Genomic DNA, 57,671 nt, shown 5'->3' on the forward strand with positions numbered 1-57,671 from the left:
TGGGAGAGCTTTTACAACTTCCACCGACCTCACGGCGCACACGACGGAAAGACGCCTTACGAAGTCCTCAGGGAAAAGCTATAGTCAACAAACGGGATGTACCACGGGTAACCGCACCTTACATCACGTGTATCCCCCATTGGTTTCCATCCCCTAGGTTGCGCTGAAACTGATCCGCGTCCTTTGGCGTGGTGATCATGGCGATGTCGCGTATGCCCGCCAACATTAGAACTGACAGCGGGTAATATATCATCGGTTTGTCATAGATCGGCAAAAGCTGTTTGGACACACCGATCGTAATCGGATAGAGCCGCGTCCCCAAGCCACCTGCCAGAATGATACCTTTGCGCTCAGTCATTGTAGGGCTCCCAAATCTTGCAGTATGCGGCCCAGCCCCACGCGCCAGTCAGGGCGTGCAATTTTCGATGACCGAGTTATGCATACGTGAATTCAGTGGTCGTCTGGCAGGGGTTGGATAACTGCTGGAGGGGATGTCGGTCACCTGGCACTCCGTGCCTGATTGCCGGAAGACCTCGCGTGCGAAATTGGACCAACTCACATCTGGCCCGCTAGACAGGTGGTAAACCCCGATTTTGGATGGATCGGCTACCAGTTGCCGCGCGGCTTGCAGACAGTTATCCGCGATATCCGCGGCACAGGTCGGCCCGCCGATCTGATCGGCAACGATTGTCAGGGCGTCGCGCTCTCCCCCCAACCTCAGCATGGTCTTCACAAAGTTGTTGCCTTGGGCCGAAACCACCCAAGAGGTGCGGAACATTGCATGCTGACCGCCTGCTGAGCGCACCTCTTGCTCCCCCCACCAGTTTGGTGCGGCTGTACGCCCCCATCGGGGCAGTTGGATGGTCCGTGACAAAGGGTGTGTCTCCGGTCCCGTCGAATACATAATCGGTCGATATCTGGATCAAAGGCAGGTCCCGTGCCGCACAGGCTCGTGCGATGGCCCCGGTGTGGTGCCGTTGACCATCAGGGTAAGCGCCTCATCCTCTTCGGCCTTGTCCACTGCATTGATGACCGCATCCGTATACGTTTCGCGGGCGAAACGTATACAGCTGTCAGGGGCAGTGAAATCAGGCTCCCCCAGGCCGCGGATCTCGAGGTTGATGTCACCGGCCCGGCGCGCCAACTCCTGTCCCACCTGACCAATTTCTCCGTAAACTAGGACTTTCATGTTGCATCCCCCTTGGCCGTTTTGTCCGTATCCCCGCCAAGCCGTGTCCCCACGCCCTGTCGCGTCTGCAATGGCTTCCACCAGGCCTCGTTTGCCAGATACCACTCCACGGTTTTGCGCAGCCCCTCATCCACCGTGACCGAAGGTCGCCATTCAAGTTCATTCCGCACCCGCATGGGGTCAATCGCATAGCGGGCATCATGGCCTGGGCGGTCACTGACAAACGTGATCAGATCCGCATAAGGTCCCTTGCGACGAGGACGCAGATCATCGAGGATCGCGCAAAGCTTTTGGACCAACTCCAGATTGGTCAGTTCGTTTTCGCCGCCGATGTTGTAACTGCGCCCCACCGCGCCCTTTTGCAAAACGCACAGCAGCGCATCGGCGTGATCCTCCACATAGAGCCAGTCGCGGATGTTGTCGCCCTTGCCGTAGATCGGGAGCGGCTTGCCCGCCAGCGCGTTCAGGATCGCCACCGGCACCAGCTTTTCGGGGAAATGAAACGGACCGTAGTTATTGGAGCAATTGGTCATTACCACAGGCAAGCCGTAGGTCTCGTGCCATGCGCGCACCAGATGGTCACTGGCCGCTTTGGACGCCGAATAGGGCGAGCGGGGATCGTAGGAGGTCTTTTCGGTGAACATCACGCTAGGATCATTGGGCAGCGATCCAAACACCTCATCCGTCGAGATGTGGTGAAACCGGAATGTGTCGGGCTTGCCTGCTGTCAGCCAGTACTTGCGCGCCGCCTCCAGCATGTTGAAGGTGCCCGTGATATTGGTCTCGATGAAATCGCCGGGGCCGTCGATGGAGCGGTCCACGTGGCTTTCGGCGGCCAGGTGCATGACCGCATCGGGTTGGTTGATATCGAAGACAGCATCCAGCGCGGTGCGGTCACGAATGTCGGCCTTCACAAAGGTATATTCCGCTGCATCAGAGACGCTTTCGACATTCTCGAGGCAAGCCGCATAGGTCAGTGCATCCAGATTGATCACCTGATGGCCCGCCCCTACGGCCTGCCGCACAACTGCAGATCCGATAAATCCGGCACCGCCCGTAACAAGGAGTTTCATATCTTATTCCGCCCAGACAAAGGGGCTGTTGAAATCGGCCAAGGTACCTGCGGCGGCATCCTTGTCGCTCAACACGGTGGCCGTGTCTCTCAAGCCCCAATCTATCCCGATTTGCGGACAGTCAAAGCGCACCGCGCCATCACATTCGGGCGCATAATAATCCGAGCATTTGTAGCAGATTTCCGTATCAGGCTCCCGCGTGACAAATCCGTGCAGGAACCCTTGCGGCACCAGCAGCTGGCGACCGTTTTCCGCGCTTAGTTCATAGCCGACCCACTGGCCGTAAGTTGGCGAACCCGCGCGCGCATCCACGGCTACATCAAAAAGCGCTCCGCGACCGCAACGCACCAGCTTGTCCTGCGCATGGGGGGGCGATTGAAAGTGCAGGCCCCGCAATGTGCCGATTTGCGCGGACACTGAATGGTTGTCTTGAACAAAGTCGATCGTGATGCCGTGTTCTGCCATCCGCGCCCGGTTCCAGGTTTCGGAAAAGAACCCGCGCGCATCACCGAAGCGACGCGGTGTCAAAAGCAGCACACCAGACAATTTCGTGTGTTTGATGTCTAGCATGGGCAGTTATCTCCAGTCTATCAGTTCTTTTGAAAATCAACACCCGCTTAGCCCGTTTGAGACCCAAAGAAAAGACACCGATACCGCGCGCAGAAAGTGGTGCAATGAGCCATGCGCGCTCGTCTGGTCCTGTCCCGGTTTGATGCCGCCCCTTTGATAGCATTTATCGCAGCAAAGGAGACTGACTATGGGACTGAAACGGGCAGGTGAATTTCGACGGGATGCGGTGCGAATAGCGCTGACCAGTGGGCTGACGCGCAAACAGGTTGCTGAGGGCTTTGGTGTTGGCATGTCGACGCTGAACAAGTGGATCACTGCACATAGAGACACAGGCGTTGTGTCGAAAGAGGATTTGAGCTTAGCCTGGGAGAATGATCGGCTTCGACGTGAGAACCGCATTCTCAAGGAGGAGAGGGAGATCCTAAAAAGGCAACGTAGTTCTTCGCAAGCTAAAAGTCATGAGGTTTAGGTTCATCGAGGAACACTGAGACAGCTTTCCTACCTACCGGCTGTGTGACGTCATGGATGTTAGTCCCCGATGCTTGCGGGCTTTCCCTAACCGCCCCGCCAGCCGCAGGCAGCGGTCTGACCTTGTCACTTTGGCCCACATCAAAAAACAGTCCCCTCTCAGCCAGGGAAGCTATGGGAGACTCCGGATGACAAAAGAGCTGAAAGAGATCGGCCTGGATGGTAACCGCAGCTTAGGCCCCACCTTTTGCGAGTCGCACGTTTCTGTGAGTCCCTTGGCATCGTAGATTTGCAGAGGAGATCGTCGTGGGAGTACATCGGGAGCTACGGATGGAGTCCGTAGCGGGTCATGAGATTTTGATTGGAGCTGATGGCAATCGGCGTTGGCCTGACGAAGTGAAGGGCCATTTGGTTGCCGAGACTTTGGTCCCAGGCGTCACCGTGAACGAAGTTGCGCGGCGTGTGGGTATGCGGCTTAATCATTTATCGGAGTGGCGGCGTCAGGCCCGCGAGGGCAAGCTGGTTTTGCCTGATCTTTTGGGCGCCGCGTTTGTGCCCGTCGAAGTGACCGAGATGCCTGCGCCGGTTGAAGCGCCGCCAACTTACTTGCAAACCTTGGATGTGATCAAAGGAGCTGTGACGATCCGGTTGGATGTAGGTACATCTGCAAGCCGCATCGCCGAGATTGCGGCTGCGCTGTGATCCATCCGTCGCACGGTGTGCGGATATTTGTGGCAACCAGACCTGTCGACTTCCGCAAGGGGCACGACGGACTGGCCGCCTTGGTGCAGAGCCACCTCCAAAAGAAGCCCTTTGATGGTGCGGTTTACGTGTTTCGTGCAAAGCTGGCTGACCGGCTCAAGATGATCTGGTGGGACGGCACAGGGTTGGTCATGGCCTACAAGAGGCTTGAACAGAACGCCTTCAAATGGCCCGCCATTCGCGACGGCGTATTGCGGCTGGATCCGGTGCAGTTTGAAGAGCTGTTTTCTGGCCTCGACTGGCGTCGGGTCACAGCTCTGGAGACCCGTCCACCGGCTGTGGCAGAATGACTCGGGCAGCGTTTTACGCAGGCGGTTGAGGCGAGATTTTGGTAACAAACATCATGTCATTCCCTGCTGACCTTCCTGACGATATCAATGCGCTCAAGGCCACTATCATGACCTCGCAGGCGAAGATGATGGCACAAGACGGCGTCATCGTACGCAAGGAAGACCGCATCATCAGGCATGAGAAGTTGTTAGCAGACTTCAAGCGGGCGCTCTATGGGGCGAAGTCCGAGAAGGGTCATCCGGACCAATATCATCTTGCGCTGGAAGACATTGAGACGGCCATGGCTGTCGTCCATGCCGAGGATGAGGCGATTGATCCGCCGAAGGCAATAGCTGTGTCAAAGTCATGTGCCGGACGCGGCATTTTACCAAAGCACCTGCCGCGCGTCGAGGAAGTGATTGCGCCAGACGTCGCCTGTGGCTGCGGCGCTGAACGTCACATCATCGGCGAAGATGTCAGCGAGCGCCTCGACATTGTGCCCGCCCAGTTCCGGGTCATCGTCACACGCCGCCCCAAGTATGCATGTCGGTCGTGCGAGGCAGGCATTGTGCAAACGCCCGCCAAACCATGCCTGATCGAAGGCGGCATGCCAACCGAGGCCACCGTTGCCAGTGTGATTGTGTCAAAATATGCTGATCACTTGCCGCTGTATCGCAAATCTATGCCCGACAAGGCGTTGATATCGACCGCTCAACACTGGCTTTCTGGATCGGAAAAGCCGCACATGAGCTAAGGCCCGTGCATGACGCTCTGCTGGCGCACCTCAAACGGTCGTCGAAGCTTTTTATGGATGAGACACCTGCACCGGTACTCGATCCAGGGCGTGGCAAAACCAAGAAGGGGTACTTCTGGGCACTCGCCCGCGATGATCGTGGCTGGAATGGACCCGAACCACCCGGTGTGGCCTTTACCTATGCACCGGGGCGATCCGGCGAACACGCCGTTAAGATATTGCAGGGCTTTGAGGGCGTCCTGCAAGTTGACGGCTATGCCGGATACAACCGCGTGCTTGATCCACGCGATAATGATCCCATCCAACTGGCGTATTGCTGGGCGCACGCGCGCCGCAAGCTTTATGAGTTGACCCATCACAATGTCGCTCCTATCGCCGAAGAGGGCCTCAAGCAGATCGCTGCCCACTACCGGATCGAAGGGCAAATCCGAGGTCAATTTATTGACGAACGTCTCTCGGTGCGACAGCAGAAGTCTACGCCAAAGGTCGCGGCCTTCAAAATCTGGCTGGATAACGCCCGAACGCAGGTGTCAGCCAAATCCCCAAGAGGCCAAGCACTCAAATACATCGTCAAATACTGGGGCGGGCTAACCCTGTTCCTGACCGACAGCCGCATCGAGATGGACAGCAATACCGTCGAACGCACCATCCGACCCATCGCTTTGCAAAGAAAGAACGCGCTCTTCGCTGGCCATGACGCCGGTGCCCAGAACTGAGCCATGCTCGCGTCGCTGATCGAGACCTGTAAACTGAACCAGGTCGAGCCGCACAGCTACCAGACCGGTATTCTCACAGCCATCGTCAATGGGCATAGGCAGAAGGACATTGAACAACTGCTACCGTGGAACTACGCCAAATAGGTGGGACCAAAGAAACGCTTACCCTGGATGTCGGACTCCGCCGCGTTGGCAGATTGATGCGCCAGAACGGTATATCCGTTGTCAGACCCCGTAAACACAAGGTGACGACCGACAGTGACCACGAATTCAACATTGCGCCAAACCAATTGGATCGGGAGTTCGCCGCGGAGAAACCAAACCAGAAATGGGCCGGTGATATGAGTTATGTATGGACCCGTGAAGGTTGGTTGTATCTCTCTGTGATCCTGGATCTGCATTCTCGACAGGTGATCGGCTGGGTGGTGAGCAATCGCATGAAACGCGGTTTGGCAATCCGGGCTTTGAAAATGGCCATATCCTTCCGTGTGCCTCCAAGAGGTTGCATCCATCACACGGATCGTTGCAACCAATACTGTTCTCACGATTATCAGAAATTTCTGCGCCAGCACGGCTTCAAGGTGTCGATGAGCGGAAAAAGCGATTGCTCTGATAATGCGGCTGTCGAGACCTTCTTCGAATACATCAACGGCTTCTACAATCCGCGCCGTCGGCACTCAACACTGGGCTGGAAAAGTCCTGTCGCCTTCGAACGGAACACGGCTGAAACGAGCTATGGGAGCGGCACAAAAAAGTGATAGGTCCAGTTGTATTGGTCATGGTCAGATGTCCTAATGTAAGGGTCGATTGGCCAAAAATTCTATCAACAAAAATTTAGTGCATTGCCTGCCAACGCTCGGTGATCGCTTGAAACAGGCAACGTCACAGCGCGTTGCCCTTTTACCCCACCAGCAGCCGGTGGCGCAGCACGCGCTCCATGAGCAAGCCGAGCACGAGCATGCCAATGGCAACGGATACGACATAACCCTTGTCGAGAACCTGATCCGGATAGCCCGGATAGTAAGCCGTGCGCATCCATTCCGTGCAGTGCAGCACCGGGTTCCATGACAGGATATCCAGGGCAAGTTCGGGCAGGAAAGAAACCACGAAGAACGATCCCGATGCGACGTAAAAGATAATTAGAAACAGCGCCCAGACGGTGGCGAAAGCGTCACTCATCATCGTGATGATGCTCACCACCAGGCCCACGCTAACGGCCAGCAGCAGCGTGACGCAGAAAGCGGCAAAAGCTTCCACTGGATAGACCGGTAGCGGGTTGGAGCCTACGGCCAAAAAGACCGCCCCCACCGCCGTCGCCATCCAGATCGCACTCAGCACCTCTAGCACTGCGCGGCCAAAAACCACCTCAAGCATGCCTATGATCGGATAGGCCAGCATGGGCTTGTTCATCAAAAGAGACATGGACATATAACGCGACACGTACATGAAGCTGAGCGTGGGGATTAGCCCCGTGACAAGAAACACATTGATATCGTCGCCGTAGGCAAAGCTGGCACCGGTGACGTTGTTGAGCAAAATCAGCGCAAGCAGGTGGGCAAACGGAAACAGGGGCACGAGCAAGAAGCCCAATCCATGATTGAAAAACCGCGTGCGCAGATCCCGCAGCATAACGGCACCCATGATGTTGCGCTGTTCGGCCAGTGCGTGTCGCATGCTTATACGGTTGGGTGAGAAATTCAGGGCCATGGCGTTAATCCAGACGTTTTTGCAGCAACCCTAGACCCAGGGCCATAAGGCCCCAGACGGCGAGACACAGCACGATGAGCTTGGCCAATTCCCAGGTAACCACGGGATAGACACTGTCTTGGGGGAGTGCTGGAAGCATGAAACGCTCGAGATAGAGCATCTGCACTGTGTTCATGAGCTTTGCCTGCTCCAACTCGCCAGCGGTCAGCTTGAAGCGCTCCTGAGCGACGTCGATTTTCACTTCCAGTTCGTCAAAGAGTTGTTGACTGTCCGACAGCGTGCCAAACGCGCTCTGTGCACTTGCCAGCTCGGCCTTTAGGTTCTCCACCTGGTCTTGTCTCACGGAGATGGAGCGGTTGAGATGGACTACACTGATATGGGTCTCCGACACTTCCAGCAACAAGGATGCGCGGCGGTTTTTCAGATCGATGAGCTCCTTGCGCAGCACATAGAGAACCTCCGTTAGCGCCTTGGCTTCCAATTCAACGCTGAAAACGCCGCTGGCATTCTGCAGCTCGCCATAGCGCGTGCGCACCGCACGCAGTTGCTCCGAGGCCGTCTCGAAGTTGCGTTCGGCAACCTCAAGCACAGAGGTCCAGATCTCACTGTTGAGCCGGTTTACCCGATCTTCCGCTATGGCAAATATCTGCTGTATCATGCTCTGGGCGTCCTGGGGCGTGAAGGCACGGGCCTTGAGCGTGATGATGCCACTCACTTTACTGACATGTACGTCGATGAAATCCTCGAAATAACGGGTCTTGTCTTCCAGGCTCTGGCCCGGCGAGAGCCGCGACAACGCATCAATCTCGGATCTGCTGTAGACACTGTCCAGATCCACCTGAGCATCCAGTTGTTGGACCAGCGAAGGGCTCTCCAGGAAATTAGCCACTACCAGAGTGTCCTGGACGATTTTGAGCGAGGCGATATTGGCGTCTCTGGGCGTTTGGGAATTGGGCAGTGCCGGCAGCGCAGAGCGCAATACAAAGCGGGTTTCCGCTTCGTACTGAGGAGTCACATAGCCCAGATAGTAAAACGTCCCTGCCAACAGCGGAAAAGCAAAGCACAGAAGGAACGTCATGACAAAAGCAAGACGAAACGCCAGATCCCGTCGCCTTGGCCGCAGACCCAGCACCCGGTAGATGCCCCGGCGCGATCCGCTTTGCATGGCCAGGGTGCGCGCGGCCTGACGCAGGTGCTCTGATACCTGCCCCGTGTCCGTTTCCGATTGCACCGGCGGACCGGTCTGGGACTGCGTCAGAGCATTCTGGCCGTTTTCATCGCTCAATTGGGTCGCCTCTATTTGTTCAGGCGCATGTAGGCGCCGATCGCTTCATCTACATTACCGTAGCGCCTCAGTTCTCCATCCACCAGCACCAGAGCACGGTCACAAAACCGGCTGATCATGCCCATGTCATGGGAAACCATGATCAGGTTGGACCGCGCGCGGCGCGCATCGAAGACTGCGGCGCACCGCTGCTGAAATCTAGCGTCGCCCACCGATACGACCTCGTCGATCAAATAGCACTCAAATTCGATGGCCATGGAAAGGCCAAAGGCCAGCCGCGCGGTCATGCCGGTGGAATAGATCCGGACGGGCTGATCCAGATAGGCACCCAGCTCGGAAAAGTCAGCCACGAAATCCAGAACGCGTTGCACGTTTTCGCCATAGGCGCGCGCAACGAACTTGAGGTTCTCGCGGCCGCTCATCTGCATGTTAAAACCGTTGGCAAAACCCAGTGGCCAGGACACCCGCACATTGCGGCGGATACGACCTGCGTTGGGCAGCTCCAGACCGGCGAGCAAGCGCACGGTGGTGGATTTTCCGGCCCCGTTCACCCCCAGAAGGCCATACGAAAAGCCACCCTCGAAGTGTACGCTCTGGCGCTTGAGAATATGCCGTCGCTGGCCTTCGACTTTATAGTACTTGTCGACTTGGTCCATGATGATCATTGGCTTACCTGCGGTGATCGTTGATCGCGGCCCAGATCAACAGGAATGTCGCCCATGCCGCCACGCAGCAGCCGACCAAAAGAGCCCAGCTGGCCAGGCGTCTGGGATGGCTGGGCTTCGATGGCAGGATCGGAGGCGCAAACACAGACACAAAAGTGGACTGCCGCTGGGCCGAGGATTTCGCCACGTCAAAATTCCTACTGGCCGACCGAAAAAGACTCTCAGCCAGAAATCGTTCCGTTTCGAGGGCGTTAATCTTGGCAAAGAAGGCCGTCAGCGCGCCGGATTTCTCCTCCAGACCAGCCACCTGCCGACGCTGCGCGGCGATTTGTTCATTCAGGGTTTCGATCTGGTTTTGCAACAGCGTGATCTGCGGCGACGTGACCACGTTGCTGGCCTGCAGAGCGTTGAGCGCCGCCTCGGCCTTCAGCTGCTCCAGAATAAGATTCGAGATCAGCACGGTGGACACCCCGGCCTCGGCCTGCGGATCCAGAATGCCGGCATCGTTTTGCAGATTGCGCAGGGCATCGAGGCTGGCGACATAGGCCTCGAGGGAGCTGTCAAGCTCGCGTTCGGCGCGGGCCAGCAGATCGCGCTTGGCCTGTTCGGCCAGATTCTCGATCAGAGTCGCGGCCAGCTCAATGGCGGCTTGGGAAATCTGCACGGCATCCTGGGGCGTGAATGCACGCACCGAAAATTGGATGATACCCGACGGCCCGTCCACATAGGCGACCGTATGATCCTGCCAGTAGCTGTGCAGCGTCTCCATGCTTGCTTGAGGGTCAAGCCGAGAAAGCCTGTCGATCTGGTCGCCGCTGAATAGCGCACGTAGATCGATTTCCGATTCCAAATCCCTTGTAATATCTAATGATTTTAAGTAATTAACCAAAATGTGAGCATCTTGTACGACCGCAGCACCTCCCAAGGTGGTCACGCGTCCGGGGCCATCATCCGCGCTGGTCTGAAGGCCGATAGTACGCACCACCAGCCGGGTTTCGGTTTCGTATTGGTCGCTGGCCAGCGCGTAGTAGTAGTAACCCCCGACAATCGCGGGCAGCAGCAGACCAAAAACGAAAGTGAGACGCGAAAGCACGTAAAACGGCGTGAGCCGCCGCGTGCGGTTAAAACGCCCACGCCAGGAATTAGTTTCCAATAACGGCGCAGCGGGATCAGAGATCTGGTCAGCGGGAGCAAGAGATGTCAAGGAGGGGCCCTCTGGTGGTGACATTGAAGCGCAGCCAGTTACCGCAGCGATCTGCATGCAGGTTACCTGATGGAACAACCGAGGTCCACCTCACATCCTCTGGGCGATTGCCTTCGGCTATGTAGAACGCATAGACTGGAGTGGAAAGAATCCCGACAGCAGGGCGTAATGGACACGATCACGATTCTCATGGGGGTTTATAAAGGCGGAGATTTCTTGCCCGAACAACTGGCAAGCATGCTCGGCCAAACCCATTCCGCCTGGCACCTGATTGCCAGCGACGACAGCCCCGTCGATGACAGCCGTCACCTGCTTAAGCGGTTCAGCCGGGAACATTCCGGACGTATGAGCCTGGTTCGAGGCCCCGGGGTCGGCTTTTCAGCCAACTACCTGAGCCTGTTGCGCGCCGCCCCTTCGGGATATGTTGCGTTGGCCGACCAGGACGATGTCTGGCATCCGGACAAGCTGGCGCGTGCTCATGCTGCCCTGGCGACCCTTCCCGCGGGGCGTCCCGCACTTTACTGTGCGCGGGTTCAGCCTTGGGATGGGGCAGTGCCCTTGGGCGCACCCGCGCGTGCTCTCGCCCGGCCCTTGGGCTTTGCGAATGCATTGATCGAAAACGTGGCTGTGGGAAACACGATCGTACTTAATCCCCCGGCAGTGGATCTTGCACGTCAGGCAGCGCAGCACACTACGCAGGTTTTTGCCCATGACTGGTGGCTTTATCAACTGATCACCGGTACGGGCGGCATTGTATATCACGACGACGGCCCGCCGGTGTTGCTGTATCGCCAGCACGGCGGCAACGCGATCGGGGCAGGCCGCGGGATCGTCGCCCAGCTGCGGCGCAAATCGGGTGTCTTGCGGGGGGCGTTTGCCCAGCGTTTGAGCCTGAATGCTGACGCACTGGAGCAAAGCCGGGCCCTGCTTACCCCCGAAAATCGCACCTTGTTCGACGCTTTTGAAACGGCGCGCGCGCAATCCGGAACAGCCCGGCTTTGGCAGCTCGCTCGCTTGGGTGTCTATCGCCAGAGGCCCTTGAAAACGGCAGGGTTTTTCGGAGCTGCAGCCCTTGGTCGAATCTGAGCCTCACATCGTACTGTTGGGCGGCGACGGCGGCCGGTCGGGTGTGCCACGTCACATCACCGATCTGACGCGTGCGCTCATACCTAAATCCAGGATCACTGTTTTAAGCGAAGCCAACCGTGGAGGCTACGACAGCCTGCGGACACTGGGGGCCACCCATGTTACGCTGCCGGGGCTGGCAAGCCGCATGGGGCCGCGCAGTGCAGCAGCAGGCAAAGCCGCTCTGGGGGCCTGGCTCGCGGCCCACCCAGCCGATCTGGTTTGGGCCCATGCACGCATGCCGGTGCTGTACCTGCGGGCCCTTGAGCGCTCCGGAGGCTGGCGACCAACTGGCGCGCGCGCATTGACATATCACGGCCTGCCGTTTGGGCCGGGCCACAGATGGGGAACCGGCGCGGTGTCGCGGCTTGTTGAACGACGGCTGCTTTGCGATGTGCCAAGGTTGAACCTGGTGTTCCTGACCGACGAACAGCGCGACCGCCTGAAAGCGGCCATTGGTGCCCCCAGTGCGGGGCATGACTGCCATGTGCTGAGCAATGCGTCTCATCTGGGGGCCGTGCCTGCCCGGTCCGGCGCCGGACAGGGCCGCCATCTGGTGATGACCGGTCGGACGGGGTGGCAGAAAAACTATGCTGCTGCGTTGCGGTTGATGCGCCATCTGCCGAGGGACATCACCCTGAGCCTGTGCGGTGCCGGCACCCAGAGCCCAAATTTTGCCGCCAAGGCCCGACAGCTGGCGGGCCATGGGGCTGACCGCGTGAAATTGCTTGGCCCGGTCAAGGATATCGCATCGCTTTTGACAACAGCGGACGGATATTTGCTCACCTCCCGCTATGAGGGCCAACCCATCGGCGCGCTGGAGGCGATGGAGGCGGGTCTTCCCCTGATGATCGCGCCGTTTCAAGGCGCCCGGGAACTTATTGCCGACAACCCGTTTGGGTGTCTTCTGACCGGCGCGCCCGCGGATCAGGCGGCCGCGATAGATCGGCTGCTGCGGGATTATCTGACTGAACCGGAGATTGCGCGCACCCAGATCCGCAGGTTCTGGTCTGCGCGCTTTTCGCCAGCGCGGTTTGCTGAGGCGGCGAACAAGTTGGTTTTCGACTGTTTTCTGGACTGAGGATAGCATTTACCGCGTGATGTGGCCTGCGCGATAAAGCACATCTGGGAATACCTGAGATATCGCATATCATTTAACCCGTTGAAATCTTTGATTTCAGGCAGGGTTAAATTATTCATGTTTCTCCGAAAGTGCTATAGTGCTTCAAATGCTGCATCAAGGACGTCCGCAATTGGGACGTTCCGGGATTGGGCGCGTCAGCGGGCTGAAACCCAAGGGTTGACACGCTTTGCATTTTCTTGCCGGGCGCAGGTGCCGGAAGAGGAATCGCTGGCATGTTGATCCGCAAATCGGTTAGAATTTTGCTTAAAGATTTCCGGCATTAAGATTATTGTATTAAAAGTGAATCAAAAGGGACCGTCATATCCATGGTGTGCAGCTATATGCAGGCGCTGGCCTACATGCGGCCAAAGGAAAGAGGCCAGTGGGTGCGCGGGCTCTGTGCCGCTGCCCTGTCGACAGGGCTTGTCATGAGTGGCGGATCCGGTGCGGGGGCTGACCAACGGCCCAGGGCTGTCGTCACGCTGGCTTGCGACGCTGAACCGACTCTCTGCCGTGCACTTGTGCAGGCCATGTCGGAACTGGTCTCGTCCCACATCTACCGTATCAACCCCGACCCTGAACCGCCCCGCGCCCTGCGCCTGAGCTTTGAGATGGCCCAGGACGGCACGGCGTGTCTGTCCTGGCCCGGCGGCAAGCGCGAAGTATTGCGGGTGGGCGGTCACACGGATACCCAGTTTGCACGTATTATCGTCGCCAAAGGCGGCAAAAACCTAGAAAAAGCTCTGAAAGACGCGTAAGTTTCTCTTTTTAAGAACAGGAATATTGCATGTGTGTTATCTGCGCTCTCACGAATACCTTTGATCCTGCTCGCCACCCTGTCGGCACCGACCCGCTGCAGCAACTTGAGAACAATAGTCTGACGGGTGTAGAAATCGTCAGCGCCCTCGCCGCCAGCGTCGGGAGTACTTACAGCGGCACAATCGCTACCGGTGGCGAACAGGATTTCTTTGCTGTCACTCTGGAGGCTGGCAAGAGCTACCGATTCGACGCCCTCGGCTCCGCCTCTTCGGGTGGTGGTACCTTGTCCGATACTGATCTACATATTTTCGACAGCACCGGCACATACATTGCATACGATGATGGCAGCGGCTCAGGCTTTGACGCCAGGCTTAACTTCACTGCGGCCACCAGCGGCACCTATTATGTCTTAGTGGACAGCTATTACTCTACCCCGACCGGTAGCTACCAACTCAAGATCGCAGAGAACGTGACACCGGCGGTCTCTGGCAGCACTGGCACATATGACCAGCTCGCGTCCTATCTCAAAGACAAGCAGGGCACGACCACCGAGTTCACTCTGAACCTGACGGGCTCTAACTTAGTGACAGTCAACATCTCTAACCTGAGTGCGGATGGCCAGCTGCTGGCGCTTTGGGCCATGGAGGCCTGGGAGATGGTGACGAACATCGATTTCCAGGTGGTCACCTCCGGCGCCTTGGTCAACATCGACGACCAGAACGCCTCTGCCACGATAAACAATCCCAACGGCCTGCAGGCCTGGGCCTTCCTGGGTGCCCAAGGCACTCAGGATGGGGTGCAGATGATGGTCTCCCAAAGCTGGCTGGATCAGTACGGCACCGCGCTGAACAGCTATTCCTTCCAGACCTACGTTCACGAATTGGGCCACATCCTTGGCCTCAACCACTTGGGCCCCTACGACGGCACTGCTACCTGGGGCACCGACAACTTCTTTGCCAACGACAGCTGGCAAGTGTCGGTAATGTCCTACTTTAACCAGACCGATAACCCCAACACCTCCGCCAGCTACAACCTGCTGACCGGGGCGCAGATCGTTGACATCATTGCGGTGCAGGATTTCTACGGTGCGCCGGGCAACAGTACGGCTACCGCGGGCAACACTATCTGGGGCGGGGCCAGTTCCAACCTTGGCAACTACATGGACACGGTCTTTGCGGCCATGGCCAATGGCACCTACACGATGGCCTTTACCATCTACGATCAAGGCGGCACCGACACGCTGGATCTTGCCTATCTGAGCGCCGCGCAGGGGGCCAAGATCAATCTCAACGACGGCACGTTCTCCACCATCGGGGCCGATGTGGACATCATGGGCATCGCCGTCGACACGATTGTCGAGAACGCCAATCTTGGCGCGGGCAATGACACGGTGGTGGGCAACGAGGCCAACAATATCATCAACGGCGGGGCTGGCAACGACACGATCAACGGCGGGGCTGGCAACGACGCGATCAACGGGGGCGCTGGCACCGATTGGGCTGCCTACGACACGGCAGTTGCAAACATCCGCGCGGCGACGTCTGGCGTCTTCACGGTGATCTACGACACCACCGGAGCCAGCGGAGCCGATGTGCTGGTGGATGTGGAAAACGTCAGCTTCTCGGGTGGTGCAACCGCCTCAGTATCCGCCTTCACCCAGTTCGAGACTTTGCGCTACATTGCCTCTTACGCCGACCTCAGCGCGGCCCTGGGCGCCAACATTATCGCGGGACTGGCCCACTATCTGGTCAGCGGCGTGACCGAAGGCCGCACCGTGACTTTCCGGGCGCTGGACTATCTGGCTTCGCATCTCGATCTGATCGGCGTCTTCGGGCTGGAAACTGAGGCCGCCTCGGGCCACTACATCACCTATGGCGCGGCCGAGGGCCGGGGGGTCAGCTTCTCGGGGTTGCAGTATATCGCCTCTTACGCTGACCTGCGTGGGGTCTTTGGGTCCAATGCCGAGGCGGGTGCCACCCACTTCATCCAGAGCGGTGCAGCCGAGGGACGTGCGATCACCTTCAGCGCGCTCAACTATCTGGCCTCGCATGCCGACCTGCGCGCCGTTTTCGGTGCCGACACCGAGGCTGGGGCGCGCCACTACATCGACTATGGCGCGGGCGAGGGGCGGGGGACCACCTTTAACGGGTTGGTATACATCGCTTCCCACGCTGACCTGCGCGGGGTCTTTGGCTCTGACGCCGAGGGTGCGACGCTTCACTACATCACCTCCGGTGCTGCCGAGGGTCGCAGTGTGACCTTCAGCGGGCTGAACTATCTGGCCTCCTACGGTGACCTGATCAGCGCCTTTGGTGTCGACGGGAACGTCGCCACGCTGCACTACATCAATAGCGGGGCGACCGAAGGCCGGGCGTTGAACCAGCGCGCGGGGCTCGACGTGATCACTGCGGCCCAGTTGGGCGGCGGCGGCGATGACGTGATCAACGGCACCGCGGCGGGCGATCTGCTGGTGGGGCTGAATGGCAACGACACGTTGGTGGGCGGCGGCGGCGATGACGTGCTGGTGGGCGGCAACGGCTCTGATACGTTCATCTTCGGACCAGGCTTTGCCAAAGATGTGATCATCGGATTCGACGCCCTGGATCCGGGCGAGAAGATCGATCTGACCAATGTTGTCGGCATTACCGACTTCAACGATCTGGCTAACAACGGGCATCTCGCCGTCGTGGGCGGCCACGTCACCATCATCGACGAGGCCGACACGATCGCGCTTTGGGGCGTAAATCAGGGCGACTTGGACGCGAGCGACTTCATCTTCTAGAGCTCGACTCGGCCCTTGTTGTCCAACCACTATTGTTTGGCCCGCACCGCTTGGAAAAGAGGTGCGGGCCGCTTTAGGCAAATTGCCTGAAAAATCCTTCCTAAGAAGCATTCTTGCCCGAATACCGGCAGCTGCTGGCACGTTTTGTCTGTCAACCGCTTCCTCAAGTTTTGGGAGTGGGCAGATGCAGGCCGTCTTTGGCGGCGGTTCCGGCGCGGCGCTTCTGTCGTATGACGTCACTGGTACTGGCGACATTTTGGACACTCTGGAGGAAGCATCTCTCAATGGTCCGGTAGACAGCATCAGCGATGTATTGCTCACTTCACTGCCAAGCAACTCTGTGGTCTTTTTCACCGACAGCGGCCTGGGCCGTATTACCGCCTACACTATGGACCAGAACGGTGGCTATGCCGGGCAGGACGCCGAACGCGTCGGGCAGGGCACCATCCTCATTGCGCGTGCCGACATCGCCGGCCAGTCGTTGCTCGTCAGCAGCAACGGCGATAACGGCGTTACAGCCTTCTCGCTCAATTCAAATGGCTAGGCGACGGAAACCGCCCAGCTGGGGGCGGCCAATGGGTTGGGGAACTCCATACCCACGGCGCTTGAAGTGATCGAGGCGCATGGCGCGACATCGTTCGACGTGCGGGCAGCAGGAAGCGGATTGCTGTCGGTGATGCGTCGGGACCAGACCGGGGCGCTCGTGGCGACCGACCATCTGCTGGACACCCTTGGGACACGCTTTGACGATGTGCAGGCCCTAGCCAGCCTATCGGCGGATGGCTGGTCTTTTCTGATCGCTGGTGGGTCCGATGACTGGATGAGTCTGTTTATCCTCACGCCGGATGATCGACTGGTGCATCTCGACGCGATCGTGCACCAATTGGGTACAGGGCTTGAGAACGTCGAGGCCATCAGCGCTATTGCCGTGGGCGATGAAATCCAGTTTTTTGTCACCTCAGCCACCGCCAGCGGTGTCAGCCAGTTTACGGTGCCCCTTGAGAATCTGGGCGCAATAATCACCGGAAACGGTGCTTTGGTGGGCACGGCGGACGGCGATCTTTTACAGACCGGTGCGGGAACCACGGCGCTTACCGGCGGGGCCGGGCGGACACTTTTATGGCAGGCTATCACGATAACACCCTGTAGATACTGGATTACAACACCCAAGAGGACAGCCTGGATCTGTCCGTCCTGCCTGCGCTCTACACCTTTCCCAGCTAAAGGTGACCGAGGTGGCGGGCGGGATCGTCCTCGACTACGGGGTCTGGAGCGTCGAGATATTCTCTCATAGCGGTCAGACCCTGGAGTTGGAGGACCTTTTCGGCCAGAATTTTTCCTGGGCCAACCACCTGCTGATCTTCGTGGAGACGCCAGACACCGGCGGGGTGGACAACGTGAAAGGCACTGACGGGTTTGACGTGTCATGAGCGGGGCATGGACGATGATCGTCTCGAGGGGGGGGCATCGGCGTGGACACAGCCCAGTATCAACACTACGAAATACTGCGCATGGGCGACGAGACGGTGGTCCGCGACCGGGTGGATGCTGCCTATGGGATGGAAAACTTTGTCTTCCCCGACCAGAGCGTGGATGTTCATGCCATCACCCAGTTCAACGCCCTAGGGCATATCGCTTCACACGGTGATCTCATGATCATCCTGGGAGCAGACATTGCAGCCGGGCTCAGCCACTATCTGATAAGCGGCGCTGCCGAGGGACGCACTTTTATCTTTGCTGCGAGTACCTATCTGGCCTCGCCACCGATCTGCGGGAAGGCTATGAGACAATCACCACAGCCCAAGTCGGCAGTGCGGCAGAAGATATGCAAGCAGGCAGCGCAGCGTCGGAACTTTTGGCGGGTATGGATGGTGCCGATACGTTGGCGGGCGGGGCGGGTGCGGATATGTTCGTTTTCTCGGACGGGTTCAGCAATGACATAATCGTCGATTTTAATGCCATCGAGGCCATAGATACCATCCACCTGAGTGCTGTCGGCCAGTTCACGGACGCCGATGGTCTCTTCGCAAACCACCTAGGCACAGTGCGGGGGAGTGTCACGGTTACCGCCCGCCCCGATACCCTTACGCTTTGGGGTTTGCACATTGATGATCTGGATGCGAACGACTTTGTCTTTGGCTAGGTTCTGCATGCTCTTTCCAACATTTTTCCTTTTCTGAGCGCAGCTTCAGAAAGTTCGACCACCCTGACTTTGGGCAGGTCAGCATGAGAATGGCGTGGTCGGCCCATTGTCCCCTTGCAAACCGCTACAGACTATCGTTCAAGTTTCTAAACGCATGGGCTTCAGTATCCACGCCATGCGAAACTGCATATCGCCGCCTCTGTTCCTGCGCTGGCATTTTCGCGCGGAGCAATCAGATACCACTCGCTCATTATATAGGAGCACACAATGAACCAGATACTGATAAAGCTGAAACCGCTCGCACTCCGACTACTTGGCCAAAAGCGCTATCTTGCTCTGCGCGCGCGCGCGTTGCCACTGATCTCATCTTCGTCAGATGTGGCGGCCCAGGAGGCAGCTGCTCAAGAGCACGACAAGTACAATGCGAAAATCATGGATCAAAGCATCACCTTCAGCATCGTTGTGCCGATCTACAACACGCCGGAGCGCTTCCTACGTCAGTGCCTTCAATCGGTCTATGACCAGATTTACCCCCACTGGGAACTGATCCTGGTGGATGACAAATCCCCCGCGCCGCACGTGCGCAAAATGATGGAAGAGGCGGCCGCCAAGACCGACAAGGTAAAGCTCATCTACCGCACCGAGAACGGCAATATCTCGGCTTCGGTGAATTCGGGGCTGAAGGCTGCCACAGGTGACTATTTCACCGTGCTCGACCACGACGACATACTCAGCAATGCCGCGCTTTACTGGATGGTGGACGCTCTGATCCAGCACCCCGAGGCCGAGTACCTCTATTCTGACGAGGACAAGACCGACGAGGGTGGGCAGCGGTTCTTTGGCGCTTTCATCAAGCCCGGATGGTCGCCCGAACTGACGCTTCAGTGCATGTACTCGTGCCATATGTCGGTCTATGACCGGGTCAAGGCGCAATCCATCGGCGGCTGCCGAAGTGAGTTTGATGGTGCCCAGGATTTCGATTTCATGCTGCGCTATATCTCCCGCTTCGGCCAGGTGCACCATGTGGACAAGGTGCTTTACCACTGGCGCGAATGGGAGCAATCCACCGCACAGAACCTTGACGCCAAGCCGGAGGCGTTCTTACGCCAGCGCGCGGCACTCAAAGACTATCTGGATGCCAAGAATGAAAGCTACGAGATCGGCGATCACCCTTTGCGTGGGCACCACAAGGTCAGCTTCCAACCCCGCCGCGATGACAAGGTCTCCATCGTGATCCCAACCGCCAACGGCACGTTGGAACTGGACAGCGGCATCGAGAATAACGCCGACGCTGTTGTCGCCTCGATCATCGCGACCTCGACCTATGACAATTACGAAATCGTGCTGGCCCACAACGGCGATCTGAGCGACAGCCAAATGACCGCCTTCGAGGCCGAGCCCCTAGTGCGGTTGATAGAATACGACGACAGCATGAGCTTCAACTTGGCGGACAAGATCAACCAGGGCGCGGCGGCGGCGGCAGGCGACTACATCCTGTTGATGAATGACGACATTCGCGTGATTACCCCGAATTGGCTGGAACTGATGCTGGGCATGGCGCAACGCCCGGGCGTGGGCTGCGTGGGGGCCAAGCTGCTGTTTCCCAACGGCACGATACAGCACAACGGCGTCTGGATGCGCGGCCACCTTGCTGGGCACATCGACTACGAAGCCGAGCGGCGTTCCATCGGCCATGATCTCAGCGGGCTTGGCAACCGCAACTGCATCGGCGTCACCGGCGCCTGCAAGATGACCGCCCGCACGGTCTGGGAAGATTTGGGCGGTTACAGCACCACCTTCAGGCTGAACTACAACGATGTGGACTACTGCTTGCGGCTGCACGAAAAAGGCCTGCGTTCGGTCTGCCTGGGCGATGTTGAGCTTTACCACTACGAAGGCGTCTCCAAAGAGGGCGGCCCCAGCGTGCTGGACGGAGAGATCGAACTGTTCTTGGATGTCTGGAGCAACCGGGTGCCCGTGGACCCCTATCTGCCAGCAAACCTAGTCTAGCGTCCTTATGGGGGGATCAGCCCCCCTCTTGCTTTGTCATATAGAACAGGCACGACGGGCCGTTGGGCCCGTCCAGATCCTCGAAAGCGACGCGGATGTCGTTAAATCCGTTTCGCTCGCACAGGTCGATGATGTCGGGACGCTCCATCCAGTAGTGGGTGTCATCAGGCCCGCCGCAGTAGCTGTCGGCGTGCCAGGCCTCGTGGTAGCCTCGCTGGTAAAGACGGTAGCTCTGCCCGTCGTGCTCAAGGGTCTTTATCTCACCGAGAAAGGCGCCGCGGCGTGTTTCGTTTTCGTGCATGATCTCCGGGTCGAAATAGTGTGTCCACAGGATCATCGTCTGACAGCGGCGACCGATCCGATCGAGCACATGCACCGGATTTTGCATGTGATATAACACACCGGATGCCAGCACGATGTCAAATTCCGTGTCGGTCTCATGAAGGTATTTCTCAAAATCCCCCAGGAGGAAGCGGCAGCGTTTTAGCTCCATGATTTCCTTGGCGATGAGGCATTTCAGATAGGCCTTCTTGTTGGCCTCGATGGCCAGCACGCTCTCAGCACCGCGGGCCTCCAGAAGGGCCGAATGCCCCCCCTCAAGAGGCCCCAGTTCCAACACGCTTGCCCCCTCAACGAGCCCGTATTGATCAAGCGCCCAGTGCAAGCGCTGATCGGCATGTAGCGCTAAGTTACCCGCCTCAAGGCCAAGCGCACCGGGAAAGGACCCGGTCCAACCAGAGATTAGGTCCAGAGCGTTTTGAGCGTGGGGGCTGCGGCGCTCGTATTTGCTGTCCAGACCCTCACGAGGGGGGGCTTCCAGAGGTACCAACCCCAAAAGGCGCCTCAAACGATGCATTCCACGCATGGGCCGCTCCTTTTACCATTTAACTTGCCCGCTCCATTTCGCGTAGTTCTCCCGGTTCTGCAACCCCGTCCGGGTCAGGACGTGGCCAAATCGGCCTGAACTACGCAGTGATAGGCGATCAGATCGTTCTCTAGCGCAGCCTCTAGGACAGGCAGGTCGCGCAGCGCATCTGCCAGGGCATGCACCCTGCTTGGAATCTCCGTGCGCGGGACCAGATCAGGGGGCAACCCCAGCGCCGCAGCAAATGCCGCCTGCCCTCTGGTTGCATTTTCGGCCAGAAGCACGACGTCGAAAGCCGAAAGCACATCAAGGGCTGCCGACAGGTCTGATCGTGAACCGCCCTGACCTGGTGTATTCCCAGTCAAAAGCCCCACGAGAGGAGATTCAAGGGCCGCCATCATATCCTTCGGCGCCTGTTTGAGTCGCCGCCGCACAGCATCGGGTCGGTTGATAGCCACCCCGTCGAAAAGTCCCGCCAGCGGCAGGAACGCGGTATACTCGCGCTCCTCCAGTTGGTTGATGACATGCTGGTCCAGGTGGCCCAGACTGTCGATCTTCATGGCCAGCGCCGTGAAAGGGTCCGCGACCGAGACCAGCGACAGGAATTGATCGGTCAAGTATCTCTGATGCGCCCTTATGTGGATGCGCCCTTCGAAATACATCGACGGATAATGGTTCAGGTTGAACAGCTGACTGACGGTTTCCTGCCCGTAAAGATGCACGTCGCGCAGGCCGTATGCAAAGCGCGGCATCAAGGTGTCGGCATAGGGCGAGGTCGTGGCCAGGGTCGTTTCAAGGCGGAACACCCGCTTTTGCAAATCGTGGTCCGGCCGGTTACGCCGGAATATCAGCATCCCCGTATCCCCGTCGAGAATTGTCAGATCCTTGATTTCGGCTAAGCCCGGTATGAGCATCTCGTCCAGCACAAAGGACGTCAAGCCAGTGCCGTGGCGTCCAATACGAATCAAATCGTTTACAACCTCGTGGCAGTCCCCCTCATAAAGCCGCTGGCCGTTTCCCGTCACTCGGATGCGCGCCGGGGCTGAAAAACCGTTGGGTACGATATAGCCTTGCAGGTGATTTTGTGCGTCTGTGTGCACGTTGAACATCATGGTTTTGCGGGCCTTTTCACAGCCAATTTGTACTGGCAGTTAAACAGGTCTACATGTATAGAGAACCCGGTGCCACGTTGGACGGCGTCAGCTTAAAGCATATATATAAAAAAAAAGAGGCTATCAATGAGCGAGTTTGGAAATTGTCGTCACTGTGCAGCTCCGCTGACCCTTGAGTTTGCCGATCTTGGTGCGACGCCGGTGTCCAACGACTATCTAGACGACAGCCAGGTCAAGGGAGGCGAGACCTTCTATCCCCTGCGCGCCTTCGTTTGCCAGACCTGCCGCCTAGTGCAATTGCAGGATTTCGTGGCCTCAGAAGACATGTTTCGCGATGATTATGCCTACTTTTCCTCTTTCTCCAACACCTGGCTGGCTCACGCCGAGGATTACGCCACCCGCATGACCGACCGCTTCAACCTGGGTGCGGACGCCAAGGTGGTCGAGATCGCCAGCAACGACGGCTACCTGCTCCAGTACTTCAAAGGGGTCGGTATTCCCGTGCTGGGAATCGAGCCCTGTAAATCCGTGGCCGATGCCGCGATCACTGACAAAGACGTGCCAACCGAGGTGCTGTTCTTCGGTGTCGAGACCGCCAAACGCCTGGCCACCGAAGGCCACAGCGCCGACCTGATGCCTGCCAACAACGTGCTTGCCCATGTGCCCGACATCAACGACTTCGTCGGCGGCTTTCGCGAATTGCTCAAGCTCGAAGGCGTGGCCACATTCGAATTTCCGCACCTGCTACAACAGATCACCCACAACCAGTTCGACACGATCTATCATGAGCATTTCTCTTATTTGTCCCTGCTGGCGGTAGAGCGCATTCTCAAGGTCAACGGCATGCGTGTCTTTGATACCGAAAATCTGACCACCCATGGCGGTTCGCTCCGGGTATTTGCCTGCCGTGTCGATGCCAGCTATGCCGAGACGGAGACCCTGGCCGCCACCCGCGCCGCCGAGGCGGATTTCGGCCTGGACGACGACAAGGTCTATTCCGATTTCGCCGACCAAGTGCGCCAGACCAAGCACAGCCTGTTGAGCCTGCTGATGGACCTCAAAGGCAAAGGCAAGCGCATCGTAGGCTACGGTGCCCCGGCCAAGGGCAACACGCTTCTGAATTTCTGCGGCATCGGCCGGGACATCCTTGATTTCACTGTCGACCGTTCGCCTCACAAGCAGGACCGCTATCTGCCCGGCACCCGCCTGCCCATCCACGCGCCCGAGGCTATCTTCGAGGCCAAGCCGGACTACGTGCTGATCCTGCCCTGGAACCTCAAGGACGAGATCAAGGACCAGATGGCCGGCATCTCGGATTGGGGCGGCCAGTTCGTGGTGCCCATCCCCGAGGCTAAGGTGCTCTAGGCCAGATGGAATTCCACGATACCGGACTGGCAGGCTGCCGTCGCATTGAGCTTACCAAGTTGGGAGACGCCCGCGGCTATTTCGCCCGCACCTTCTGCCGCGAGACCTTTTTGGCACGTGGGCTCAACCCCGAGATCAATCAGTCCTCGATTTCCTTTTCTGCAAAGCGCGGCACTCTCCGCGGCCTCCACTTTCAGGCCGCTCCGGTGATGGAGGACAAGCTGGTGCGCTGCCTGCAGGGCACCATCTTTGACGTCATGGTCGATCTGCGTCCGGGCTCGCCCAGCTACGGGCGCTGGTACGGTACCGAACTTGACGCCCAGGCCGGCACCCAGCTTTACGCGCCCCAAGGTTTTGCCCACGGCTTTCAGGCGCTGACCGAGAACGTGGTGGTGGCCTATAATATCGGCCAAACCTATGTGGCCGAAAAGACCGCCGGGGTGCGCTGGGACGATCCCGACATCGGGGTGAACTGGCCCTTGGTCCCCAGTGACCTGTCGCCGCGCGATCAGAACCTGCCCCTGCTGGCCGATCTCGATCCTGTGCAGCTGATCCATTTCGAAGATCCGTGAAGCGGCTTTTGGTCACAGGCGCGCGCGGTTTCGTGGGCCGCCACGTGGTTGCCGCGGGTGCCGCAACCGGTGCCGAGGTTCACGCCGTGGCCCGCGCAGCACCCGGAAAGGACCTGCCACAGGGCGAGGGCATCATCTGGCACGCGGCTGACCTTCTCACCCCCGACCAACCGCAAACGCTGTTGGCTGCTATTCGGCCCAGCCACGTCTTTCATGCGGCCTGGGTGACCGAACATGGCGCCTATTGGAGCGCGCCTGAAAACCTCGATTGGCTAGCTTTCGGCGCGCGTCTGGCCCGCGCCTGTCTGGAGACGGGTGTCATGCGCTTGGTGGCGGCGGGCAGCTGCGCGGAGTACGCTTGGGGTGCCTCGACGCTGGAAGAAGGGATCAGTGCCGAAGCGCCGGCCACCTTCTATGGCCAGATGAAACTGGCCCATACCCGGATGCTGGACGCTGTCACAGCAGCCCACGGGCTTTCCACCGCCACGGGGCGGATCTTTTTTGGCTACGGACCCCACGAGAACACGGCCCGCATTCTGCCCTACGCCTGCCAACAGCTGGCCAAAGGCGAAGAGGCCGCCTTTTCCACCGGGGATTTCTACCGCGACTTTATGCATGTGGAGGATTTGGCCGCCGGCATGGTGGCGTTGTTGCAGAGCGATCTGACAGGGGCGGTGAACGTAAGCAGTGCTGCCCCCCTCAAGCTGGGTGAGATCGTTTCCAGGCTGGGCGAAATCAGTGGCACGCCGGACCTTTTCCGGCTGGGCGCCCGGCCCGACAGGCCCGACGACGCCGTTTATCTCATCGGCTCCAACGCGCGCCTCAGGACCACCGGCTGGACCCCGTGTATCGATCTGGAAACCGGCCTGCGCCGCACCCTTGACTGGTGGCGTGACAGGGTCTGAACATCGCGCTCACCCGGGTTGCGAAACAGAAGGCTTGGTTATGATCTCCGACGCACTCGAGGTGGTTCAGATCCTCCGGCTTCATAAACGCCTTGTTCGATATCTAGAAACCAGCGGTAGCTCTGTAACACTGTTCTCCAGAGCCATGCCTGTTCTGTCCAAGCTCGCGGAACGGGTTTTCGGTGTGCGAGGTCATGGCGGCAACGGTCATTAGTCAGGACGGTCCCGATGGGAAAAATCCGCACCGCGCGGTCAAGCCGGTCTACGGCCCTGACAAGGCGCGCAGGCCGTCGGGCTGGACGCCCGATCGGTCGCTAAGGGCGGCACGCGAGCAGGAGGTTCTGAGCGGTGGTCAAAACGCGCTTGGCTGCGAGGTCTTGAGATGTAACCTTGAGTGATCAATGCCCCGTGTCCCGCAGCGCCGCTAACCGAACAGCGACGCATCGAGATAGGCCCGGACCTGTTTCGCTGCAATGTCGCGCATCGCGCCCACGTCCGCCTGGGCACGGTAAAGCTCAACGGTCCAATCCAGGGCGCCATCAATGTGCAGGAGTGGCGTGTAGCTGAGGGCGTCGTGGACTTTGCTGGGGTCGAGCGTGAGCAGCTTGCTTTCCTTTGGCTGCGGCGTGTCGCCCTGCGTAAGCTCCCAGGCCGCACCATCGCCCCAGACGGTACAGGTGCGATCCGCGATGCGACTAACGGGCCAGGCGTCCTCGCGCGCGGGGCCCACGTTCCAGGCATCGGCAGCGCCTGCGGTGCAGGCCAGCAACTCATCGCAAAGTTTGAGGTAGACCATCAGCGGTTCCAGCACGAACTCCCACGGTCTCGTGGCCAAGGGATTGCGAATTTGGGTGGTACTGTCTGCGATAAAGGCACGCACCAGATCCGGGATCAGTCGGTCCTCGGCCCAGTCGCCGCCGCCGATCACATTGCCCGCCCGGGCTGTGGCCACCTGCACGCCCTCTAGAATGCTCGCCCGGTAGGAGGCCACCGCCAGTTCCGCACAGGCCTTGGAGGCACTGTAGGGGTCCAACCCGCCCAGGTTGTCGGTCTCCCGGTAACTCCAAGCCCAGTCTTCGTTGCGGTAAACTTTGTCCGTGGTGACCACCAGCACAGCGCCCACGCTAGGGCAGGCGCGTACCGCCTCCAGCAGGTTGACCGTGCCCATAAGATTGCTGGCGAAGGTCGCGGCAGGTTCTGCATAGCCGCGGCGCACGAGGGGTTGCGCTGCAAAATGAAGAACAACCTCAGGGGCCGCTTTCGCCATAGCATCAGTCAAGGCAGAAGCATCGGTAACATCGCCCCGTACATCGGTGATCTTGTCCGCCACGCCCATCGCGTCATAAAAGCTTTGCCCGGCGGGGGAGGTGGTGTCGGGGTCCAAGGCAAACCCCGTGACCTTGGCACCCATCTGCAGCAGCGCGAGGCACATCCATGTTCCCTTGAAACCGGTGTGCCCGCTCAGAAAGACTCGCCGCCCAGCCCAGCTGTCCCAGTTCATGCCCAGACCTTCCAAGGCGCGCGGCCCGTGCTCCAAAGCTCTTCGAGCATGTTTTTCTCGCGCAGGGTATCCATTGCTTGCCAGTAGCCTTCGTGTTTGAACGCCTTGAGTTGACCGTCCTCGGCCAGCCCACGCATGGGTTCCTGTTCCCATGTGGTCTCTGGGCCCTCGATGCGCTCAAAGACCGAAGGGGAAAGCACGAAAAAGCCGCCGTTGATCCAGCCTGTCTCGCCTTCCAGCTTTTCGCGAAAGTCCACGACCTCGTCTTCATCGCCCAGTTCGGTCATGCCAAAGCGGCCGGAAGGTCGCACGATGCTCACCGTGGCGTCCCGGTCGTGGCTGGAGTGGTAGTCCAGAAGCGCCGAGATATTGATATCGCTGACCCCGTCGCCGTAGGTCATGCAGAAGTGTTCAGCGCCCACGAAATCGGCCACCGCCTTGATGCGTCCGCCGGTGAGCGTAGCATCGCCAGTTTCGACCAGGGTCACCTTCCAGGGCGCGGCGCGCTTTTGGTGCACTGTGGTCTCGCCCGAACCCAGATCCACCGTGATGTCGGAGGTGTGCAGGAAGTAGTTGAGAAAGAATTCCTTGATCATGTACCCCTTGTAGCCCAGGCAGATGATGAACTCGGTCACCCCGTGGTGGGCGTACATGTTCATGATGTGCCACAGGACCGGCCGGCCACCGATCTCGACCATGGGTTTGGGACGCAGGGAGGTTTCTTCGGACAGGCGCGTGCCAAGGCCACCAGCCAGAATGACAGCTTTGCGGACAGAGCGGGAATCGGGGTGCATTTGAACATCTCTTTCTCAATAATTTCGTGGTTTGGGCGACAAGACAGCCAGCTGCAGTTGGCCTTTGATTAGTGGATTTCGTGGCAGGGGTCCACTGTGAAGTTTGGCCTATGCCGCCCAATTGATCAACCTTCCCAAAAGCATGCAAACGCACGTGGCAATGCGAAAATCCCAGGGAAGTTTGACGTCCCCGCCCTAGGAAATCTGCAATGGTTTTGACTCGATACGACAAGGCGCGAAGCATGAGGACAAGATTATAGAAACAGCAATTCATATTCGACATTTAGGGCCGTGAGGTGGTGCTAAGCAGAATTATGGTGGACAAACGGGCCGCCCAGAGCCATAGAGTTGGATCGAATGGCTCTCCAAGCTACGAAAATGGTTTGAGCCTCAGGCTATGGTGCGTTGAGCAGAAGGACAGGTTCTTGGGACGCCTACGCGAATTTTTTGATGCACATGACGGGAAAGTCAGCGACAAATGGAGATCGTATTGGCCGGCCTATGAAACGGTCATGCGCCGGTTTCAAAAACGGGCCGTGCGCGTGCTGGAAATCGGCGTGCAGAATGGTGGATCACTTGAAATTTGGTCAAAGTACTTTCCCAAGGCACACCACATCATCGGCTGTGATATCGATACGGCCTGCGGGACATTAGAGTTTGACGCGGACAATATTTCGGTTGTCATCGGGGACGCCGCCGAGCCGGAGACCTATGAGCGGATTGACGCGATCTGCGACAGCTTTGACATCATCATCGATGACGGCTCGCATCACTGCGAACATATCATTTCGGCTTTTCCACATGTGTTTGAACGGTTGAAGGTTGGCGGGGTCTATATCTGCGAGGATCTGCACAGCAGCTATTTTGATGCGATGGGCGGCGGGCTGGAGAGGCCCGACAGCGCCTGGGCCTTTTTTCGGCGGCTGAGTGATTATGTGAACCTCGAGCATTGGCATCAGCCCGGCCAGCATGAAACTCCCATGCGGTTTTTCGAGGAACGCTATGGGTTGTCCCTGCCGATCGAAATGCTTGCCCATGTGCACGAGGTGCGCGTTGTCAATTCGGTTTGTATCGTCGAGAAGCGCGCCCCCGAGGACAACCTCCTTGGACCACGCGAGATGCGCGGGCAGGTGGCCGCGGTGAATGGCGCGATCCTGGAAAATCAGGACGTCACCGCGCGGGAATGCGTTCAGATGACTGAAGCGGACCTGCGGCTGCCCGGGAAAAGCATCGAGCGGGTGGCTCACGAGACCCACTGGGAAGATATCGCCGCCGACCATCAGAGTAATCTTTTGGCCCTTCGGGCAGAGATCGAACAGATGGAAATCCAACATCAAAAAATCCTTGACGCCAACGCTGCGGCTCATCAGGAAACGCTGCGCGAAAACGCGGTCAAGATTGCGCAGCTGGACGAAGACCTCGAGGGGTGCCAGTCCGCCCTCGTCCGTGCCGATCAGGTGCGCGAGGCGCTGGAATGTGCGCTAGCGGAGGCGCAGACGACACTGGAGCGATCGCAGATCTCTCAGGCAGCGAAGCTTGAACATCTCGAAACTGTCCGGCGCGACACTCAGGCGAGGCTGGAAGCGGTCCAAGCCAGTTTGTCCTGGCGTGTGACCACGCCCCTGCGCAGGCTGGCGAATTCACTGGGCCGGTCCCGGTAAGGCATTGTCAGGTTACCGGGACCGATCTATCGGGCTAACGCGGTGAGATGATATTGCCTTTCTCCCTCTTCGGCCCTGAAGGGCCATCGCTTTCCACGCTCGGTTATTGGCTTTGCCGTTTGGACCGATTAACCACTTCGCCCTCAGCCTAGGGGGATTTACAAGGATCCTGGCGGCGCTGAAACCATAGACTGAGCTGCTAGGTACCAAGGGACGGTTTCCCCGGCACCAATGAGTTTTAACTGATTGGAACAGAAGAATTGTCTCGCGTTGAGAGAAGCGTACTTTCGAATTCTAGAACGCTGGAAATTTGATAGCATAACATAATAAACCTTATGAAAGCAGTTGACCTTCGTACTGATCAGGGCGAATGGCGGCTCTCCCATTGGGTAATAGTCACTCGGCCCGGTCGAACCTCTCTTCGCAATCCCGGTGGGGCCTGCATGGCACTGTTGCACGTAGGGAAATCACTGACAGGTGCTTCACCAGTTGTATGAAGCCCCACGATAGAACTTGTCCTTTTCCTGGCATGTGCTCCGTGCAACGAAATCCTTTTTTTCGGGGCCTTCAACTTGCAAGAGGCCACGAGAGCGGTTCGGCTTCGAGTTAGAGTTGACAATTATTCCGCTTAAGTTGTTAAATGCCGATGTTTATTTCTAGATGTGGCATTCGTGAAAAAACCACGACCTCCAAGAAAACGTCATACAAGCTGACTAATTACGGTTTTTCCTGTGCTTGCCACAACCTCTGAGGAAGGGCGCACAGCTGTGCGGTTTTGAGCCCCTCAAGTGGATCGTTCAAATCCGTGTTTATGGCCGATTCTGTGTGAATTCCAGCATGTTAAGGCTTTTCGAGGGAAGGGTGAATTATGGTGAAACAAGCGGACTTTATGCAATTGGATGCGATGGGGAAAAGCCTAAAGATCGCGAAGGTTGATTTAACTGAGCGTTGGCTCAAATCGCTATGGCCAACGGATTTCGGCAAAAAAGAGCTGAAGGATACACTTAGCGCTATTAAGTCCTACAAGGTGGCCAAGCGGGGTACCGATAGCGATGCGCTCAAAACAGAGCTCCAGAACATCGACAGTCAGGCCGACAAGTTGATAGCTGCAATGAAGAAGGGGAATGCCAAAAGTTACTTTCCCAAAACCGCGAAAGAAATCATCGGCGCAGTGACGGAGTTCAAAGGCATTATTGCGCGCGAGATCAGGGAGGTCGACCGGCTCAACAAGCCGGGAACGGCAACGCAGGTGGTGTATCAGCGGCCCTTTTCTCAGCCTCTGCTCGCCGAGGTGCAAACCAAGACAGGCATTAAAGCTGGTAAGCTATTGACTGTGCCCTACGTCATTGAGGTCGAATTACTCACCACATTCGTGAACGAACTAAAGTCCGTCAAGGCTGACGCGCAATTGAATTCTCAACTCAATTCTTTGGTGAACTACGAATATAAGCGGGCTTTGCGGTCGGTTCTCGAAGCTTATGAAAAGTATCGCTCCAATTCGAGAATTACGTTCGATAGTTTTTGCATGACGGCCATGAAAGAGATCAAAGACAGCCAGGAACGGATCAACGATCAGACCACGAAGATCTGCACTTCTGTCCTGCGCAATGTGAAGGTCGGCGCGGAGATGGAGAAGGCCTTTAAAAAAAGCATCCGCAACAAGAGGATAAAGTTGGGTGTAAATACTGCTTTTGCTGCGGGAAGTGTGGCGGGGCTATTCTTTCCAGGTACGGCAGGTTTTGCCGCTTATGGGCTTGCCCGCACCACCGCAGCTCTCGCCCAGGAAACAGCTTCGCTGTTTTCGACCGTGAACGACAAAGCTTCAGTTCTCAATTATCATCTTTCCGCGATTGAAAAGAAGGCAAAGGATAGTGCAGCCAAGGCGAAGCATGCAGGGAAATCGACAAAGAAGGCCGTCCGCGAAACGATGGGCACGATCCTGAATACTGGTCTGGGCGTCGACATCGTGCCGACGATCGCGACCGTTAAATCCCTACATAAGGATCTTAATAAGCAGGTCGCGCATATTCGCTTCAAGCACCAAAAGGTCGTCAGCGAGGCGCTTGATTTGGTGGATGAATACGACAAGATCAAGAAGGAGGTTGCGGCTAACCACAAGAAGATGAACAAAAAGGGTAAGACCATAAACATCGAGGACGAGGTCTTCTACAAAACGCAAATTACTCTGGAAAAGGTTCAGAGCTTCGTCGATCAAACAGAAAAGATCCTTCGCCCGTTAGCCACTTGCGAGACAATGCTGATGTCCATCGAACGTCGGGTTCGAGAAATGACCAAACTTAGCAAGCTTCAAAAAGGCGTCAACATCACGTCTGAGGTTCTTGCGACATTAGGCGGCCTAGCTGCTGGAGGCGTTGCGGATGCGGCGACGTTTCAAAATGCCTCGGGTCAGGCTATAACGCATGCCGAGCGTGCACAGGGTGTCGCCAACAGCTTAGTGGCGCTTGGCAAGGAGCTTTATGAGCGGGGCAAGCAAACGGGAGAGGCCCTCGAGGGCTGAAGGGCTCATTGATGGGCCGGCGCCCCCCTCGACAGTTTCGTTTTTGGCTGTCCGGCATGGGAGGACGTGTGGAGCTTTCGGATGTACCGGCGTGAACCTTTCCGACGTTGTCCACAAGGTAGCTCCCGGGATCTCGATCACATTTCGGATGGCGACATTCGCTGTCGTTGTCGAACCGGTAAGGACAAGCTAGTCGCGCTACAGGGCGGGGTTGTTCACAATCTGAGAACCCTAAGCGCGAAACGCAACCCATTGGTGCCCACAAGTGATCAGCCGTAGTCCGTTAAACGTCTTGATATCGGGGACCCGGTTCTCAACTTGCAGACCAAGGGTTTCAAAGAATGGGTCAGGCTCTTAACGACTGTGTCGAACACGTTGCGAGCAATTGGCTTGATGAAACAATGCCGACGAGCGGCATGTGTCTAGTTTCACATCACATGTGCAGGATCTATCGGGGGCTTCTAAATGAAAAATCAACGGCCCGGGAAGGAGCCTAAACGCAGCACTGCGGTGATAAAATCCCGGGCCTACACGGCTGTCGGGGCTATCGGTCATTTGGCTGCGTCCAATCAAACATGTTGCTTGGACTGGTCATGCAATGAAGCTTTTCGACAGCATTTTGATAGCGCTGATAGCAAGGAAAATCGAAAAAGCCACCCGGAGGCGTTTGGGATTCAAGCTATGAGCAATCCGCACGCCGATTGGGGCGCACAGGAAAGTCGCGATCGAGATTGCGAGTGCCGACGGCAGGTTGATGTAGCCGATTGACCCAGGCAACAGTCCGGCGATGTCTTGCCCGGCCAGTGCATAGCCAAGTACACCGGGCACTGCGATCATCAGCCCGAACAGGGAGGCTGTGCCGACAGCGCGATGAACCGGGAATGACAATAACGTCAGGGTAGGCACGGACAGGGTTCCACCGCCGATCCCCATCATTGCTGAAAACACCCCGATCGGGGTTGCAATAGCCGCCTTGGCGATCAGCCCAGATGGTGGTGCATCGGCAAGGGTGAACGGTCTGGGGTTGAGCATGTTCAGAACCACCAACATGGCGACAACGCCAAAAATTCCGGTCAGGACAGTCGCATCGAATTGCGTGGCCAGCCCTCCACCAATCAATGCACCCAGTACGATAAAGGGCGCCCAGGCGCGGAACATGATCAGATCGATTGATCCTTTCCTGTGGTGCGCGCGTGCGGAGGATATGGATGTTGGAATAATCGTGGCCAGCGAGGTGGCAACGGCAAAATGCATGGCCACGGATTGGTCCACTTCTAAAAGGCCAACCTCGGTCAGCCAGTAGAGCACCGGCACAATGACGATACCGCCCCCAACCCCTAAAAGACCGGCCAGAATACCAGCCACAACCCCCACTGATAGAAAGATCGGCAGTAGTATTGCCCAGTTCACGGCGTCAAGCATTGGCATGCTCTCCTCTTAAGACTTAGCACCAGCGGAAACCCAGTGCGACGCAGATCGCGCGAACCTGAGCCCGCGCGACTGATCTTCTATTGATGCAAACAGGTTGTCATGCGCGTGGTCAAAAACCGGCAGCTTGCCCATCCTTGCGGGGATCCGAGCCAGCAACGTAGCCGCCACCGGGTAAACGGTGAACCAGTTGCGCCCCGCCGAACCCAAACGCATTGTCAGGGCTTTCGACGGTTATTTTGTGCCCCAGAGCCGCTAACCCATCGAGTGTGGCGCGCGGCATAGTTGGTTCACATGCCACATCAAGCCCATCAATCATGCGCCAGCGTGGCGCACAGGCGGCGGTTTGAACGTCCTGGTCCCATAACTGCGTCCGCAGCAAAAGTTGCACATGACCCTGCGCCTGAATCGGCCCTCCCATCATGCCAAACGCCATCAATGGCTGGCCGTTCTTCATGGCAAAACCAGGAATGATCGTGTGCATGGGGCGCTTGTTGCCTGCTACGCAATTGGGATGTCCTGGGACTGTGTTAAAGCCCGCGCCCCGGTTTTGCAGCGAAACGCCAATCCCCGGCACCACAACACCAGAGCCAAACCCGGCGTAGTTGGATTGGATAAAGCTGACCATCATTCCAGAGGAATCACCGGTATTCAGCAGAACCGTTCCGCCCCGTTGAGGCGCCCCGACGCCGTGGTCAATGGCAGCTGTGGTATCAATCAGCGCCGCGCGGGATTTAAGGTACTCGGGGGCGAGCAAGGCCTCTTCGTTGACCTCTGTCATGTTGTCTCTGTCCGCCACAAAGGCATGCAGATCGCGATAGGCCAGTTTGATAGCTTCGATTTGCAAATGAACGGCAATCACATCGTCAGGACCGTGATCACGGATTTCGGTGTGTTCCAGAATACCAAGGGCCATCAAGGCCGCGATGCCCTGGCCGTTTGGGGGGATTTCGTGCAAGTCCACGTCATCAAATCCGGTGTTAATTGTGCCGCACCAATCGGGCTGATGGGAGGACATATCCTCAAGCGTCATAGCTCCGCCGTTTGCCTGAATGAAATCAACGATTTTTTCGGCAACTGGCCCTTTGTAAAAGGCCTCGCCACCGGTTCTGCCGATTTCGCGTAGTGTTTCGGCGGCCCCGGGGTTGCGGAAGCGCTCCCCTGCACGGGGAGGGCGACCACCGGGCAGAAACGTTTCAGAAAACCCAGGCTGATCCGCAAGGGTTTCGGCTGCATTGGTCCATAGCTTGGCAATCACCGGTGAGACAATGAACCCATCCTCGGCATACCGTACAGCCGGGGCGAGCGTGGTGGGCAGATCCAGATTGCCAAAGCGCTCGGACAGGCTGACCCAGGCGCTGACTGCCCCTGGTACGGTGACGCTGTCTACGCCGAGGTATGGCATCCCGTCTGGGAAACGGTCGGGCCCCCAGGCCGATGGCGAGCGCCCCGAAGCATTTAGGCCGTGCAGTTCATTGCCATCCCAAAGAATGCAAAACGCGTCCGAACCAAGCCCGTTGCCTGAGGGTTCGACAACGGTCAAGGCCGCTGCGGTTGCAATGGCTGCATCAACAGCGTTTCCGCCCTGTTGCAAGATGGTCAAACCCGCCTGCGCAGCTAAGGGTTGGGAGGTGGCGACGACATTGTCCGCAAGGATAGGTGAGCGGCGCGAAGGATAGACCGGATCATGACGCATTTGCATCTTTAACCCCATTCATTTTGTTGGTTTTGAGATGGCTGCGGATGGCCCAACCAATGGACATCACCGCAGCAATTAGGAAAATCAGGCTGATAGGGCGGGTCAGAAACTGTGTCGGATCGCTGTCTGTCATCAGCGCGCGACGCAGGTTGGTTTCTGCGATTGGACCAAGGATAACCCCCAACACAAGTGGGGCCAGTGAATACCCCAAGGTGCGTAGCGCATATCCCACCAGTCCGACAATACCCAGCAAATAGAGGTCGGTTACGCGGTTGTTAAGCGCAAATGAGCCGACAACACAGCAGGTCAAAACAGTGGGTACAATCAACCATTTGGGCACCTCGGCAACCCGCAGGAAGAGCCGCATTGAAAGCACCGAAACAATCAGCATCATGAACGAGGCCACTGCCATTGCGATGAACATACCATAAACCAGATCACCGTGATCAGTGATCAGCCGAGGACCGACGGAAATGCCGTGCACCATCAGAGACGCCATCAGGATTGCATCCACAGCAGATCCGGGAATACCTAAGCCGATCAACGGAATAAGCCCACCACCAGCCGTAGCTGAATTTCCGGCTTCTGACGCAATAACGCCATCTGGTGTACCGGTTCCAAACACTTCTGGCGTCTTAGAGGCGCGTTTGGCCTGATCATAAGCCACCAAGTTTGAAATGGATCCACCCGCGCCGGGCAGTGCACCAATGAGCACACCAACAACCGACGAACGGATCAGGTTCACGGGGCTCATCAGAACCTCTTTCATAACTTTCCAGGTTTTGAAGTCGATAGCATCGGTAACCAATTTCGCCCCTGATCTAACGGTTCGGGAATCCTCAACTTCGCTCAGCAGTTGAGAGATCGCAAATATTCCGATCAGCACTACTAGGAAAGGCAAACCGGTTTCCAGCATTTCAATCCCAAAGTCGAACCTTGGACGGCCAAGAATAGGGTCGGCACCTACCGTTGAAATTGCCAGCCCGATCAGGCCAGCCAGCAGCCCCCGGATCACCGAGGCGCCAACCAAACTGGCCACGATTGTCAAGGCGAACACGATCAGCGAGAAATACTCCCAAGGGCCAAGTTTTACGGCGAATATGGCCAGCGGCGGGGCGGCAACCACCAAAATTAGAGTCGAGATCAGCGTGCCGAAAAATGAAGCCCAGACCCCGAGGGACAAGGCGCGGCCCGGATCACCTTTTCGCGCCATTGGAAAGGCGTCGAAGGTGGTAGCAACCGATGAAGGCGTTCCGGGGATGCCCAGTAAAGCCGCAGAGATCAGACCGCCGGTCAGCCCACCGACATAGACCGACAACATGACTGCGACACCCTGTAGGGGTTCCATGGTAAAGGTCAGGGGCAGGGTCAGCACAATAGCCATCGTGACCGTGAAGCCGGGAATGGCGGCTGCAATAATACCGGCAACAGATCCCACCAGCATGTAGAGCAATGTGCTAACCGCAAAGATCTGCACAAGCGCTGTCAGAAAATCACCCATTCAGAAAATCTCCACGTGGCAGGAAGACGTTGAAAAATTCGGCAAACATCGCATTCAATCCAAACGAGAAGGCGAGAGCCACCAGCACGGCAACCAGCAATGTCAAAGGTTTGCGAGGCATCAAGATCAGCTGCAATCCGAATACAAACGCAAAACTGGCAATCGAAAAGCCAAGAATGGGCACAAGCAGAAGATAAGCCGCAAAAACAACAAAGCAGACAATGACAAGGTAGCGCGTCTTTAGCCAATGTTGCACTTCACTGCCAAACCGCCCCCATGCATGGCCGGGAATTTTACGCAGGCTATCGACAATTGCGATGACTGCGATCAAGAAAATCGCGGCAAATACGAACCTGGGAAAGGCTGCAGCACCAAGCACTTCAAAGCGCGAACTTGGGATATGTTCTGCAGAAAGGTACAGGGCAACCGAAGCCGCGAGAATGGCAATGTAGCTGAGGAAGCGGGCAATTTCGCCCGCTTCCAAGCTGTGATTTTCATCAGCATTGTTCACTGAATAATGACCGCGGCCAAGGATTTCACAGTGTCATTCAAGTTGGACAAATAGCTGCGGTACTCATCCTGCCCCATAAAGGTGACCTGCGAGCCGACATTGTTGGTTTGCTCGACGTAGGTCGCGTCTTGCGACAGCTTTTGCAGGGCCGCTTCCATGGCGTCGCGCGCCGCAGTGGGTGTGCCTTTGGGCATCACGATGCCGCGCGTCACGGTCAGCAGAAGGTCTTGGCCCTGTTCGCGGAATGTCGGAACATCTGGGAGTGCGGGGTGGCGGTCTCCCGATCCTGCGGCCAAGAAAACGAGATCCCCATTTTTGGAGAATTCGATTGAGGAGGCCACATCTCCAATGGCAACATCCAAATTGCCACCAACAATGGCGCGTACACGTTCACCCGTGCCTTCATAGCCCACATATTTGAATTTCAGGTCATAGGACTGCTCGATCATTGCAGCAAAAAGATGCGGCAACCCGCCAAGCGTGACACCCATGGTCAGCTCATTTGGGTGGGCCTTGGCGTATTCCACAAACTCTTCGAAATTGGCGTAGTTTTCGGTCGGCTGGGCGATCAAAAACTGCGGCGATGCTGTCATCAGGGCGATCGGCTCAAAACTATCCCAGGTGAGTTCGGTCAAACCGGTCAGGGTTGCCATCAACAGCCCTTCGTGGACCTGTGAAATCGTGTAACCATCAGCTGTGCGCCGGGACGCTTCGCGCAGACCAACCGTACCGCCAACACCTGGCATATTGATGATCGGCATTTCGACACCAAGGTGGGGCTCGATATTGGCCGAAACTAGGCGCATCAGGGTGTCAGAGCCGCCACCGGGTGACCACGGCACAATGAATTCTACAGCGCGCTCTGGGTAATCCTGCGCGACGCCGGGGGTTGCCAATACGGCCGCGGTGAGCATGGACGCGAGGCCTGAAACAAATTTCATAAGAAGTCTCCCTGAGTTTACCGGCATTACCGGCCGGACGAGTTTTGTTATCTCTGAGCTTAACACCAGTTTTTCACTGACAAAGCGGAAAGAACTTGCTTTTAAATTCATAAATTTTAAACTTACATCCATGGACACACGGCAACTCGAGACATTCCTTGCGATCATTCAACGCGGTGGGTTCGCGGCTGCGGCAAAAGAGGTCAACTTAAGCGCGTCAGCGGTCAGCCAACAGATTTCCGCTTTGGAGCAGGATCTTGGCACCGCGCTCTTTGATCGCTCCCGCAGACCTCCGGCGCTGACGACCAAGGGGCGCGAGGTGCAGTCTTCGGCACAATCGATTCTTCGCATAGTTGCCGAAACCAAAGCAACCGTGAGAGACGGCGATGTAGGTGGCACCCTGGCGCTGGGGGCCTTGCGGACATTCGGGGCGTATATATTGCCTCATGCCCTGGCGCGGCTCAAAGTCAGCTATCCAGACCTGAGCTACAGGCTGCGCGTTGGTTTATCTGAAGACCTGATGGCGGATGTCGTCAGCGGCCAGTTGGATGCTGCTCTGGTGGCGGATCATGTGGCTGTGCCAGCCGGCTTGCAGTGGACATTGGTTTTTTCAGAGCCATTGGTGGTGCTGACGCCACCGGGTGTGACCGAAAAAAGGTTAGAGAAACTGGTTCGGGACGTGCCTTTTATCAGGTACGGAATTCAGGTGCCACTTGCGCGTCAGATTGATACTGAAATCGCGCGACTTGGGCTGACCGTTCGACAGGTTGTGTCGGTGAACACGATGTCAGCGGTGCTCGGATGTGTACAGGCGGGTTTGGGTTTCGCGATTGTGCCCTATGCAGCTCTGCGTGGTTCGCAAACCACGTCGCTCGACTGGTTTCCGTTTGGTGCAACTCCGATCCACCGTGGGCTTGGAATCGTACAACGTCCTAACTCGCGTCGTGGTAAAGTACTGGAACAGCTCTCAGAGGTGCTTCGCCAAACTGGGATCTCTCAGGGTGATGATGGTTGATTGGGCTGGAGTAAGAGTTCAAGCGGTGGTTGGAAGACCTGATGATCAGTGGTTTTGCCCCGTATAATTTCTGGTTTCTCAGGTCATGTTAGGCAACCCGCCTCTCAACGCATTCAGCCAGTGGATGAATGCGTTGAGTTTCAACCCGTATCAAAGCCGTGGAATTATTGGTTAGCGCAGCTGTTTTAGAACAGCCTGAATTCGCAGTCGTGGGAACCAGTTCACCCGAAGCTGCTTAGGTATTCGCTGACGTGAACGCCGAAACGGCGTTGAAATGCGCGCCGCATACGTTGCAAGTCACCAAATCCACTGTCAGCAGCAACCTGTTTTAGAGGGAGGTTTTCGAAGAGTAACCCTCTGGCATGATCAACACGGATCCTTTCCACGAATTGAGCAGGCGACTCTTGCAGATCTCGCTGGAAATGTCGTGACAGGGTGCGCGGGTTCATTCCTGCTGCCTGCGACAACGCATTGAGCGACCAGTCCAGTTGCGGCTGTGAGACGACCTGTTCAATCAATCGTGTCAGGGTATCGTCGCGGGTGAACTGACCGGCTAAATGAATGGCATACTGGCTTTGCCCACCGGTACGGCGCAACTGGACGACTAATTCGCGCGCGGCGGCAAGCGCAACCTTCGGGCCGCAATCTGCACGGATTATGGCCAATGCGAGATCGATCCCGGTGGTCACGCCAGCAGATGTAAAGATGCGCTCTTCTGAGGTGCTGATCAGGTCGAGATCCCAAAGGACATTTTCATACTGCCGTGTATCCGCAGAGCGCGACCAGTGGGTTGTCGCGGGGTGTCCATCCAGAACACCCGCTGCCGCCAGCACCAGAGCACCGGAGCAAACTGATATCAGGCGACCATGACCTTCACGCGCGGCGCGGTCTTGGATTATCTCTCGGACCGATGGGTGTTTGAGTATTGCATCAACGCCTTTCCCTCCGGGGATCAGAAGATCATCGCTGTTTGAACGCGTCGAAAGCTGTCCATCAGCCACAAGCTTAAGACCGCAGGCCGCCCGCACGGGTTGTCCATTTGGCGACACATAGCGCATGGTGTATTGGCTCCGGTCGTCGATCACGGCGGCTCCAAAGGCCTGAACCGGGCCAGACACGTCCAGCAGATTCACATCATCGAAGAGCAAAACGTCAATTGTGCGGATCATGAGGTTGTGTCCATATTTGATGCCGGTTTGACATATGAGACACCTTTGATCGCCGCTACAAAGCACTGTGTCAACCGCATCAAATTGGAAATCAACGATGTCAGCATTACTTTTCGGCCGGAACAGTAGTTTCATAGGCCTACTGTCAGCCAATACGATCTTAGGGTCTGCAATGCCTATGCTGATTATTTTGGGCGGGCTTGCTGGGCTGACGCTGGCACCGACAACCACGCTTGCGACCCTACCAGCGTCGCTACAAGCGCTGGCTGGGCTGTTCGCGGCGGCCCCATTTTCGTTGTTGATGGGCCGGTTTGGCCGTAAAACGGGTTTCTTTGTTGGCGGGGGGCTGGCAATCATAGGTGGATTGATTGGCACCTGGGCGCTGATTTCAGCTAGCTTTATCTTATTGTGCTTGGCTCATCTTGCACTGGGAGCTGCGCTTGCCTGTTTTCAGTATTTTCGATTTGCTGCGGCAGAGGTGGTTCGGTCCGAATGGCAACCTGTAGCCATTTCGCTGATGTTGACGTCTGGGTTGGTTGCTGCATTTGTCGGTCCACAAGTCTTCGTCATGGCCAAGGATGCTCTTGCGCCCATCCCATTGGCAGGTGCCTATGCGGCAATTGGGATGCTATCCCTTATCGGTCTTGTACCGTTGGCGTTTGTCACTATTCCAGCGATCAAACCCAGGCCACGAGGGACAACAAGCCGGGGGTTCGCGGCCCTCACGGTTCTCAAGCAGCGTCCGGTTCGAACTGCGGTTGGAATAGGGGCCATATCGCAAGGGATTATGGTTTTCCTCATGATCCCAACACCGCTGGCTATGATCGGATGTGGATTCTCAGAGACGATTGCAGGTGATGTAATCCGTTGGCATGTCGTCGCTATGTTTGCGCCCAGTTTTTTCACCGGATTCCTGATTAAACGGTTTGGCACAAAACGTATTGCAACAACCGGACTGATCTTACTTATCATGGCTGCGCTCATTGCGGCTGGCGGCCTGTCATCGGCAAATTTCTATGGATCTCTCATTTTACTTGGTGTTGGTTGGAACTTCGGATTCATTGGCGCGACAACGATGTTGGCAAATGTGGTTTCTGAAGATGAAAAGTCCGTAGCCCAGGGGCTCAACGACACTATTATCGCCTTGGTCTCAACCCTGTGTGCCTTTGCAGCCGGTGCAATCGTTGCTGGATTTGGCTGGCAGATCCTCTCTTTTGTTGCGGTGACTATACTTGTGTTAACACTTTGCTTTGTGGTGTTTGAGAAACGGCAAACAGTTCGTCAATAGATGTCGCGGCCCTTTCTCTGTATGGTGTTTTTTGCACAGGAGATTGGTTGGTAGAAGAAGGGTCCTTCACAATATGTGTGAAGATTGAAAGTCGGCCTAACCTTGTTTTGGATGGGTCGACTTGGGTTTCATTGACACAAAGCAAACCATGGCAAACATGGCCAGAAAAGCGAATGGCAGGCTGCCGGTAAAAATGGTGCGGGCTACAGTTCGGGCTGCATCCGCCGACCCATCAATCGAAAACCCGGCATAATTGGCTAGGATGCCGCACACCGAGGCCCCCACTGCAAACCCAAGGCGCCCAGTCGTGGGCAGGGCGCCGGACAGTCGTTCCACGTCGTCTGCTGCTGCCAACCGTTTTGAACGCCTAACTATAAACGTCCAGGCGGTGCCGTAGCCAACGCCTTCGAGTGTTGCCAAAGCCGCCACCAATAAGACTGGGCCGTTTGCGACGGCATAGATCATACCAATCACACTAATACAGACCAGTGCTATGCCAACCGCGATATATATGGGGTCATGTTTTTCAGGGGCACCAGACACGATTAGGGCCGCACAGCTCCAGCCGATGGCCACACAGGCGAGTATATAGCCAGCCACAATTGTGGGGGTGTTGTGGATGATCACCATCAAAAGCGGTCCATAGGCGCTGAGACCCATTGTCGAGATGTTCAAGGTGAACGTCATCAATAGGGCTGCACCCACTGGGCTGCGCGGATTAAACAGTTGTTTGGGAAGAATACGGTTGCCGGGGCTGTTACCATCGATGACCATAAACGTTGCCAATATGCCCAGCCCACAAGCCAACAAAACTGGTGTGCGCAGGGCAGTCACTTCGATACCCGCATAGGCGATGAACAACACTCCTAGCGACAAGAGTAACAGGCGCGCCACCGGGATCGGTTTGCTGCGATCCTGATTGTCCGTGGCTTCGCTGACGCGGCTACCGAACAACACGAAAGTCGCCAGAAACAGCGCCTGGATGGCAAAAAACACAAAGCCCATCCGCCAGTTGAAGTAGGTGGTGAAAACTCCGCCAATTAAAGGCCCTAGAAATGCCGAAGATCCCCACAGGACCGAAATGGCGCCCATGACACGGGCGATCAGGCGGGCAGGAAACAGACGCCCGGTGCCGATGAAGGCCAGTGCTGTCAAACCTCCTCCGCCCATGCCCTGAAACAGACGCCCAGCCAGCAGCCCCGGCATATTAAACGCGGCGGCACTGATCAGGCAGCCGAGGGCAAAAGTTATGGCCGCGATAAACATTGGTTGGCGAATGCCCATTTTCAAAACCAAAACTGCTCCGGAAGCGCCAGCAACAATTGAGCCGATTTCATATAGGGCAATGGACCAGGCGACATAGGCTTCGCCGCCGAGGTCCGACACAATGTTTGGCATCATCGTCGCGACAAGCAAACTATCGGCGGCGTGTAGCCAAACCCCAAGGCACACAAGCACCAATGGCGCTGCGTAGTCTCTGTTCAATATCTCGTGCCATCCGACGGGGGCAGTTTCTTGAAAATCCGTCATTCCTGGGCACTCCATTGGTTTGGGAACAGTGACCAAGACGTTCTAATTCCTAAAGTGTACTTTAGGTCAAGACTTACTTTTAACTCATTCAAAATCTAGCCAACGGCCATTGAAGACCATCTTTGCCATCGCAGCCAAACTGCAGGAAATCTCCGTTTTCGCTTGGACCTTTCTAGAGGTTCAAGCCGGGCTCAGACGTTTCCTAGTGTCTTCGTCTAGCTGTCCGTTTGCCATTTTGCGAAAGGCGTCTCGCCAACCTGAGGCGAGTTCCGGAAGTCGGGAAAGATGCGCAGCCTCTTCAGCGCCGATGCGTTTTGTGAGGCGGGCACGAGTGACTTTTGCAACGCTCCAGTCAGGGCAGGGGCGCGATGTTAAGTTGATTTCGTCACCCACTTGAATAATTCCGGGTTCCAGAATGCGATAGTACCAACCGGTTCGACCGGTTTTTTGGAATTGATAGGCCATCGTTTTCTGACCGGTGTGTTCATTCAGTTTCCAACAGGGTTGTCTGCCCTGACTGATTTGCAAGGTTGCCGATCCAGCTGTCAGGATGTCTCCAATGCAAAGCGTTTCCTCATTCATACCAAAGGTCGAGAGGTTCTCACCAAAAGCTGCGGGCAGCGTTCCCGGCGGTAGCAATCCTTCGGACTGCCAACTTGCATAATGATCAGCCGCATAGTGATGAATTGCCTTGTCTGGTCCACCATGCACGTTCAAATCCGCTTGTGCGTCGGCGTCAAAACCAACCGTAGTAACGGTTTGCGGCCCATCTGCAGCGAGCTTGTGAATAGCGGACGGAGGTTTATCAAACCAGTGATCTACAATCCGGCCAACAAATACCCCGTTGATTGTGGCGCTTAAAACTGGGCAATTCATGCAGGTTCCTGTTCGTGACATATTTGTGATATTTCAAAGGGTTCAAGGGCCAGAGACAGGAGCTGGCAGTACCCCCCAGCGCCCCGACCTTCAAAGTGGCGACAGCTGCGGCAAATGCCAAATGGCTTTTGGTCGTTTAAGATAATTGCATGAGACAATGCGCCTCGTAGCCCGGTTTCGATCTGACCCAATTGGGTCGCTGATAAACGATCCAAAGAGAGCTCTAGTACGCTTTGCTCGGCAATGACTTCACGTCCGGTGGCTGTAAGATCATAAGAAATTGAGCGCTTGTCCGTCAGCGACCGCTCTTCAGAAACATACCCTTTACGGATAAGGGCCTTGAACGTTTGGGTCGCGGTGCCGCGGGTGGTCCCCATGTAGGCGGCCGCATGCGAGGGAGAGCGGGAAAACCTATTGGCCTGTCTCAAGTATCCAAGCGCTGACCGTTGCGCCGGGTTCAGATCAACACTCCAGCTTTCACTCGCATCAATACGGGCCAAACGAGCGATCAAGCCCCTTATGCTCTCTTTCTGTGTCATGGGAAACATATAGCGAGTCGAAATTACTATTGCAATAGTTTCGACTCGCTACTATCCATCAATCCACACCGATTCACAAAAGGAACCGAACCGATGCAGAAATTCGCTATTACCCTCATCGCTGTTGGCTTTAGTGCCCTTGCGGCCAACGCCGACAGCAACCACGCCACCCATCAACAAGGCGCTGTTGTTTCTCCAGTGAACGAGACCACCAGGGCCTCATTCGATATTTTGGCGGCTCACGCACACAGGAACGCCAATCAAGTGACCTTTCACATGACCACAAATGGCGAAGCAGGTGTTGACGTTCCTGCGCCCGCAGGCGCAGTCGGCGGGGCGCCGGTTTGGTCTTATGTCTGGCCAACGTCGCTCGATCCATCAGCGGTCGGATTTGAGGGCGAAACCGGCATATTGGCGCTGGCGGTAACCAGCCATCCTGATTTTGATGACACGCCTTTGGTTGACGAGAACCGTGATGGTGATCCAGCCAATGACGGATTGATTTGGCACAGTCACTGGATTGTTTTGGCCCCAACCGAAGCATGCGGGGCAGGTGCTTTGGCCGTTCGTGATATCCCTGAAGGCGAAACACCACAGCTTCCCGCTACCTGGCCTGGATTCCCAATCTTCTTGGATAGCCCTGGGTTCACGCCCTTGTTTGATGGCCCGGAAGTTACCGTGAACGTTGGGTTCGCTAGCAACGTGGATCTTGAGGGGGTTGCCTATGACGGAGTGACGGCCGCTCTCCGCGTCGATGCAAACATCCATGCGCCGCTCTTATGTGTCACGGATGTGTTTGATGTCGCCTCAGGTGATCTCTCTCTGCCTGGCAAGATTGAGTGAAACCCTTTTGGCAAGGTCCGCACCTCGGACCTTGCTGTTTTTTGATCGGAGGACTGATCATGCCAAAACTTTGGCTTACCAGCCTGGAGGTTTCTACTCCTCAGGAAGGCTATGAACTTGCTGTTCTGATGGCCCGTGTCGCGGTGAAAATGACCCAGCCCAGTGACGACATCCGCCGTAAGTTACGTACGGTTTATGAGCAGGACGCTGATGCTCTGATCGCCAGTTCCAGTGTTGTCGCAACCCATTTTGCTACAGTTGCCGCAGCAAATAACTATTGGAAGGAAAGCCAATGCTAGCCCCAGAATTCATAACCTCTGATTGGTTCAATGCGGACAACGCTGCAAAACTGGCTGACTATCGCGGCAAGGTGGTCGTTGTCGAAGTGTTTCAGATGTTATGTCCAGGGTGCATCCTGCATGGCATACCGCTGGCGCAGAAAATTCAACGAATGTTCCCCGCGGATCAGGTGGCTGTACTTGGATTGCATTCGGTATTTGAACACCATGCGGCCATGACCCCTGTTTCGCTCAACGCATTTCTACAGGAGTTTCAAGTCACTTTTCCGGTTGCAGTGGACGCTGCGGGAGAAGGTCACATGCCGCAAACTATGGAAGCTTACCAATTGCGTGGCACCCCGAGTTTGCTAATCATCGATCAAAAAGGAGAGCTGCAAGCGCATCACTTAGGACAAGTGTCAGAGCTTCAGATCGGGGCCGAGATCGCGACCCTAATTGCGAGTGGCAGGAACGCATTGCAGGCAGATGCCATCTCAGAAACTGCAAGTGGATGTGAATCCGGACGGTGCACGGTATAGAAAAACGGGATAACTCGCATCGGATCGGCGATTACCGTGTTGACGGATCGCCGGTTTTCAATTTGATTTTGAATGGCCTCTTCATATGCGGATGGAAGTCGCAATGAAGTTGCTCTCCAATCCAGCAATGTCATTGATGGGGCAGCCGAAGGCGCGGTCTATACCACGGAGTCCGGGTTCGCCCGAGTGTCCAAGAATGAGACCGGCCAACCCCCTGCCAGTGTCAAAAATTCAAGTCGGTCGAAGGGAAGTGGTGCCTGACCGACATCCTCCGTCGCCGCAATACATTTTTTTTTGCCCAAGTGTCTGATTTTATTCGAGATACTTGTTCAGGTGGTAAGTGGTGGAATTCGCCTTGAACGCTGGAGCTCAAGCTCTTCTTCTTTCAATTTTTTCAGAATTTGTCGTGTTCACGCCATCACTCGCCGTGATTTTGTAATCTCCATCTCCTGCAGAGATGAAGTTGAAACCATCCCCAGCAAGAATAGTGTTTTTGCCGTCGCCAGCCTCGATGAAGTTATCGCCATTGCCCACAAGAATGCTGTCGGCACCTGATCCGGTTTCGATCTGGTTGAAAGCATTTCCAACCTGGATTTTGTTGTTACCATCGCCTGCGGAGATCGTGTTGTTGCCGTGACCGGTGCGAATGTCATCCTTGCCTGAGCCGGAGGCAATCGTGTTGTTCCCGGCGCCGACAGTTACTTTGTTGTCGCCATCTCCAACAGAAATGTCGTTGGCTCTGCGCCCGACCAGAACCGTGTCCCGACCGGTTCCAGCCTCAATGATGCTGCCGCCATCACCCGCTGTGACTTTGTTGTTGCCGTCGCCTGCCGAAATCTTATTGTCCCCATCGCCCGCTGCAACCCTGTTGTCGCCATGACCAAGGCGGATGTCATCTTTGCCGCTGCCGCTGCCGCTGCCGCTGCCGCTGCCGCTGCCGGTGGTGATCTGGGTGTTGCCATCCCCGACCTGAACAGCGTTGTTGCCATCCCCGACCGTTACTTTATCGTTGCCGAGACCTGCATCATTGGTGTTGTCGCCATTCCCAGCGGTAACCACATTATTTCCATCGCCTGCATCGATGGTATGGCCTTCATCCCCAACATTAATTTTGTCGGCTGCCTTTGTTCCAGTGACCACTTGCCCGCGCATTCCCACACCCATAAATTTATAAACCTATGAGGGAGAGTTAGCGGGCGCCACCTATGCGTGTCATTGTTTTTAAATTTGCAATTTTAGAGTATTGAAGTTTAGACAATCTGCATATTAACAAAGCCTTACGGTGTCTGGCGTAGAGACTGTGCGCCTTCCTCTTTTCGGCTCGAAACATGCATGGTGCGGCTCTGACCTCATATTTAGCCGGGGCTGGACGTCCGGTGCGGGTTCCACAAATAACATCCAAGCGCAGGGGAAGCATGCCTTTGCCGCTATTTTTGCTTAGGTAGAGGTCGCAGCAATAATGGCCTCTGCAATGTAGAGGTCTTGTAGTGCTATGCCCGAGCTGTCGAAAATTGTAATTTCATCAGCTGTGCGGCGACCCTTGGTGCATTCGGTTAGGGCAGAGCCAATCGCCGTCAAAGACGTTCCCGACTCCGCGTGTTGGAACTCTCCAATGCGGGCCGACTGTTCTGGCAGATCGCAAAACAAGCGGCTTTGAGCAAAAAGCTGAGGCGGCAGTTCTTGCTTGCCGATTGCATCTGATCCCATGCTCGAGATGTGGGTGCCGGGACGAACCCATCCTGCTTGAAATAGCGGTGTGGTTGCGGTTGTTGCCGTTACTATTATGTCGGCGGTTCGACAGGCTGTTTCTGCCTGTGCCTCTTCAGCAGGTAAGCCATTTTCGCGCAACTGGGCTACGAAACTTCGGGTCCGGTCTGCATTGCGACCTACGACCATGATTTTGGTGAGCGAGCGAATTCGCGCGATGGCCAGCGCTTCATAGGAAGCTTGGTGGCCGGTGCCGAATAATGCAAGCGTTTGAGCATTTGAGTGGGCCAAAGCGTCCGTTGCAACGGCATTGGCAGCGGCAGTCCGATATGCGTTCAACTTACCCGCTTCAACAATCGCACCGATGCGGCCTTTTGCCTGATCAAAGAGAAGAATGATTGAATCATGGCGCGGTAGGTCCGCAGCATCATTCGTTGGGAAATAAGATCCGACCTTCAAACCCGTCAGGCTGCCATCAGCGGCGGACTTGACAGTGAATTTGTTCTGCGGATCGCTGGCACTGCCCAACACAACTGGGAATATGGCTGCCTCAGGTAAACTTGCTGCGATTAGCGCACGACGCACGGCCTCAAAAGCCAGCTCATGAGATATCGCAGCGCCGGATTGGGCTTCAGTAATATGAATCATGATATGTCTCCCTACCAGCCGCCGAAACGTGGCCACGCCATAAGGGCGCTTGCAGTGTCGGCGGGTATGACGTTGAAATGAGAATGTTGCGCAGCTGTGGCACAGGCGTGGTTTGGCAGAATGCGTAGTCGCGTGCCCACAGGCAGGTCGGGCATTGGGGTCATTGAGCCGGACCGGCGCGTGATGATCCCGTGTTCTTGATTTGCCGCAGATAGTATCAAGTCTGGGAAGATCTTCCCTGTTTCATCGCAAACGACCCCATATCCTTGATCCACGGCTTGGTCTGCAGTGCCTTTGTCGCGCGACATCGCCATCCATCCAGCGTCGACCATAACCCAGCCACGCTTGTCTTGATGCCCGATCACGGTGGTCATCACGGAGAGCGCAATATCTTCTTGGAGGCAGACGCCTATCCCCGCCATCACCAGATCAAAAAAAACATAAACCCCTGCACGCAACTCGGTCACCCCGGACAAATCTCGGGCTGCATGAGCGGTCGGAGTAGATCCTACGCTAACGACCGGGCAGGGCAGGTTCGCCCCCCGAAGGGCGCTAGCAGCATCAACGGCTGCTGCGCGTTCGATCTCGGCGAATTTGGCATGTGCCTCTTTACCTGCGACGGTGTAGCTCTCGCCGGCATGGGTCATTACACCCCGCAATACGGCGCCACCTTCATGAAGAATACGGCCAATGTTGATCAAAAGGGGATCGTCAGGTCGCAGGCCGCCGCGGTGACCATCGCTGTCGATCTCGATGAGCACGGGGATCGGTTTACAGGCCTCCTGTGATACTTTGACCACCGCTTCGGCCTGCGCCGCATTGTCCAGAATGATGCTTAGATCACACCCGGCCGAGCGAAGCGACAAAACCTGTGGCAATTTCTGTGGCGCGATGCCAACCGCATACAGAATTTCGCGGACACCTGCTGCGAAGAATGCTTCGGCTTCGGCCAATGTAGACACAGTGGCCGGACCAACGCCCTCGGACAGAAGACGGCGGGCCACATCAACGGATTTTGCTGTCTTTAAATGCGGTCTCAGCGATACACCCAACGCCTCGGCATGATCTGCAAGACGGGCGATATTTTGCATCATTTTCTGCTCATCCAGAATCAAAGACGGCGTTGTCAAATCGGCAAGGCGGGGATCTGCTGTCATGGTTTGGCTTTCTTGATAACTACCTGGTCGAGATTACCTGGGTCAAAAGTAAATGAACATTTACTCCTTCTAACGATCACATTAAGTATTTGATTAATGCTAAACCTAACTGACCTTCGTTTCTTTCAAGCTGTTGCAGCAGCCCCGTCACTTGCCGCAGCTGCGCGGTTGCTGAATGTCACGCCACCAGCAGTGACACAACGTCTTGCCCAAATTGAACACAAGCTGCAGTTGAAGCTGGCTGACCGAGGTCCAACAGGTCTGCGCCTCACCGCTGAAGGCGGGCTTCTGGCTGAACGCAGTGCAACTATTTTGGCCGATCTCGACGGATTGTCAGAGGAGCTGGCGGAGCGCCGTGGTGCAATTGCGGGCGCACTTCGCGTCGTGGCCCCATTTGGATATGGGCGATTAAAAGTTGCACCCGCCTTGGCAACATTCGCACTTGAGCATCCCGAACTGGCGCCATCTTTGACTTTGACCGAAGATCCTCGGGGCGCGATGCGGACAGATCTTTGGGATGTACTCATTCATGTTGGGCGACTGCCAGACTTGGGCGTGGTCCAGCAAAAGCTTGCCCCCAACCGCCGCCTTCTTTGCGCCTCGCCGAGTTATGCGTCGCGAAATGGTCTACCAAAAACACCATATGACCTTTCCGAACATCGTATTGGAGTGGTGAGAGAAGATCAGGCCGACGTCACGCTTTGGTCGTTGTCCAATTCAAACGGAGACACAAAGCTGCTCCGCATACATCCAAGTTTTGAAAGCAATGACGGTGAAGTGATCCGAGGGTGGGCGATGCGCGGTCTTGGTATCATTGAACGATCAGAGTGGAGCGTTTACGATGACTTGCGGGAAGAGCGGTTGCTGCCCGTGCTGCCGGATTGGACATTGCCGGACGCCGATGTTGTCGCCCTTATGAACCCCCGCTCGGTTCGAGCTGCTCGGATCGAAGCGTTTGTGTCGCATTTGAAGACACAGCTATCTTAGGTAGCCGAATTCGCGAAACTTGGGGACGGGGGCGGCAGAGAAATATTTAGCGTCTTCTCACATTGGCTAAATGTCTTTGATAGTTACGCAGTTCGGTTTCTACTTGGGCATCTGACCAGCCCAAAATAGGGGCTGCAATCTCTGCTACTGAACGCGCCTGTTCGATGCCTTGATCAGGCTCCCATCCCAAACCCAATCGTCGCATTAAGAGGTCGGTAAGGCTGCTTGGCATCTCATCACGCGCGCAGCGCTCAATTTCCTCAGTTGAGACACAGACACTGCTGTCGTTTTCCGTTACTGACCGAGTACTTTGATAGTCTGGACATTGCGCAGTGTTTGATGCCGACAGCTTGCTCTTAACTTTGGAGACCAGGCGCCGCGCGACACGCCTGTGAGTCATGATCGGTCCACCAGTTAGTGTGAGAAAATTGGGTAATCCATCGCTGGTAAGGTCATGGATTTTGATCTCCCGGCTTCCCAATGGATTTTCGGGATCGCAGGTGAGCGGGTTCACGCCAGCCCAAGAATACAAAATATCATCTCGTGACACGGCTAGTTTTGGCAAGCAGCGATTGGTCTCTGCGATCATCCAGTCGATTTCCTGATCGGAGGCGGTGACCCCAGTGATGTCGCCCGCAAACGGCGTGCGCGTTAATCCAACGTAGTGGATACCGCGAAACGGCAGGCAATAAAGAGGCTCTCCTAGGCTGTTGTAAGTAAACACGCCCCAATCAGTGAATTCATCTGGCAGTCGCAGGGCGATGTGGATCCCCTTCATTCCGGTACATTTTGGTGGCGCATTTGAACCTGTCTTGTGGATGAGCTCATCGACCCAGGCGCCAGCAAGGTTGAGGACAATATCCGCCGTGACGCTGGCCGAATCTGAACCGTTTACGTGTCTTGGTTGCAACGTGAGATGCCAGCGCGCGTCTCCCTTTTGCTGTTTTAGGCCCACAACCTGCGTATAGTTCCTAACGATTGCACCCATCCGTTGGGCATCGAAAATGGCGTCCAGCGCAATGCGCTCGGGCCAGTCAAAGAGGTATTCTCTGAAAACCGCGACGCCGCGCAGGTTGTCTGGATTGCGCAGCCAAGGGGCAACCGGCACGTCGTTTTGGCTTTGTGGACTGTACCGGCGATAATCCAATGGGACACCTGTGGGGCTTGTCAGTCTCAGGGCTGCAAAAGCTGCATCCATTTGCCAGGGCGAGTATTGATCGTCGGAGTAGAGTGGCACGCAGAAATTGATTGGCTTTACCCGATCAGGAATGATCCGTACGATCTCATCTCTCGCCAGCATATCGTCACGCACTGTTTTCATGGATTTAATCAGGCGGTCAGGGCGCTTCAGAGATTGCCAAAAATCTGTTCCTGTCGCCAGATGCCGTAACCCGCAATGAAGCAGGCGGCTGGATCGGCTGGTCGCCCCATTGGCAAAATCACCCTGATCCACGAGCAAAACACGATACCCAGCTGCGCTGAGGTGTTGAGCGGTGCTGGCACCATTTATCCCAGCCCCTACGATTGCTACGTCCACGTGCGTTTGATCTAGGTTTGAGAGTTCTGTCGCCAACGATTTAGATCCTCGTGTCATGAATTGAACCATCGTTACCCTATGTAGGTTGCCGCAAAGCGCAACGGAATTTGTATTGGGCCGCTTCACTGTGACAACCTAAAAAGGTGATGATGGACCGAAGGCAGATGCTAGGTTTGCTGCTAGAAGCGAATAACCATGTCAGGTGTTATTCTATAGACTTGTGATGTCAGGTCATTTTTGAGCATGAACCGGGCGATGGAGCCAAACGTTGCAGTTTCTACTTTGGTTCCGTGATCCGAAGTGGTGAGCGCCCGAGATGCAGATGGGGCCAATAGCCGTTTCATTCCACCGACTTGAATTTCTTGTGGCTGAAAGTGGGCCGCAATATTGGCTTTGATCTGCGGCACATTTCTTGTCCCATAGAGGCTGGCCATTAGCACATCAAGGGTGTGTTCTGTGCAGTTTTGAAGCTGGCTGGTATTGGGATTGGCGAGAACTGAGTATTGGGCGTTATGGAGGGTGGAGTAGGTTGGGCTGGCGATCACGTTTAGTAGCATTTTCTGTAGTCGAAGGTCAGGAATGATGATGCCTGCGTCCAGAATATGTGCATCTGCGAAAAAATCTGCGGGGCTGTCCTGGATGAGATTGCTTCGCGTTTTGTTTCCTGCATCTTGGTACAGATTGTAGGCATGATATCCGCGCCCGGTGCTGCCGTCGGTCCGCGTGATCTGCGAGAATACCCAGAAACTCACGTGGGTGTATTTAATACCAGGCGGGAGCACTTTTGGGTCACGACCCATCCGCGCCACAATCGCAACATGCACACCGCGTGAGGCCAGATCCCGTTGAACACGGTTAGAGAAGGCCGCAACCTCGGCTGCGGGCAGTATGGGTTTACCGGCCTTGCTGCTTCCGGCGTAACCGAAAGATGGCATCATGGCAGCCAATGCGATGAAAATCAGAGAAAATAAGCGGGTCATGAGAAATGCCTTTGATGGGTTAATCAAGAGTAGGCGCGCGATCGGGCTGTACGCCCTGAATCACTGTTGGTTGCTCAGATCCAACCCGATTCAGGTCACTTCCAAGGGCTACAGTACCTTTGCCAACCTCTTCCAACGCAGCACCAGTTTGGGAAGTATATGCAAATGGGGGCTGCTTGTCCCCGATGCGAGTTGTTCTCTGTGGTAGGGTGGATCTATGCAGCGAACTGCAAACCCAGCTCTAAGGCACAAAAAAAGGCGCGGAACTGAACCTACAAGTGTCGGTCAGTTCCACGCCTTCATATCGGGCAAGTGCTGGGTCTGCGAAAGAGCAGAGGGTCAGCCGTAGTGGGTCACCGGAGTGCCAGCAATGGCGGCCATATTCAGTAAACCGCGGGCGGTGATTGAAGGGGAGACAATATGGGCGCGGTTGCCCATGCCCATCAAGATTGGCCCAACTTCAAGGCCATCGGCGCGCATTTTTAGGATGTTACGCACCCCACTTGCGGCATCTGCATGGGCAAAGATCAGCACGTTGGCCGCGCCCTCCATCCGTGAACTGGGGAAGATCCGTGCGCGCAGGTCAGGGTCCAGTGCGGTATCGATGTTCATCTCACCTTCATAGACAAAATCACGGCGCTTATCGTCCAGCAGCTCCAGCGCAGCCCTCAGGCGGGCACCGGTGTCGCAGGGGGTATTGCCAAATTGAGATTGCGAACATAGGGCAATTTTAGGCTCCAGTCCAAACCGACGTACGTGGCGGGCAGCGCCAATTACGGTCTGTGCAATCTGTTCCGGCGTCGGCTCGACCCGCACATGGGTATCAGCGATGAACAGGGGCCCATCTTCAAGGATCATCAGTGACAGCGCCCCATGAGGCGCATAGTTGCCGCCCCCTAACATTTGCGAGACATAGTTCAGGTGCCAGCGGTATTCGCCAAAGGTACCGCAAATCAGGCTATCGGCCTCGCCGCGATGCACCATGATGGCGCCAATTGCGGTGGTGTTGGTGCGCATCACTGCCTTGGCAATATCCGGGGTCACGCCATTGCGCATCATCAGCCGGTGATAGCTGTTCCAATAATCATAGTAACGCGGATCATTCTCTGGGTTGACGATTTGAAAGTGGGTGCCGGGGCGAATGTCGAGGCCCAGTTTTTCACAGCGTGACTCGATCACCTCTGGGCGACCTATCAGGATCGGGGTTTCGGTGGTTTCTTCGAGAATGGCCTGGGCGGCACGCAACACGCGTTCATCCTCACCCTCGGCAAAGACAATGCGGCGGGCTGCAGCACGGGCGGCTTCGAACACAGGGCGCATTAGCATGGCCGATTTGAACACGGTCTGGTTCAGCTTTTGTTTATAGGCTGACATATCGTCGATCTGGCGGGTGGCAACGCCGGTTTCCATTGCCGCCTTGGCCACTGCGGAAGATACCACCGCCACCAAACGAGGATCAAAGGGTTTGGGGATCAGGTAGTCAGCGCCAAAGGTCAGTTGTTCACCCTTGTAGGCCGCAGCTGCCTCGGCCGAGGTGGTGGCCCGGGCGAGCTCAGCAATGCCTTCGACACAGGCAACCTGCATTTCGTCGTTGATCTCGGTTGCGCCTACATCCAGCGCACCGCGAAAGATGAAAGGAAAGCATAAAACGTTATTGACCTGATTGGGAAAATCGCTGCGCCCAGTGGCAATGATTGCGTCGGGCTTCACCTTGCGGGCGGCGTCGGGCATGATCTCCGGGTTCGGGTTAGCGAGCGCAAAGATGATTGGCCGGTCAGCCATTTTGGCGACCATTTCAGGTTTGAGAACATTGGGGCCGGAGAGGCCAAGGAATAGGTCAGCGCCATCAATGACATCGTCCAGCGTCCGAAGGTCAGTGTCTTGGGCAAAGGCAGCCTTGTGCGGGTTCATATCCTCGGTGCGGCCTTTGTAGACCAGTCCGTGGATGTCGCAGAGCCAAATATTCTCACGCTTAACGCCCAGCTTCAGCAGCATATTCAAGCAAGCAATGCCAGCAGCACCACCACCGGTCGAGACAATCTTTATATCGTCAAACCCTTTGCCAGCGACGTGCAGCGCGTTTTTGGCGGCAGCTCCAACCACGATGGCAGTCCCGTGCTGGTCATCATGGAATACCGGGATGTTCATCCGCTCGCGGCACAGCTTTTCGACAATAAAGCAATCGGGGGCCTTGATATCTTCCAGATTAATGGCGCCGAACGTCGGTTCTAGTGCGCAAACGATATCAGCAAGCTTTTCGGGATCACTTTCGTTGACTTCAATATCAAAGCAATCGATCCCGGCGAAGTTCTTGAACAGGACGGCCTTGCCTTCCATAACCGGTTTGGAGGCCAACGCACCGATGTTTCCTAGACCCAGAACCGCAGATCCATTGGTGACCACCGCCACCAGATTACCGCGCGAGGTATAGCGCGCAGCATTGGCTGCATCGGCTTTGATCTCGATACAGGCCTCGGCAACACCAGGGGAGTAAGCGCGTGCCAGATCGCGACCATTTGCCATTGGCTTGGTTGCGCGGATTTCCAGCTTACCGGGTTGTGGAAATTCATGGTAGTGCAGCGCCGCTTGACGCAGGTTCTGATTGTCGGACATAGGGCGCTCCAAAAGATGTAGTTTAATGCTAAACTAATTTTTCCGCCGGGGAAATAGAGGATTTACATAGCACAATTCGGTATCGCTTCCTGAAAATTATGCTTGCTCTTTGCAGTTTCCATGGATGATACTTTAGGCATAAAAGTTTTAAGGGTGAAATATGACTGATACAATCGCGGAAGTGCTAGTGCCGACAGATGAGTTGCGCAATGATATTCCCTTTTATACCAAGGTTTTGGGAATGCGAATGGATTCCATTTATCCAGCTGACAATCCCAGTGTCGCAGTCTTTTCCGGCCATGGGGTGCGGTTGCGGATCGAGAAAGGTGCTGACGTAGCGCCGGGTACTCTTCGCATTTTGACAGAAGATCCTGATGGATTTGCCGAAGGACAGCGCCGTTTGATAGCGCCCAATGGTACCCAGATTGAAATCGAAGAGCGCCATCCACCGATGGTCATGCCGGAAACCGTGCATTCTTTTGTGGTGCGACGACTTAAGGATCAGGCCCCTTGGGTGATTGGTCGTGCTGGCATGCATTATCGTGATCTGGTGCCGGATCGATTGGGCGGGTCTATCATCGCTAGCCATATCCGCATTCCCGATGGGGGACCGGTGCCGGACATGGTGCATTTTCACCGCGTTGGCTTTCAGCTGATCTTTTGCATCCACGGTTGGGTGGACGTTGTTTATGAAGACCAGGGGCCTAAGATGCGCCTGACGGCCGGTGACTGCTTCATTCAGCCGCCTGAAATTCGCCACAGGGTGCTGGAGGCGAGCGACAATGTGCAGGTAATCGAAATTGGTGTACCTGCTGAGCATGTGACCGAAATCGACCATGAAATGACGCTGCCGACGGAACAATTGCGCCCCGAGCGTGAGTGGCAGGGACAGCGGTTTGTTTATAACAAAGCTAAAGGTGCAGACTGGGTTCCATTCCGCCTGCCAGGGTTTGTCTGTCGCGACACCTCTATTTCGGAGAACACCAAGGGTGTTGCTGGCGTACAAGTGGTTCGCCGGGGAGAGGGGACACCACAATGGGCAACTCACGACACTGATATTCATTTCACATTTGTCATGGACGGTACAGTCACACTCGAAGGCGAGGGTCGTGAGCCCTACCAGCTGGAACAGGGGGATGCATTTGTAATTCCCCCGGGCATGAAAACTCGCCTGACTGATGCATCGGATGATGTTGAATTGATGGAAGTGACGCTACCTGGTGTCTTTAACACGACGCTTGGCTGACATTTGTGCCTAAGGGCATTTATAGCTACAGACGGCTCGCCAAGGCGGGCCGTTTACAATTTGAAGCAGGCGTTTTTTGGCTGAGGGCTTTCAATCCCCATTGATGTTCCCGTAAGCTGCGGCATTCTGACCAGATGATCAAAAATCGGGGAATCGCCATGAGCTTGAAACTCGCCGCCACCGCTGTTCGTGAAAACGCACATGCTCCTTATTCAAATTTCAAAGTGGGCGCGGCGATCCGGTCAGCGTCTGGCGAGACCTATGTCGGCTGCAATGTCGAAAACGTGGCTTATCCCGAAGGTACTTGCGCTGAGGCAGGGGCCATTGCAGCTATGGTTGCCGCAGGTGAAACCAAGCTTACCGAGGTCTATGTCATTGCAGATTGTCCTTCACCAATCCCACCATGTGGGGGGTGTCGTCAAAAATTAGCGGAATTTGGGGCAGGCAACGTGGCTGTGACGCTGGGAACCACTGATGGGCAGGAACGCGCGACGACGATTGGCGATCTGTTGCCGGGCAAATTTGACGCTGGCCACATGGAACGGAGCTGAGCAATGGACGCGCGTTCGATTATTGCGTCCCTGCGCCGGGGGGAGACCCCAAGCGAAGACCAACTGCGTTGGTTCGCACAGGGTTTGGCCGATTTTACTGTCAGTGATGCTCAGGCCGGAGCCTTTGCCATGGCAGTTTGCCTGCGTGGATTAGAGGCTGAAGGGCGCCGAGCACTGACCCTGGCAATGC

The 57,671-nt window shown here is 56.3% G+C and carries 50 protein-coding genes and 6 pseudogenes (1 of these 56 running past the window's edge); 29 read left to right on the forward strand and 27 right to left on the reverse strand.

The features are described from left to right. Positions 1-84, forward strand: a pseudogene (locus FEE96_RS15495) (IS481 family transposase); the annotation flags it as partial. Positions 85-130: 46 nt separating this feature from the next. Here FEE96_RS15495 and FEE96_RS15500 read toward each other — a convergent pair. The 4 genes and pseudogenes from FEE96_RS15500 to rfbC (FEE96_RS15515) all read right to left on the reverse strand — a co-directional run. Beyond that, positions 131-358: pseudogene (locus tag FEE96_RS15500) on the reverse strand (sugar phosphate nucleotidyltransferase); the annotation flags it as partial. Further along, positions 355-1,189 (reverse strand): annotated as a pseudogene (gene rfbD, locus FEE96_RS15505) (dTDP-4-dehydrorhamnose reductase). The pseudogenes rfbD and FEE96_RS15500, both read right to left, overlap by 4 nt. Then, positions 1,186-2,262 (reverse strand): dTDP-glucose 4,6-dehydratase, encoded by a 1,077-nt coding sequence (gene rfbB / locus FEE96_RS15510; protein ID WP_138164037.1) that lies wholly within the window; start codon positions 2,260-2,262, stop codon positions 1,186-1,188. Before rfbB ends, rfbD begins: the two are co-directional and overlap by 4 nt. Positions 2,263-2,265: 3 nt before the next feature. Beyond that, the gene (rfbC, locus tag FEE96_RS15515; RefSeq protein WP_138164038.1) at positions 2,266-2,832 is read right to left on the reverse strand and encodes a dTDP-4-dehydrorhamnose 3,5-epimerase; all 567 of its coding nucleotides are present in this window, start codon (positions 2,830-2,832) and stop codon (positions 2,266-2,268) included. 187 nt (positions 2,833-3,019) lie between these two features. Here rfbC (FEE96_RS15515) and FEE96_RS15520 point away from each other — a divergent pair. The 5 genes and pseudogenes from FEE96_RS15520 to FEE96_RS15545 form a co-directional block, all read left to right on the forward strand. Then, positions 3,020-3,569, forward strand: a pseudogene (locus tag FEE96_RS15520) (transposase); the annotation flags it as partial. A 61-nt stretch (positions 3,570-3,630) separates the two neighbouring features. Beyond that, positions 3,631-4,002, forward strand: coding sequence for a transposase (locus tag FEE96_RS15525; protein ID WP_138164039.1), 372 nt, complete (start codon positions 3,631-3,633; stop codon positions 4,000-4,002). Positions 4,003-4,031: 29 nt separating this feature from the next. Then, positions 4,032-4,352 (forward strand): IS66 family insertion sequence element accessory protein TnpB, encoded by a 321-nt coding sequence (gene tnpB / locus FEE96_RS15530; protein ID WP_212744783.1) that lies wholly within the window; start codon positions 4,032-4,034, stop codon positions 4,350-4,352. 53 nt (positions 4,353-4,405) lie between these two features. Further along, positions 4,406-5,946 (forward strand): annotated as a pseudogene (gene tnpC, locus FEE96_RS15535) (IS66 family transposase). Beyond that, a pseudogene (locus FEE96_RS15545) lies at positions 5,925-6,560 on the forward strand (IS3 family transposase); the annotation flags it as partial. The pseudogenes tnpC and FEE96_RS15545, both read left to right, overlap by 22 nt. Before the next feature lie 142 nt (positions 6,561-6,702). Here FEE96_RS15545 and FEE96_RS15550 read toward each other — a convergent pair. Genes FEE96_RS15550 through FEE96_RS15565 form a run of 4 tightly spaced genes read right to left on the reverse strand, consistent with a single transcriptional unit; the run spans position 6,703 to position 10,663 of the window. Then, positions 6,703-7,509: an ABC transporter permease gene (locus FEE96_RS15550; protein WP_138164042.1), complete on the reverse strand. Its 807-nt coding sequence runs from the start codon at positions 7,507-7,509 to the stop codon at positions 6,703-6,705. A 4-nt stretch (positions 7,510-7,513) separates the two neighbouring features. Next, complete coding sequence (locus tag FEE96_RS15555) at positions 7,514-8,794, reverse strand: KpsE/RkpR family capsule polysaccharide export protein (RefSeq protein ID WP_138164043.1); 1,281 nt, start codon at positions 8,792-8,794, stop codon at positions 7,514-7,516. A gap of 11 nt (positions 8,795-8,805) precedes the next feature. Next, positions 8,806-9,459, reverse strand: a complete 654-nt coding sequence (locus tag FEE96_RS15560; protein ID WP_138164044.1) for an ABC transporter ATP-binding protein — start codon at positions 9,457-9,459, stop codon at positions 8,806-8,808. A gap of 4 nt (positions 9,460-9,463) precedes the next feature. Next, positions 9,464-10,663, reverse strand: coding sequence for a KpsE/RkpR family capsule polysaccharide export protein (locus FEE96_RS15565; protein ID WP_138164045.1), 1,200 nt, complete (start codon positions 10,661-10,663; stop codon positions 9,464-9,466). Between the two features lie 168 nt (positions 10,664-10,831). On the opposite strand from FEE96_RS15565, the gene FEE96_RS15570 reads away from it, so the two are divergent. The 9 genes from FEE96_RS15570 to FEE96_RS15610 all read left to right on the forward strand — a co-directional run bounded on the left by FEE96_RS15570 (position 10,832) and on the right by FEE96_RS15610 (position 20,605). Next, positions 10,832-11,749, forward strand: coding sequence for a glycosyltransferase (locus tag FEE96_RS15570; protein ID WP_171021731.1), 918 nt, complete (start codon positions 10,832-10,834; stop codon positions 11,747-11,749). Further along, positions 11,736-12,869 (forward strand): glycosyltransferase family 4 protein, encoded by a 1,134-nt coding sequence (locus FEE96_RS15575; protein ID WP_138164047.1) that lies wholly within the window; start codon positions 11,736-11,738, stop codon positions 12,867-12,869. Before FEE96_RS15570 ends, FEE96_RS15575 begins: the two co-directional genes overlap by 14 nt. A 368-nt stretch (positions 12,870-13,237) precedes the next feature. After that, positions 13,238-13,669 carry a hypothetical protein gene (locus FEE96_RS15580; RefSeq protein WP_138164048.1) on the forward strand — a complete coding sequence of 144 codons (432 nt, stop codon included), beginning with the start codon at positions 13,238-13,240 and terminating at the stop codon, positions 13,667-13,669. Positions 13,670-13,698: 29 nt separating this feature from the next. Further along, a complete protein-coding gene (locus FEE96_RS23995) occupies positions 13,699-16,452 on the forward strand; it encodes a M10 family metallopeptidase C-terminal domain-containing protein (protein ID WP_138164049.1) in 2,754 nt (917 codons plus the stop codon). 184 nt (positions 16,453-16,636) lie between these two features. Further along, positions 16,637-16,996 (forward strand): hypothetical protein, encoded by a 360-nt coding sequence (locus tag FEE96_RS15590; RefSeq protein ID WP_138164050.1) that lies wholly within the window; start codon positions 16,637-16,639, stop codon positions 16,994-16,996. Between the two features lie 36 nt (positions 16,997-17,032). Further along, positions 17,033-17,746 (forward strand): hypothetical protein, encoded by a 714-nt coding sequence (locus tag FEE96_RS15595; protein ID WP_138164051.1) that lies wholly within the window; start codon positions 17,033-17,035, stop codon positions 17,744-17,746. 178 nt (positions 17,747-17,924) lie between these two features. Next, complete coding sequence (locus FEE96_RS15600; protein WP_138164052.1) at positions 17,925-18,395, forward strand: hypothetical protein; 471 nt, start codon at positions 17,925-17,927, stop codon at positions 18,393-18,395. Next, a complete protein-coding gene (locus tag FEE96_RS15605) occupies positions 18,359-18,595 on the forward strand; it encodes a hypothetical protein (protein WP_138164053.1) in 237 nt (78 codons plus the stop codon). Before FEE96_RS15600 ends, FEE96_RS15605 begins: the two co-directional genes overlap by 37 nt. A gap of 267 nt (positions 18,596-18,862) precedes the next feature. Beyond that, entirely contained in the window at positions 18,863-20,605 is a 1,743-nt protein-coding gene (locus FEE96_RS15610; RefSeq protein ID WP_138164054.1) for a glycosyltransferase family 2 protein, read from the forward strand. Positions 20,606-20,621: 16 nt separating this feature from the next. Here the strand turns inward: FEE96_RS15610 and FEE96_RS15615 are convergent, their stop codons facing one another. Together FEE96_RS15615 and FEE96_RS15620 are read right to left on the reverse strand one after the other, a co-directional pair. Beyond that, complete coding sequence (locus tag FEE96_RS15615) at positions 20,622-21,470, reverse strand: class I SAM-dependent methyltransferase (RefSeq protein ID WP_138164055.1); 849 nt, start codon at positions 21,468-21,470, stop codon at positions 20,622-20,624. A gap of 74 nt (positions 21,471-21,544) precedes the next feature. Continuing rightward, complete coding sequence (locus FEE96_RS15620) at positions 21,545-22,582, reverse strand: hypothetical protein (RefSeq protein WP_138164056.1); 1,038 nt, start codon at positions 22,580-22,582, stop codon at positions 21,545-21,547. Between the two features lie 126 nt (positions 22,583-22,708). Between FEE96_RS15620 and FEE96_RS15625 the strand changes: the two genes are divergently transcribed. From FEE96_RS15625 to FEE96_RS15635, 3 genes are read left to right on the forward strand one after another with little or no spacing between them, the layout of a single operon-like run. Then, positions 22,709-23,947, forward strand: coding sequence for a class I SAM-dependent methyltransferase (locus FEE96_RS15625; protein ID WP_138164057.1), 1,239 nt, complete (start codon positions 22,709-22,711; stop codon positions 23,945-23,947). Between the two features lie 5 nt (positions 23,948-23,952). Continuing rightward, complete coding sequence (gene rfbC, locus FEE96_RS15630) at positions 23,953-24,519, forward strand: dTDP-4-dehydrorhamnose 3,5-epimerase (RefSeq protein WP_138164058.1); 567 nt, start codon at positions 23,953-23,955, stop codon at positions 24,517-24,519. Further along, complete coding sequence (locus FEE96_RS15635; RefSeq protein ID WP_138164059.1) at positions 24,516-25,424, forward strand: NAD-dependent epimerase/dehydratase family protein; 909 nt, start codon at positions 24,516-24,518, stop codon at positions 25,422-25,424. The genes rfbC (FEE96_RS15630) and FEE96_RS15635 overlap by 4 nt, the downstream gene beginning before the upstream one ends. A 424-nt stretch (positions 25,425-25,848) precedes the next feature. Here FEE96_RS15635 and rfbG read toward each other — a convergent pair whose 3' ends face one another. Then, a complete protein-coding gene (gene rfbG / locus FEE96_RS15640; protein ID WP_212744784.1) occupies positions 25,849-26,940 on the reverse strand; it encodes a CDP-glucose 4,6-dehydratase in 1,092 nt (363 codons plus the stop codon). After that, positions 26,922-27,719 carry a glucose-1-phosphate cytidylyltransferase gene (gene rfbF / locus FEE96_RS15645; RefSeq protein WP_138164060.1) on the reverse strand — a complete coding sequence of 266 codons (798 nt, stop codon included), beginning with the start codon at positions 27,717-27,719 and terminating at the stop codon, positions 26,922-26,924. The genes rfbG and rfbF overlap by 19 nt, the downstream gene beginning before the upstream one ends. 425 nt (positions 27,720-28,144) lie before the next feature. Here rfbF and FEE96_RS15650 point away from each other — a divergent pair, with 425 nt between their 5' ends. Together FEE96_RS15650 and FEE96_RS15655 are read left to right on the forward strand one after the other, a co-directional pair. After that, entirely contained in the window at positions 28,145-29,380 is a 1,236-nt protein-coding gene (locus FEE96_RS15650) for a class I SAM-dependent methyltransferase (protein WP_171021732.1), read from the forward strand. An 868-nt stretch (positions 29,381-30,248) separates the two neighbouring features. Beyond that, the gene (locus FEE96_RS15655) at positions 30,249-31,898 is read left to right on the forward strand and encodes a hypothetical protein (RefSeq protein WP_138164062.1); all 1,650 of its coding nucleotides are present in this window, start codon (positions 30,249-30,251) and stop codon (positions 31,896-31,898) included. 591 nt (positions 31,899-32,489) lie between these two features. Here the strand turns inward: FEE96_RS15655 and FEE96_RS15660 are convergent. From FEE96_RS15660 to FEE96_RS15680, 5 genes are all read right to left on the reverse strand, one after another. Continuing rightward, complete coding sequence (locus FEE96_RS15660; RefSeq protein WP_246079477.1) at positions 32,490-33,326, reverse strand: sulfite exporter TauE/SafE family protein; 837 nt, start codon at positions 33,324-33,326, stop codon at positions 32,490-32,492. Between the two features lie 112 nt (positions 33,327-33,438). Further along, positions 33,439-35,028 carry a gamma-glutamyltransferase family protein gene (locus FEE96_RS15665; protein WP_138164063.1) on the reverse strand — a complete coding sequence of 530 codons (1,590 nt, stop codon included), beginning with the start codon at positions 35,026-35,028 and terminating at the stop codon, positions 33,439-33,441. Continuing rightward, complete coding sequence (locus FEE96_RS15670; RefSeq protein WP_138164064.1) at positions 35,012-36,526, reverse strand: tripartite tricarboxylate transporter permease; 1,515 nt, start codon at positions 36,524-36,526, stop codon at positions 35,012-35,014. Before FEE96_RS15670 ends, FEE96_RS15665 begins: the two co-directional genes overlap by 17 nt. After that, positions 36,519-37,037 (reverse strand): tripartite tricarboxylate transporter TctB family protein, encoded by a 519-nt coding sequence (locus tag FEE96_RS15675; RefSeq protein WP_138164065.1) that lies wholly within the window; start codon positions 37,035-37,037, stop codon positions 36,519-36,521. The genes FEE96_RS15670 and FEE96_RS15675 overlap by 8 nt, the downstream gene beginning before the upstream one ends. Further along, positions 37,034-37,978 carry a Bug family tripartite tricarboxylate transporter substrate binding protein gene (locus FEE96_RS15680; protein ID WP_138164066.1) on the reverse strand — a complete coding sequence of 315 codons (945 nt, stop codon included), beginning with the start codon at positions 37,976-37,978 and terminating at the stop codon, positions 37,034-37,036. The genes FEE96_RS15675 and FEE96_RS15680 overlap by 4 nt, the downstream gene beginning before the upstream one ends. Positions 37,979-38,108: 130 nt before the next feature. Here FEE96_RS15680 and FEE96_RS15685 point away from each other — a divergent pair, with 130 nt between their 5' ends. Continuing rightward, positions 38,109-38,993 (forward strand): LysR family transcriptional regulator, encoded by an 885-nt coding sequence (locus FEE96_RS15685; RefSeq protein WP_138164067.1) that lies wholly within the window; start codon positions 38,109-38,111, stop codon positions 38,991-38,993. Between the two features lie 221 nt (positions 38,994-39,214). On the opposite strand, the gene FEE96_RS15690 is transcribed toward FEE96_RS15685, so the two are convergent. After that, a complete protein-coding gene (locus FEE96_RS15690; RefSeq protein WP_171021734.1) occupies positions 39,215-40,162 on the reverse strand; it encodes a GlxA family transcriptional regulator in 948 nt (315 codons plus the stop codon). 172 nt (positions 40,163-40,334) lie between these two features. Here FEE96_RS15690 and FEE96_RS15695 point away from each other — a divergent pair, with 172 nt between their 5' ends. Then, a complete protein-coding gene (locus tag FEE96_RS15695; protein ID WP_246079479.1) occupies positions 40,335-41,450 on the forward strand; it encodes an MFS transporter in 1,116 nt (371 codons plus the stop codon). Between the two features lie 96 nt (positions 41,451-41,546). Here FEE96_RS15695 and FEE96_RS15700 read toward each other — a convergent pair whose 3' ends face one another. The 3 genes from FEE96_RS15700 to FEE96_RS15710 form a co-directional block, all read right to left on the reverse strand. Continuing rightward, positions 41,547-42,980 (reverse strand): MFS transporter, encoded by a 1,434-nt coding sequence (locus FEE96_RS15700; protein ID WP_171021735.1) that lies wholly within the window; start codon positions 42,978-42,980, stop codon positions 41,547-41,549. Between the two features lie 180 nt (positions 42,981-43,160). Then, a complete protein-coding gene (locus FEE96_RS15705) occupies positions 43,161-43,856 on the reverse strand; it encodes an MOSC domain-containing protein (protein ID WP_138164071.1) in 696 nt (231 codons plus the stop codon). Beyond that, positions 43,853-44,368 (reverse strand): MarR family winged helix-turn-helix transcriptional regulator, encoded by a 516-nt coding sequence (locus FEE96_RS15710; RefSeq protein ID WP_246079481.1) that lies wholly within the window; start codon positions 44,366-44,368, stop codon positions 43,853-43,855. The genes FEE96_RS15705 and FEE96_RS15710 overlap by 4 nt, the downstream gene beginning before the upstream one ends. Before the next feature lie 120 nt (positions 44,369-44,488). On the opposite strand from FEE96_RS15710, the gene FEE96_RS15715 reads away from it, so the two are divergent. The 3 genes from FEE96_RS15715 to FEE96_RS15725 are packed head-to-tail and all read left to right on the forward strand — an operon-like array spanning position 44,489 to position 46,055. Beyond that, the gene (locus tag FEE96_RS15715) at positions 44,489-45,238 is read left to right on the forward strand and encodes a hypothetical protein (protein ID WP_138164073.1); all 750 of its coding nucleotides are present in this window, start codon (positions 44,489-44,491) and stop codon (positions 45,236-45,238) included. A 59-nt stretch (positions 45,239-45,297) separates the two neighbouring features. Then, on the forward strand, positions 45,298-45,537 hold the full coding sequence (locus FEE96_RS15720) for a hexameric tyrosine-coordinated heme protein (RefSeq protein ID WP_138164074.1): 240 nt from the start codon (positions 45,298-45,300) through the stop codon (positions 45,535-45,537). Further along, complete coding sequence (locus tag FEE96_RS15725) at positions 45,531-46,055, forward strand: peroxiredoxin family protein (RefSeq protein ID WP_138164075.1); 525 nt, start codon at positions 45,531-45,533, stop codon at positions 46,053-46,055. The genes FEE96_RS15720 and FEE96_RS15725 overlap by 7 nt, the downstream gene beginning before the upstream one ends. Before the next feature lie 369 nt (positions 46,056-46,424). Here the strand turns inward: FEE96_RS15725 and FEE96_RS15730 are convergent, their stop codons facing one another. The 3 genes from FEE96_RS15730 to FEE96_RS15740 form a co-directional block, all read right to left on the reverse strand. Next, entirely contained in the window at positions 46,425-47,207 is a 783-nt protein-coding gene (locus FEE96_RS15730; RefSeq protein WP_138164076.1) for a calcium-binding protein, read from the reverse strand. 285 nt (positions 47,208-47,492) lie between these two features. Beyond that, a complete protein-coding gene (locus tag FEE96_RS15735; protein WP_138164077.1) occupies positions 47,493-48,410 on the reverse strand; it encodes an ornithine cyclodeaminase family protein in 918 nt (305 codons plus the stop codon). An 11-nt stretch (positions 48,411-48,421) separates the two neighbouring features. Further along, a complete protein-coding gene (locus FEE96_RS15740; protein ID WP_138164078.1) occupies positions 48,422-49,567 on the reverse strand; it encodes an alanine racemase in 1,146 nt (381 codons plus the stop codon). 96 nt (positions 49,568-49,663) lie between these two features. Between FEE96_RS15740 and FEE96_RS15745 the strand changes: the two genes are divergently transcribed. After that, positions 49,664-50,554, forward strand: a complete 891-nt coding sequence (locus tag FEE96_RS15745) for a LysR family transcriptional regulator (RefSeq protein WP_138164079.1) — start codon at positions 49,664-49,666, stop codon at positions 50,552-50,554. 46 nt (positions 50,555-50,600) lie between these two features. On the opposite strand, the gene FEE96_RS15750 is transcribed toward FEE96_RS15745, so the two are convergent. The 3 genes from FEE96_RS15750 to FEE96_RS15760 form a co-directional block, all read right to left on the reverse strand. Beyond that, on the reverse strand, positions 50,601-52,148 hold the full coding sequence (locus tag FEE96_RS15750) for an FAD-dependent oxidoreductase (protein WP_171021736.1): 1,548 nt from the start codon (positions 52,146-52,148) through the stop codon (positions 50,601-50,603). 122 nt (positions 52,149-52,270) lie between these two features. Then, positions 52,271-53,071, reverse strand: a complete 801-nt coding sequence (locus FEE96_RS15755) for a DUF2145 domain-containing protein (protein WP_138164081.1) — start codon at positions 53,069-53,071, stop codon at positions 52,271-52,273. Positions 53,072-53,410: 339 nt separating this feature from the next. Further along, positions 53,411-55,684 (reverse strand): NADP-dependent malic enzyme, encoded by a 2,274-nt coding sequence (locus tag FEE96_RS15760; RefSeq protein ID WP_138164082.1) that lies wholly within the window; start codon positions 55,682-55,684, stop codon positions 53,411-53,413. A gap of 160 nt (positions 55,685-55,844) precedes the next feature. On the opposite strand from FEE96_RS15760, the gene FEE96_RS15765 reads away from it, so the two are divergent. The 3 genes from FEE96_RS15765 to FEE96_RS15775 form a co-directional block, all read left to right on the forward strand. Further along, on the forward strand, positions 55,845-56,930 hold the full coding sequence (locus FEE96_RS15765) for a cupin domain-containing protein (protein ID WP_138164083.1): 1,086 nt from the start codon (positions 55,845-55,847) through the stop codon (positions 56,928-56,930). Positions 56,931-57,064: 134 nt separating this feature from the next. Then, on the forward strand, positions 57,065-57,481 hold the full coding sequence (locus FEE96_RS15770) for a cytidine deaminase (protein WP_157023800.1): 417 nt from the start codon (positions 57,065-57,067) through the stop codon (positions 57,479-57,481). Positions 57,482-57,484: 3 nt separating this feature from the next. Further along, a protein-coding gene (locus FEE96_RS15775) for a thymidine phosphorylase (RefSeq protein ID WP_138164085.1) crosses the window boundary here: on the forward strand, positions 57,485-57,671 show its 5' end (the start). The gene runs 1,118 nt beyond the window's last position; the window shows 187 of its 1,305 coding nt (coding positions 1-187); the start codon lies at positions 57,485-57,487; its stop codon lies off the right edge, out of view.

The sequence above is a fragment of the Parasedimentitalea maritima genome (assembly GCF_005771405.1).
Taxonomy (GTDB): Bacteria; Pseudomonadota; Alphaproteobacteria; order Rhodobacterales; family Rhodobacteraceae; genus Parasedimentitalea; species Parasedimentitalea maritima.

Bases quoted from the DNA above. Each gene is read 5' to 3' on its own strand.
- rfbB (WP_138164037.1), bottom strand. From the start codon at position 2,262: ATGAAACTCCTTGTTACGGGCGGTGCCGGATTTATCGGATCTGCAGTT.
- rfbC (WP_138164038.1), bottom strand. From the start codon at position 2,832: ATGCTAGACATCAAACACACGAAATTGTCTGGTGTGCTGCTTTTGACA.
- FEE96_RS15525 (WP_138164039.1), top strand. From the start codon at position 3,631: ATGGAGTCCGTAGCGGGTCATGAGATTTTGATTGGAGCTGATGGCAAT.
- FEE96_RS15550 (WP_138164042.1), bottom strand. From the start codon at position 7,509: ATGGCCCTGAATTTCTCACCCAACCGTATAAGCATGCGACACGCACTG.
- FEE96_RS15560 (WP_138164044.1), bottom strand. From the start codon at position 9,459: ATGATCATCATGGACCAAGTCGACAAGTACTATAAAGTCGAAGGCCAG.
- FEE96_RS15570 (WP_171021731.1), top strand. From the start codon at position 10,832: ATGGACACGATCACGATTCTCATGGGGGTTTATAAAGGCGGAGATTTC.
- FEE96_RS15580 (WP_138164048.1), top strand. From the start codon at position 13,238: ATGGTGTGCAGCTATATGCAGGCGCTGGCCTACATGCGGCCAAAGGAA.
- FEE96_RS23995 (WP_138164049.1), top strand. From the start codon at position 13,699: ATGTGTGTTATCTGCGCTCTCACGAATACCTTTGATCCTGCTCGCCAC.
- FEE96_RS15590 (WP_138164050.1), top strand. From the start codon at position 16,637: ATGCAGGCCGTCTTTGGCGGCGGTTCCGGCGCGGCGCTTCTGTCGTAT.
- FEE96_RS15605 (WP_138164053.1), top strand. From the start codon at position 18,359: ATGTTCGTTTTCTCGGACGGGTTCAGCAATGACATAATCGTCGATTTT.
- FEE96_RS15610 (WP_138164054.1), top strand. From the start codon at position 18,863: ATGAACCAGATACTGATAAAGCTGAAACCGCTCGCACTCCGACTACTT.
- FEE96_RS15615 (WP_138164055.1), bottom strand. From the start codon at position 21,470: ATGCGTGGAATGCATCGTTTGAGGCGCCTTTTGGGGTTGGTACCTCTG.
- FEE96_RS15620 (WP_138164056.1), bottom strand. From the start codon at position 22,582: ATGATGTTCAACGTGCACACAGACGCACAAAATCACCTGCAAGGCTAT.
- FEE96_RS15625 (WP_138164057.1), top strand. From the start codon at position 22,709: ATGAGCGAGTTTGGAAATTGTCGTCACTGTGCAGCTCCGCTGACCCTT.
- rfbC (WP_138164058.1), top strand. From the start codon at position 23,953: ATGGAATTCCACGATACCGGACTGGCAGGCTGCCGTCGCATTGAGCTT.
- rfbF (WP_138164060.1), bottom strand. From the start codon at position 27,719: ATGCACCCCGATTCCCGCTCTGTCCGCAAAGCTGTCATTCTGGCTGGT.
- FEE96_RS15655 (WP_138164062.1), top strand. From the start codon at position 30,249: ATGGTGAAACAAGCGGACTTTATGCAATTGGATGCGATGGGGAAAAGC.
- FEE96_RS15660 (WP_246079477.1), bottom strand. From the start codon at position 33,326: ATGCCAATGCTTGACGCCGTGAACTGGGCAATACTACTGCCGATCTTT.
- FEE96_RS15665 (WP_138164063.1), bottom strand. From the start codon at position 35,028: ATGCAAATGCGTCATGATCCGGTCTATCCTTCGCGCCGCTCACCTATC.
- FEE96_RS15670 (WP_138164064.1), bottom strand. From the start codon at position 36,526: ATGGGTGATTTTCTGACAGCGCTTGTGCAGATCTTTGCGGTTAGCACA.
- FEE96_RS15680 (WP_138164066.1), bottom strand. From the start codon at position 37,978: ATGAAATTTGTTTCAGGCCTCGCGTCCATGCTCACCGCGGCCGTATTG.
- FEE96_RS15685 (WP_138164067.1), top strand. From the start codon at position 38,109: ATGGACACACGGCAACTCGAGACATTCCTTGCGATCATTCAACGCGGT.
- FEE96_RS15690 (WP_171021734.1), bottom strand. From the start codon at position 40,162: ATGATCCGCACAATTGACGTTTTGCTCTTCGATGATGTGAATCTGCTG.
- FEE96_RS15695 (WP_246079479.1), top strand. From the start codon at position 40,335: ATGCCTATGCTGATTATTTTGGGCGGGCTTGCTGGGCTGACGCTGGCA.
- FEE96_RS15700 (WP_171021735.1), bottom strand. From the start codon at position 42,980: ATGACGGATTTTCAAGAAACTGCCCCCGTCGGATGGCACGAGATATTG.
- FEE96_RS15705 (WP_138164071.1), bottom strand. From the start codon at position 43,856: ATGAATTGCCCAGTTTTAAGCGCCACAATCAACGGGGTATTTGTTGGC.
- FEE96_RS15715 (WP_138164073.1), top strand. From the start codon at position 44,489: ATGCAGAAATTCGCTATTACCCTCATCGCTGTTGGCTTTAGTGCCCTT.
- FEE96_RS15720 (WP_138164074.1), top strand. From the start codon at position 45,298: ATGCCAAAACTTTGGCTTACCAGCCTGGAGGTTTCTACTCCTCAGGAA.
- FEE96_RS15725 (WP_138164075.1), top strand. From the start codon at position 45,531: ATGCTAGCCCCAGAATTCATAACCTCTGATTGGTTCAATGCGGACAAC.
- FEE96_RS15730 (WP_138164076.1), bottom strand. From the start codon at position 47,207: ATGCGCGGGCAAGTGGTCACTGGAACAAAGGCAGCCGACAAAATTAAT.
- FEE96_RS15735 (WP_138164077.1), bottom strand. From the start codon at position 48,410: ATGATTCATATTACTGAAGCCCAATCCGGCGCTGCGATATCTCATGAG.
- FEE96_RS15740 (WP_138164078.1), bottom strand. From the start codon at position 49,567: ATGACAGCAGATCCCCGCCTTGCCGATTTGACAACGCCGTCTTTGATT.
- FEE96_RS15745 (WP_138164079.1), top strand. From the start codon at position 49,664: ATGCTAAACCTAACTGACCTTCGTTTCTTTCAAGCTGTTGCAGCAGCC.
- FEE96_RS15750 (WP_171021736.1), bottom strand. From the start codon at position 52,148: ATGACACGAGGATCTAAATCGTTGGCGACAGAACTCTCAAACCTAGAT.
- FEE96_RS15755 (WP_138164081.1), bottom strand. From the start codon at position 53,071: ATGACCCGCTTATTTTCTCTGATTTTCATCGCATTGGCTGCCATGATG.
- FEE96_RS15760 (WP_138164082.1), bottom strand. From the start codon at position 55,684: ATGTCCGACAATCAGAACCTGCGTCAAGCGGCGCTGCACTACCATGAA.
- FEE96_RS15765 (WP_138164083.1), top strand. From the start codon at position 55,845: ATGACTGATACAATCGCGGAAGTGCTAGTGCCGACAGATGAGTTGCGC.
- FEE96_RS15770 (WP_157023800.1), top strand. From the start codon at position 57,065: ATGATCAAAAATCGGGGAATCGCCATGAGCTTGAAACTCGCCGCCACC.